51 protein-coding genes and 4 tRNA genes (1 of these 55 cut by a window edge) are annotated in these 57,671 nt (G+C 52.2%); 20 read left to right on the top strand and 35 right to left on the bottom strand.

What is annotated here, in order from left to right:
• The first annotated feature begins 310 nt into the window (after positions 1-310).
• The 5 genes from AC4IE8_RS13260 (at position 311) to AC4IE8_RS13240 (ending at position 9,018) form a co-directional block, all read left to right on the top strand.
• Positions 311-784: a hypothetical protein gene (locus AC4IE8_RS13260; RefSeq protein WP_068991461.1), complete on the top strand. Its 474-nt coding sequence runs from the start codon at positions 311-313 to the stop codon at positions 782-784.
• 500 nt (positions 785-1,284) lie between these two features.
• Complete coding sequence (locus AC4IE8_RS13255; RefSeq protein ID WP_490791212.1) at positions 1,285-3,624, top strand: response regulator; 2,340 nt, start codon at positions 1,285-1,287, stop codon at positions 3,622-3,624.
• Positions 3,625-3,784: 160 nt separating this feature from the next.
• Positions 3,785-4,546 carry a c-type cytochrome gene (locus AC4IE8_RS13250; protein ID WP_068991456.1) on the top strand — a complete coding sequence of 254 codons (762 nt, stop codon included), beginning with the start codon at positions 3,785-3,787 and terminating at the stop codon, positions 4,544-4,546.
• A 136-nt stretch (positions 4,547-4,682) separates the two neighbouring features.
• Positions 4,683-6,191: a SulP family inorganic anion transporter gene (locus AC4IE8_RS13245; protein WP_490791211.1), complete on the top strand. Its 1,509-nt coding sequence runs from the start codon at positions 4,683-4,685 to the stop codon at positions 6,189-6,191.
• A 559-nt stretch (positions 6,192-6,750) separates the two neighbouring features.
• On the top strand, positions 6,751-9,018 hold the full coding sequence (locus AC4IE8_RS13240) for a thrombospondin type 3 repeat-containing protein (RefSeq protein WP_490791210.1): 2,268 nt from the start codon (positions 6,751-6,753) through the stop codon (positions 9,016-9,018).
• A 529-nt stretch (positions 9,019-9,547) separates the two neighbouring features.
• Here AC4IE8_RS13240 and AC4IE8_RS13235 read toward each other — a convergent pair.
• The 21 genes from AC4IE8_RS13235 to AC4IE8_RS13135 all read right to left on the bottom strand — a co-directional run bounded on the left by AC4IE8_RS13235 (position 9,548) and on the right by AC4IE8_RS13135 (position 29,345).
• Positions 9,548-9,624: transfer RNA gene (locus AC4IE8_RS13235), tRNA-Met, on the bottom strand.
• A 224-nt stretch (positions 9,625-9,848) separates the two neighbouring features.
• Positions 9,849-11,297, bottom strand: coding sequence for an NADH-quinone oxidoreductase subunit NuoN (gene nuoN / locus AC4IE8_RS13230; RefSeq protein ID WP_068991443.1), 1,449 nt, complete (start codon positions 11,295-11,297; stop codon positions 9,849-9,851).
• A 30-nt stretch (positions 11,298-11,327) separates the two neighbouring features.
• A complete protein-coding gene (locus AC4IE8_RS13225; protein ID WP_068991439.1) occupies positions 11,328-12,842 on the bottom strand; it encodes an NADH-quinone oxidoreductase subunit M in 1,515 nt (504 codons plus the stop codon).
• Between the two features lie 12 nt (positions 12,843-12,854).
• Complete coding sequence (nuoL, locus tag AC4IE8_RS13220) at positions 12,855-14,843, bottom strand: NADH-quinone oxidoreductase subunit L (RefSeq protein ID WP_068991436.1); 1,989 nt, start codon at positions 14,841-14,843, stop codon at positions 12,855-12,857.
• 191 nt (positions 14,844-15,034) lie between these two features.
• On the bottom strand, positions 15,035-15,340 hold the full coding sequence (gene nuoK, locus AC4IE8_RS13215) for an NADH-quinone oxidoreductase subunit NuoK (RefSeq protein ID WP_068991433.1): 306 nt from the start codon (positions 15,338-15,340) through the stop codon (positions 15,035-15,037).
• Between the two features lie 4 nt (positions 15,341-15,344).
• On the bottom strand, positions 15,345-15,950 hold the full coding sequence (locus tag AC4IE8_RS13210) for an NADH-quinone oxidoreductase subunit J (protein WP_068991430.1): 606 nt from the start codon (positions 15,948-15,950) through the stop codon (positions 15,345-15,347).
• A gap of 36 nt (positions 15,951-15,986) precedes the next feature.
• Complete coding sequence (nuoI, locus tag AC4IE8_RS13205) at positions 15,987-16,475, bottom strand: NADH-quinone oxidoreductase subunit NuoI (RefSeq protein ID WP_068991428.1); 489 nt, start codon at positions 16,473-16,475, stop codon at positions 15,987-15,989.
• Between the two features lie 8 nt (positions 16,476-16,483).
• Entirely contained in the window at positions 16,484-17,539 is a 1,056-nt protein-coding gene (gene nuoH, locus AC4IE8_RS13200) for an NADH-quinone oxidoreductase subunit NuoH (protein WP_068991425.1), read from the bottom strand.
• A gap of 3 nt (positions 17,540-17,542) precedes the next feature.
• On the bottom strand, positions 17,543-19,900 hold the full coding sequence (nuoG, locus tag AC4IE8_RS13195) for an NADH-quinone oxidoreductase subunit NuoG (RefSeq protein ID WP_068991423.1): 2,358 nt from the start codon (positions 19,898-19,900) through the stop codon (positions 17,543-17,545).
• Between the two features lie 18 nt (positions 19,901-19,918).
• Positions 19,919-21,193 (bottom strand): NADH-quinone oxidoreductase subunit NuoF, encoded by a 1,275-nt coding sequence (gene nuoF / locus AC4IE8_RS13190; RefSeq protein ID WP_068991420.1) that lies wholly within the window; start codon positions 21,191-21,193, stop codon positions 19,919-19,921.
• A 5-nt stretch (positions 21,194-21,198) separates the two neighbouring features.
• A complete protein-coding gene (locus tag AC4IE8_RS13185) occupies positions 21,199-21,702 on the bottom strand; it encodes an NADH-quinone oxidoreductase subunit NuoE family protein (RefSeq protein WP_068991417.1) in 504 nt (167 codons plus the stop codon).
• A gap of 12 nt (positions 21,703-21,714) precedes the next feature.
• Positions 21,715-22,968 carry an NADH-quinone oxidoreductase subunit D gene (locus AC4IE8_RS13180; RefSeq protein ID WP_068991415.1) on the bottom strand — a complete coding sequence of 418 codons (1,254 nt, stop codon included), beginning with the start codon at positions 22,966-22,968 and terminating at the stop codon, positions 21,715-21,717.
• Positions 22,961-23,656, bottom strand: a complete 696-nt coding sequence (locus AC4IE8_RS13175; RefSeq protein ID WP_490791223.1) for an NADH-quinone oxidoreductase subunit C — start codon at positions 23,654-23,656, stop codon at positions 22,961-22,963. The genes AC4IE8_RS13180 and AC4IE8_RS13175 overlap by 8 nt, the downstream gene beginning before the upstream one ends.
• A gap of 39 nt (positions 23,657-23,695) precedes the next feature.
• Complete coding sequence (locus AC4IE8_RS13170; protein ID WP_068991407.1) at positions 23,696-24,172, bottom strand: NuoB/complex I 20 kDa subunit family protein; 477 nt, start codon at positions 24,170-24,172, stop codon at positions 23,696-23,698.
• A gap of 39 nt (positions 24,173-24,211) precedes the next feature.
• Complete coding sequence (locus tag AC4IE8_RS13165) at positions 24,212-24,568, bottom strand: NADH-quinone oxidoreductase subunit A (protein ID WP_068991403.1); 357 nt, start codon at positions 24,566-24,568, stop codon at positions 24,212-24,214.
• 201 nt (positions 24,569-24,769) lie between these two features.
• Positions 24,770-24,854 (bottom strand) — tRNA-Leu (locus AC4IE8_RS13160).
• A 20-nt stretch (positions 24,855-24,874) separates the two neighbouring features.
• Positions 24,875-25,387, bottom strand: coding sequence for a preprotein translocase subunit SecG (gene secG, locus AC4IE8_RS13155; protein ID WP_490791209.1), 513 nt, complete (start codon positions 25,385-25,387; stop codon positions 24,875-24,877).
• 62 nt (positions 25,388-25,449) lie between these two features.
• A complete protein-coding gene (gene tpiA, locus AC4IE8_RS13150; protein ID WP_490791208.1) occupies positions 25,450-26,202 on the bottom strand; it encodes a triose-phosphate isomerase in 753 nt (250 codons plus the stop codon).
• A 168-nt stretch (positions 26,203-26,370) separates the two neighbouring features.
• On the bottom strand, positions 26,371-27,714 hold the full coding sequence (glmM, locus tag AC4IE8_RS13145) for a phosphoglucosamine mutase (protein ID WP_068991393.1): 1,344 nt from the start codon (positions 27,712-27,714) through the stop codon (positions 26,371-26,373).
• Between the two features lie 25 nt (positions 27,715-27,739).
• Positions 27,740-28,525, bottom strand: a complete 786-nt coding sequence (folP, locus tag AC4IE8_RS13140) for a dihydropteroate synthase (protein WP_083226053.1) — start codon at positions 28,523-28,525, stop codon at positions 27,740-27,742.
• Positions 28,526-28,718: 193 nt separating this feature from the next.
• On the bottom strand, positions 28,719-29,345 hold the full coding sequence (locus AC4IE8_RS13135) for a helix-turn-helix domain-containing protein (protein ID WP_083226052.1): 627 nt from the start codon (positions 29,343-29,345) through the stop codon (positions 28,719-28,721).
• 832 nt (positions 29,346-30,177) lie between these two features.
• Between AC4IE8_RS13135 and AC4IE8_RS13130 the strand changes: the two genes are divergently transcribed.
• The 10 genes from AC4IE8_RS13130 to mazG all read left to right on the top strand — a co-directional run bounded on the left by AC4IE8_RS13130 (position 30,178) and on the right by mazG (position 36,823).
• Positions 30,178-30,254: transfer RNA gene (locus tag AC4IE8_RS13130), tRNA-Leu, on the top strand.
• A 76-nt stretch (positions 30,255-30,330) separates the two neighbouring features.
• Positions 30,331-30,507 carry an SEC-C metal-binding domain-containing protein gene (locus AC4IE8_RS13125; RefSeq protein WP_071891821.1) on the top strand — a complete coding sequence of 59 codons (177 nt, stop codon included), beginning with the start codon at positions 30,331-30,333 and terminating at the stop codon, positions 30,505-30,507.
• 178 nt (positions 30,508-30,685) lie between these two features.
• Positions 30,686-30,758, top strand: a tRNA-Lys gene (locus AC4IE8_RS13120).
• A gap of 323 nt (positions 30,759-31,081) precedes the next feature.
• Positions 31,082-32,224 (top strand): slipin family protein, encoded by a 1,143-nt coding sequence (locus tag AC4IE8_RS13115; RefSeq protein ID WP_490791207.1) that lies wholly within the window; start codon positions 31,082-31,084, stop codon positions 32,222-32,224.
• A gap of 140 nt (positions 32,225-32,364) precedes the next feature.
• The gene (locus AC4IE8_RS13110) at positions 32,365-33,312 is read left to right on the top strand and encodes a hypothetical protein (protein WP_490791206.1); all 948 of its coding nucleotides are present in this window, start codon (positions 32,365-32,367) and stop codon (positions 33,310-33,312) included.
• A 13-nt stretch (positions 33,313-33,325) separates the two neighbouring features.
• Positions 33,326-34,525 (top strand): RtcB family protein, encoded by a 1,200-nt coding sequence (locus AC4IE8_RS13105; RefSeq protein WP_068991382.1) that lies wholly within the window; start codon positions 33,326-33,328, stop codon positions 34,523-34,525.
• Positions 34,526-34,577: 52 nt separating this feature from the next.
• Positions 34,578-34,757 (top strand): hypothetical protein, encoded by a 180-nt coding sequence (locus AC4IE8_RS13100; protein WP_068991379.1) that lies wholly within the window; start codon positions 34,578-34,580, stop codon positions 34,755-34,757.
• Positions 34,758-34,996: 239 nt separating this feature from the next.
• Positions 34,997-35,200: a dodecin family protein gene (locus AC4IE8_RS13095; protein WP_068991376.1), complete on the top strand. Its 204-nt coding sequence runs from the start codon at positions 34,997-34,999 to the stop codon at positions 35,198-35,200.
• 72 nt (positions 35,201-35,272) lie between these two features.
• A complete protein-coding gene (gene lysM / locus AC4IE8_RS13090; protein ID WP_068991373.1) occupies positions 35,273-35,704 on the top strand; it encodes a peptidoglycan-binding protein LysM in 432 nt (143 codons plus the stop codon).
• Positions 35,705-36,025: 321 nt separating this feature from the next.
• Positions 36,026-36,823 carry a nucleoside triphosphate pyrophosphohydrolase gene (mazG, locus tag AC4IE8_RS13085; protein ID WP_490791205.1) on the top strand — a complete coding sequence of 266 codons (798 nt, stop codon included), beginning with the start codon at positions 36,026-36,028 and terminating at the stop codon, positions 36,821-36,823.
• Between the two features lie 122 nt (positions 36,824-36,945).
• On the opposite strand, the gene ftsH is transcribed toward mazG, so the two are convergent.
• Complete coding sequence (ftsH, locus tag AC4IE8_RS13080; protein WP_490791204.1) at positions 36,946-38,877, bottom strand: ATP-dependent zinc metalloprotease FtsH; 1,932 nt, start codon at positions 38,875-38,877, stop codon at positions 36,946-36,948.
• A 195-nt stretch (positions 38,878-39,072) separates the two neighbouring features.
• Positions 39,073-39,693 carry a 23S rRNA (uridine(2552)-2'-O)-methyltransferase RlmE gene (gene rlmE, locus AC4IE8_RS13075; protein WP_069006135.1) on the bottom strand — a complete coding sequence of 207 codons (621 nt, stop codon included), beginning with the start codon at positions 39,691-39,693 and terminating at the stop codon, positions 39,073-39,075.
• Between the two features lie 355 nt (positions 39,694-40,048).
• Here rlmE and yhbY point away from each other — a divergent pair, with 355 nt between their 5' ends.
• Positions 40,049-40,345, top strand: a complete 297-nt coding sequence (gene yhbY / locus AC4IE8_RS13070) for a ribosome assembly RNA-binding protein YhbY (RefSeq protein WP_069006324.1) — start codon at positions 40,049-40,051, stop codon at positions 40,343-40,345.
• 73 nt (positions 40,346-40,418) lie between these two features.
• Here the strand turns inward: yhbY and greA are convergent, their stop codons facing one another.
• From greA to trxC, 5 genes are all read right to left on the bottom strand, one after another.
• The gene (greA, locus tag AC4IE8_RS13065) at positions 40,419-40,895 is read right to left on the bottom strand and encodes a transcription elongation factor GreA (RefSeq protein WP_069006136.1); all 477 of its coding nucleotides are present in this window, start codon (positions 40,893-40,895) and stop codon (positions 40,419-40,421) included.
• A gap of 24 nt (positions 40,896-40,919) precedes the next feature.
• Entirely contained in the window at positions 40,920-44,132 is a 3,213-nt protein-coding gene (gene carB, locus AC4IE8_RS13060; RefSeq protein WP_490791203.1) for a carbamoyl-phosphate synthase large subunit, read from the bottom strand.
• Between the two features lie 45 nt (positions 44,133-44,177).
• Positions 44,178-44,483, bottom strand: coding sequence for a GxxExxY protein (locus tag AC4IE8_RS13055; RefSeq protein WP_490791222.1), 306 nt, complete (start codon positions 44,481-44,483; stop codon positions 44,178-44,180).
• A gap of 113 nt (positions 44,484-44,596) precedes the next feature.
• Positions 44,597-45,733 (bottom strand): glutamine-hydrolyzing carbamoyl-phosphate synthase small subunit, encoded by a 1,137-nt coding sequence (gene carA, locus AC4IE8_RS13050; RefSeq protein ID WP_490791202.1) that lies wholly within the window; start codon positions 45,731-45,733, stop codon positions 44,597-44,599.
• Between the two features lie 163 nt (positions 45,734-45,896).
• The gene (gene trxC, locus AC4IE8_RS13045) at positions 45,897-46,340 is read right to left on the bottom strand and encodes a thioredoxin TrxC (RefSeq protein ID WP_490791201.1); all 444 of its coding nucleotides are present in this window, start codon (positions 46,338-46,340) and stop codon (positions 45,897-45,899) included.
• A 216-nt stretch (positions 46,341-46,556) separates the two neighbouring features.
• Here trxC and trxA point away from each other — a divergent pair, with 216 nt between their 5' ends.
• Positions 46,557-47,420: a thioredoxin gene (gene trxA / locus AC4IE8_RS13040; RefSeq protein ID WP_490791200.1), complete on the top strand. Its 864-nt coding sequence runs from the start codon at positions 46,557-46,559 to the stop codon at positions 47,418-47,420.
• Between the two features lie 99 nt (positions 47,421-47,519).
• On the opposite strand, the gene AC4IE8_RS13035 is transcribed toward trxA, so the two are convergent.
• Positions 47,520-47,651 carry a hypothetical protein gene (locus tag AC4IE8_RS13035; protein WP_268803309.1) on the bottom strand — a complete coding sequence of 44 codons (132 nt, stop codon included), beginning with the start codon at positions 47,649-47,651 and terminating at the stop codon, positions 47,520-47,522.
• Positions 47,652-47,771: 120 nt separating this feature from the next.
• On the opposite strand from AC4IE8_RS13035, the gene AC4IE8_RS13030 reads away from it, so the two are divergent.
• Positions 47,772-49,634 carry a diguanylate cyclase gene (locus tag AC4IE8_RS13030; RefSeq protein ID WP_490791199.1) on the top strand — a complete coding sequence of 621 codons (1,863 nt, stop codon included), beginning with the start codon at positions 47,772-47,774 and terminating at the stop codon, positions 49,632-49,634.
• Between the two features lie 234 nt (positions 49,635-49,868).
• On the top strand, positions 49,869-50,402 hold the full coding sequence (locus AC4IE8_RS13025) for a DUF2058 domain-containing protein (protein WP_490791198.1): 534 nt from the start codon (positions 49,869-49,871) through the stop codon (positions 50,400-50,402).
• A gap of 213 nt (positions 50,403-50,615) precedes the next feature.
• Here AC4IE8_RS13025 and AC4IE8_RS13020 read toward each other — a convergent pair whose 3' ends face one another.
• The 6 genes from AC4IE8_RS13020 to AC4IE8_RS12995 all read right to left on the bottom strand — a co-directional run bounded on the left by AC4IE8_RS13020 (position 50,616) and on the right by AC4IE8_RS12995 (position 56,110).
• Entirely contained in the window at positions 50,616-50,915 is a 300-nt protein-coding gene (locus AC4IE8_RS13020) for a hypothetical protein (RefSeq protein ID WP_490791197.1), read from the bottom strand.
• Positions 50,916-51,394: 479 nt separating this feature from the next.
• Positions 51,395-52,732, bottom strand: coding sequence for a tRNA lysidine(34) synthetase TilS (gene tilS, locus AC4IE8_RS13015; RefSeq protein WP_490791196.1), 1,338 nt, complete (start codon positions 52,730-52,732; stop codon positions 51,395-51,397).
• A 16-nt stretch (positions 52,733-52,748) separates the two neighbouring features.
• The gene (gene accA, locus AC4IE8_RS13010) at positions 52,749-53,708 is read right to left on the bottom strand and encodes an acetyl-CoA carboxylase carboxyl transferase subunit alpha (RefSeq protein WP_068991333.1); all 960 of its coding nucleotides are present in this window, start codon (positions 53,706-53,708) and stop codon (positions 52,749-52,751) included.
• Positions 53,709-53,838: 130 nt separating this feature from the next.
• The gene (locus AC4IE8_RS13005) at positions 53,839-54,093 is read right to left on the bottom strand and encodes an FmdB family zinc ribbon protein (protein WP_068991330.1); all 255 of its coding nucleotides are present in this window, start codon (positions 54,091-54,093) and stop codon (positions 53,839-53,841) included.
• A 272-nt stretch (positions 54,094-54,365) separates the two neighbouring features.
• On the bottom strand, positions 54,366-54,584 hold the full coding sequence (locus AC4IE8_RS13000) for a YiiD C-terminal domain-containing protein (RefSeq protein WP_068991327.1): 219 nt from the start codon (positions 54,582-54,584) through the stop codon (positions 54,366-54,368).
• The gene (locus tag AC4IE8_RS12995) at positions 54,581-56,110 is read right to left on the bottom strand and encodes a malonate--CoA ligase (RefSeq protein ID WP_490791195.1); all 1,530 of its coding nucleotides are present in this window, start codon (positions 56,108-56,110) and stop codon (positions 54,581-54,583) included. Before AC4IE8_RS12995 ends, AC4IE8_RS13000 begins: the two co-directional genes overlap by 4 nt.
• A gap of 1,412 nt (positions 56,111-57,522) precedes the next feature.
• Between AC4IE8_RS12995 and AC4IE8_RS12990 the strand changes: the two genes are divergently transcribed.
• Positions 57,523-57,671, top strand: the 5' portion of a protein-coding gene (locus tag AC4IE8_RS12990; protein ID WP_068991320.1) for a DUF8082 domain-containing protein. It continues 463 nt past the right edge of the window; 149 of the gene's 612 nt are visible here — the first part of the coding sequence; the start codon lies at positions 57,523-57,525; its stop codon lies beyond the right edge, outside the window.

Genomic DNA, 57,671 nt, shown 5'->3' with positions numbered 1-57,671 from the left:
TGTCAGATCAAAATATCATAAAGCTACAACTCACCCAGTTTGTATCAGTATTTCCACTATCGTACATACGCATACAGAAGCCTACTGATGGATACCTTTAAAAATAATGATAAAACCAGGCCCGCAGCACTATCGTGAGTCTATACTGAACTGGAAACTATTCTGACGGATCATGAGTAGATATCTGGAAATTAATAAATTTTGTTAATTTTACAACCATTTAGGTTAACTGCATCGGTTTTCAGTGTATAAAGCCTATGTCGATTAATATTAGAGACCAACCATTCCATATCATTTGGAGGATACAGACATGGGAAGATACAAAACTATTATTTTATCAATTTGCTTTCTAGGTATCGGTGCCTGCAGTCAGTCTTCTGACGCTGACAAGAGCACAGCTTCCGCTCAGGGAGATTCTAATAAATCGGTTACGGAGAAGATCGTAGAAACAAGCAAGGATACTTGGGAAAAAACCAAGCAGATGAGTAAAGATGCGACAAATACGGTCGTCGACAGTAGTAAGAAAGTCTATGAAGATGCGAAACAGATGGGCAGTGATGCAGCAGACACAGTCAGCGACAAGTCGAAGGAGCTCTACGAAAACACCAAACAGACGGCTTCTGAGGTTGGTAGTACGGTCAAAAAAGAGACGAGTGAAATGATGTCAACTGCCAGCAAAGAGAGTGGTGAAGCTTATGATGCTGCAAAGAGCGAAACAGGTGAACTCTACGAAGCCGGTAAAGAAAAAGGGAGTGAAGTCATCGACTCCATGAACAAAGAGTAGCCTCGAATTGATTCGAGACACTATTGGATCACAGATCGTTTAACCTCTAACAATTCTCAATTGCCCTCTCCACCGGAGAGGGCGCTATTTTCTGGTTCTGAACAATTTCTTACCAGAGTCAGGCATCCAGCATCACATACAGAGCCGCTTCCTATCTGTTGATCACAAACAACATAGGCAATCAGCCCAAAAATCAGAGCAATTTCAGTCAAAATAAATAAGTATTTAACCAGATGCTAATTGCCTGAGAAGGTTTAATATCTTATCGAATTTCCCCTCAAAATGGTTATTTAGAGTTAGTCTAATTAAAGCAAACCCCAGGTATTAAGCCCCTCACAAATGATTCGCACATAAAAATCAAGTAACCATCTCATTTCTAAGCAATAACTTGATGCGACTACTGTTATTTATTAATTATATGGAGTATAAATAACCCACTTTTTTATGTAGATATCATTTGCTTCCAACAGAAGCGTGAGTAGCAGACTCGGGTATGGTTCATGGCGATGAGCGGAGAGAACGAAAACAATCAGCTATTGCACCTTTTAGCTGAAAATCTGCAGCAACTGAAATCAGCATGGCCAATTCTACCTTCAGGTATCTGGAATGCCTCTTCTGTGATGACCGCTCTGAGACATTTGAGTGAGCTCACGAGAAAAAGTCGGCAGGCAGGATTGATCAGTGTCACGGACATTGCCCAGTCGATAGACAATAACATCACCAATGTTTTCCAAAATGCCCAACAGCCTGATCCTGTAGATATTGACAGGCTCAATCACCTGCTCGAAGAGTTACAGCTGAAGATTCAGAGCATTCATAATCAAAGAGCGTCTGCCCCTTCTGAACGTCAGATTAACGACCTGATCTATCTACACAATTCAAAACCCAGTGACAACCAGATCATTGAGGCCATTCAAAATAATGGATGGCAGGTTCTGAGTATCGAGACCATTGAAGAACTGTTTGAAGCAAACAGTTTCGAAACGACCAAGGTTATCCTCATAGACACACAATACCTGCAGAGTGTTGATCAGGTTAATCAAGTACTCGACCAGTTGTCTGTACAGAAGAAAAACCGTCCAGAACTGATTTTTTTGACACCGGATTGTGATATCGAGATACGCCTCCAGGTACTGCGGACAGGCGTCACTCAGTGCTTTACCAAGCCTATAAACATCAATGACTTAATACTAAGCATCAGCAAAATCGTCTCACCTCAACATGTACCCAGCAAACGGGTTCTGGTGGTTGAGGATGACGAGTCACAAGCTAATTTTGCCACGGCTCTTCTTAAAAAAGGCGGGCTAAAAACCCTTTCGATCACCAATCCACTAAGTGTGCTCGAAGCTGTACAGCAGTTTCAACCCGACCTGATCCTGATGGATCTCTACATGCCTGGTGCAAATGGTATTGAGCTCACCCAGGTAATACGTGAAAAAGTTGAATTACTGCCTATACCGATCGTCTTTCTATCCGGTGAGGATGATATGGAGAAAAAGCTCCTAGCCCTCCACTCCGGCGCCGATGATTTCTTGACCAAACCTGTTAGACCACAGCATTTGTTAGCAACAGTGAAAACCCGGATCAGCAGAGCAGAGGTGGTTTTTACTGCAGGTGATAAAGGTTACATCGACCACACAACAGGTTTAGAGACCAGAAAGATATTATTGCGCAGTCTCGATTGTCGTATACAGCAGTATCCGACAAACAATACTGCTCAGGGTATGATTTCTATCACGTTTGCAGATCCAGACCAACATATTGATAGTGAAAATTACACCGCAGTCTTGCTTGAAACTGTAAAAGTCTTGAAAACTACACTCGATGCCAATGACAAAATTGCCCGCACATCGGTAACCAGCATAGGAGTGTTGATATTACGTGAAAGCGCAGCAGCGATCGAACAATTCAGTGCTACAATTTATGACCTTATCAAGGAAGTCCTGAAAAAATCATCAACAGAATCACAATCCGGTAACTTTGGCATCGGTTTGGCCTATGTAGACAATACTCAGGAAGATACCGATGCCTATCTGCTCCAGGCTGAAACTGCCTCGCTCAACGCGTTTCGCCAGCAAGCCAGTGGCTATCTTACTCATCAGGATCAAACTGAAGTTTTAGATACGGATGAAAAATCCCCGGATCAGTTCCAGCAGCAACAGTTCAGTAATGCTCTTGTAACCAATCTTATTGAGTTTAAGGAGCAGACCTTCAGTGCTACAAACCAGAGCGGTAATCAGATCATCGAGCTGAGCTCCAGACCAGCACCGGCAACTGATATTATTCTGATCTCTGACAGCATATTTCTAACTGCAGAGCACTATCAACTCAGTGATAAACTTGACCAGTATATCTGCCAATATGGATTGAACTTCTTGGGTAAAGCCGCATTGAGTGGATCAGCAAAGAAGATATTACTGCCAATCTCCGCTCATGCAATCCATAGTGATACATTTATCGACTTCATCAAATCAGAATTACGTCGACTTCAGTTGGTTGGTACCGGTCTGATCATGGAATTCAACCTACCGGCACTCGCAAAGGATCTAAAAAAGGCCCGTTATCTTCTCGGTGAACTGTCATCTTTAGGCATCGACACTCTGCTCGCCAATTTTGCCTGCAATGAAACTGCCTATAAGGTCCTTGCCTATCTGAATGCTGATGGTGTACGTCCCCATTTCACACTTCTGAAGGCTGAATTTGAAGAAATCAATGATATTGCAACTCAGATTCACTCACTAAATGCAAAAATCATCTTGCCGCGTGTTGATAAATTCGACCAAGTCAGTCTGTACTGGTCTGACGCTGCAGACTATGTTCAATCAAGTTATGACTTTTAGCACCCGGTAAAACTGACTTTACCACGGATTTCGCTGAATTCTGATTCAATGGAGATTGATTTTTCAGATGGTTGACTGGTTGATACGATTCCATTTCGATAATTACCCTCGATTATTGAAACACCCCAAAAACCATATATTCAGGATACCACTCCTCCTGTTGGTACTATGTTCAGCCAGCCCGGTTCAATCCGAGCAGCTTCCAATCGAGAGCCTGCTGCAGCGCAGTTATCTTGATGACTACTACAGCAATGTAGTGTATGGCTATCGAATCGTCACAGAAACTGAAAAATATGGCGCTCGTTATACTGGCAATAACCTGCGCTGTACAAATTGTCATCTGGACGCCGGCCGTAAGCAAAATGCCCTCCCGTTGAATGTTGCCGGAATGTATCCCAAGTGGCGAAGCAAGAACGGTCGACGCAATGGTATCGGCTTACGCATCCGTGAGTGTTTCGTCTACAGTCTGAATGGCATCATGCCCCCTGAAGACGCTCCTGAGGTGATGGCGGTAGCCGCCTATATCTCATATCTTTCACATGGAGAGATTATCGGTAAAGCCCCTGCCGGCCGAGGCGTCCCCACACTACCGGATACCGGTTATGATCCGAATCCGGCATCAGGCAAAGCAATCTATGACCAGATGTGCGCCGCCTGCCATGGTGCTGACGGCCAGGGGATACCAGGCATACCACCGCTTTGGGGTATGGATGCCTATAATGAGGGGGCCGGTATGGCGAGAGTGCATCGAGCAGCCGGGTTCATCTGGGCCAATATGCCTCTGGGGCAGGAACGTACGCTCAGCCATCAACAGGCCCTGGATGTAGCGGCATATATCAATATGCAGATTCGTCCTGGCGACCCCAGAGAATACAAACTCTTAAAACTGTTCGAGACAGTTTCTTGGTTTTTCGATCGATGAATATTTACCATGGAGGGTATAGACGTTTGAGGTTGGCCAGGAGGCTAAAAGTCATATTGCCATGGCATTAAACCTGCTAACGGATATAACACCATGGCGTCCCAGTCACTCTCCTGGCTTAAGTATCAGAAGTGAATTGTTTGCAGCCCTGATCGGCGCCATTCTGGTAATACCTCAAGGGATCACCTTTGCCTATCTCGCCGGACTTCCTCCTGAGTACGGTATATACACAGCAATTTTTGTAACACTCTTTGCGAGTCTCTTTGGTACCAGTTCCATGCTGGGTGGACCCAATACAGCCGTTGCGATTCTGATCGGTGTCGCGGTCGCTCCCTTTGCCGGACGGGGAAGCCCACTCTACATTGAGTATGTTTTACTACTCAGCTTCATGGTTGGCTTGATACAACTTACCATCTGGTTGTTGCGGGGTGGGCGGTTTTTCATGTATCTGAGTCCTGCAGCAATTACCGGCATCACTACCGGGGTGGGATTCATTCTAATACTATCATCACTTGATGGTATCTTTGGTCTGTCATCCTCGGATACCCATTTTTTCTACCATAAACTCTACTTTCTATTTGATGATGCAGAAAGTTTAATCAATCCTTTCAGCTTTACCATCGGTGCGACCACCGTAACTGCCGGTATGATAGCGCGCCACTATAAGACCCGGTATGTCATTCTAATCGCCATCACGGCCGGTTATCTCTGTGGCTTGGTGCTGATGGCATACTATTCCCAGGTGGAGATGGAACTTGAATTACTGGGACATTTGCCGATCAACCCATTACCTGTTTCACATCCCCCTATGGGGACAGACTACCTGATTACCGGTCTGGCCATGTTACCCGACGCATTGATCATCGCACTGATTGGTTTAGCTCAATCGATGGTAATCGTCAAACAACTGCGTAATGATACGGACCAACCAATACAACCGGATAAAGAGGTGTTTGCTCAAGGCATAGCGAATCTACTTGCCCCGTTTTTTTCAAGTTTTGCAGGATCCGGAAGTTTCAATCGTACCCAAGTCAATCAATCGCTGCATGCTGAGACACCTCTAACCGGCATAGTCTCAGCTGGCATCGTACTGGTTCTGATCTTGCTGCTTGGCCCTGTGCTGACCTACCTGCCAATGCCTGCCATATCCGGCACGTTGATGTTGGTAGGTATTGGTATGATCAAGACAGATGAGATCAAACGCTTGTTCAACTGGCGAGGAGAATTGGCTGTATTCGCAACAACGCTGTTCTGTATTCTTTTCCTTGGATTACAGACCGGATTGGTCGTCGCATTGGTGTTATCTGTTTTGCTGTTTGTGATCTCCGCCTCGAGCCTTGAACTTATAGCCGAACGGGAGAGTGTCTCGGTCAGAATTCGCGTAGAGGGCCACTTGTTCTATGCATCGATCGACCAACTCAGTCAGATACTCAAAGAGCACCGTCATGAGAGTGTCGTTCTAGACCTCAGTGTTGTCACTTACCTTGATCTGTCAGCTACAGAAGCAATCACCAAGGAACTGGCCAACCGGGATCAGGAGAGTACCTTCTTTGCAGTCAAACTGAGCTCGAAAAGATTGCAAAACCAGTTTGAAATCAAAATGGCTGGGCAGCCGGTTCAGTTCATCCAACATAATCAAGTCTAAAATCTTTTCGTACTACCGGCAAAAAATGAAGCAGAGGACTCTGATCATTTCAACTAGGGCCTGTTAACACTAATCCAATAGGCCCTATGCTATTTGCATATCCCGATAGTTAATCTTATTGCTCACACAACCCTGGAAAGGCATAAAGTGACCTACCCTTTTACATGTCTTCCGGGTTGTATTTGGCGCCACTGACTAATCAAGTGCGATGAAGAACAACTGAAGTAACACCATTGATTCCTATCTGGCCTATTGGATAACCTTTACCGATATCAGGTGATATTTTGTGCTTCACTCAATATCAAAGATCAAAGAACCTCAATCTGAATAATCAAATAAAATGGTGGATGTCCGGGTTAATTCGTATCCCAGGAGATTCTTTTATCAATCGAGTTATAGTCGATAACATCATTATAACTACGTAATTATTTAACTTCCGTTACCCGCCATCCTAATCTAAAGTATAAATTATGGTTTTGAAAACAACCGCATTGAGGGGGGTTATGGCTGTTTTGGATCCACCTTTGAGCTCTACTTTATAAATCCAACACATCATACAATGTCTAATATAAAACTACTCTACTTCCCAATACTTCTAATTATCTTTGCAATCCTGGCTGGGTGCAATCATTCCGATTCGGATGAAAGTGAACCCAGCACAACAATATCGGGCCAATTGATTACCAACGCTGATTCAGATGAATCTTCCACTATCTGTCCCAGTACGGCTGTTAAGATTTTGGTTTTGCAGGATGGTGATACGGTTTCGCAAGTCGAGATCGCACAGGGATGCGATTTTACCGTTGATATTCCAGCAGAGACACCAGTCTCTCTCAAATTTGTTGATGCTTCAGAAAGCGATGTTGGCGTAGTGATCTACGAGAATCCTCGTATTAGTCAGGGTGGAACTCTGGAGGAGTTCATCGATCGATTCCAACTTCCACTGGGTGCAAATGAAGATATCGGCAACGTCCTTCTGTTGCCTGACCAGGATATAGCGCTTCTGCAACGAAACCCGTTGCTCTATCAAGACCGGGATGGGGATGGTGTCGCAGATGGAATGGATGCAGATTTCAATCTATCTGTATTACTCTCCAACCAAGACATTGATAACGACAGCATCGATAATGAAAGCGATAACTGCCCCTATGAATCAAATCCAGACCAGGAAGATACAGATCAGGATGGCCTGGGTGACGCTTGTTCCATTCCGCTGGATATGCCGTTATATGGCCAATTGACTCTGAGCCTGGTCAAAAAACTGGCCACAGAGGAAGAAGTTCAGGCGATCATGGATGACCCTGCTCTTCTGGATTCAACGCTTTTGGAAGTATCTGAAGATGATCCCAATACGATTGTATTTGGCCCCATACCTCAAAAGGGCAATTGGATTGTGACACAGAACCAGAAGGTTATGATCGATCCTGACGGCTTCTTTACCTTAGATCCAGTAACAGACCCAGGCTCCGGCCTGGCGGTTGTCGTTAGAGAAGTAACAGATGAAAAGCCGTTATTTACCTTTCCACTGCACAAGTTGAGCACCGATGCCTCAAACCCGGCAGTAATCGACATCAAGGGTACTTTCCCGAGACCATGCGGTATGGATGGTGACGTTTGTCATAACCCAGCCATCGCTGAGAAAGGCGGTGCAGTACATCATATCAATCATGGGCATATCCATTTACCTCCGATACGGCCGTTCGAAGAACAAGGCGATGAGGGTGTCTCAGGAAATTGCAAGGAGGATTACAATACGTATCCCTGTTGCTTGGACTATGATGGCCCACTCGCCGGTCCTGACGCTGAACCACAAACCGATTCAGTGACCGAAGTCCAAGTCTACCTTGGCTCTACCTGCCATGAATCGGTACTGCACAACTGCTGTACTAATGAGCGGGGAGATTTCGCCTATCGAGCTGTCGAAATCTTACGCATATTCTCGGATAGTATCGATGAGTTGTATGAACCAATCGGATGTCATGACAATCATAAGAAAAGGAACTGTCAATGGATTGACTATGACACCGAACAACGAGGCCTTTATCTGTCTGAAACTGCACCAAGCATCATTCAACGTTCCGCACGATACCAAGAGAATACCCGTCCACAAACAGGTTCGTTATATGTTGAAAATATCGTTGTTGCCTGCGGGCAAGAGAAAACACTCTATATGTACAACAACACCTGCAGAAACGAATCGGTCATCCACTTTGAACGGAATATCGGCGGCTCAGCAAAACTCAATGGGGACGGCGTTGAGAATGAGCGGGAAATACCCGCAAACGAACGTGCCAACCCGTTGGTCGTAAAACACTACAAAGATGGCGTAGACAATTTTATCTTTCAACGATCAATAACCTACACAGCACCATCAGAAGCAGGCTCGGCCGATGCCATTTCAGTACAGGCTGGCGGTATTCATCGACGTGTCAATATTGAAGTAGTCTGTGAAGACACGGTAATAGAGGATCCCCCGCCGGAAGAGGAAGTTACAGAACCACCACCACCGACAACTAACCCTGAAATTGACGTAGTCGAACAGACTGCCTTCATATTTGATCACTACATCGGTGAGTCACCCTGTCCCCAGGAGATTGGTCAACTCAATATCGGCAACAGTGGCGATGGCACTTTGACCTGGAGGATTGAGCATACTATCCCATGGCTGGATGTAGCGCCTGCAAGCGGCATAGCTCCATCCACCGTATCACTTCGATTCAATTGTAATGTGAGTGGTCCTGGCAATCTCAGTGGAAGCTTTTCGATCGTCTCGGATAATGCAATAAACAGTCCGTTATCAATCCCCGTGGGCGGGACGGTTCACTGATGAAAAGCGTCTGATGAGCAAGAGGAGTGTTGTACTTTGCCATCTGCCTGGATAAAAAACAAACTGTTTCCCCTAATATCTTGTCAGCGACTGAAACATAAGATATTCAGGGGACCTGTGTGCCGGTTAATCAAGAAAACAAAGTGAATCACTTTTTTCCAATCATCATTTTCCAAAGGTGACTTTTCCCGTTTACCCACCCAAATGAAAAGGGGCGTTCCCCGATAATCTGACGATCGTGCGTCGCACTTTCAAACTAACGCTATCGCGAAATCGATCGGATCAATGCGTGTCAATTTCTGGCACCCAGGTGTTTCATAAAGAAGACCGGGTTCCACCACTTCAATGTCTCAGAAAAACTGTGTGATTGGCTTTCTCATATCACCAGAGCTGTTTGGCTCCACTGAATACTGGGAAAACCGGCACCTGGAAGAGCCGACGAAAAACAGCTGATGGGTGTGATTTCGACTGAAAAGAAAAAGGCCCGAAACACCACTATAGCTAGCGTATTTCAGGCCTTTTCAATTGTTGGTAGCGGGGGCTGGATTTGAACCAACGACCTTCGGGTTATGAGCCCGACGAGCTACCAGACTGCTCCACCCCGCATCAAGGTGGGGAATACTACCTGTGATGGACCTGGATGACAAGCCCTTTATAAAAAAATTTTAAAAGATTTGAAACATTAGATTAGACAGCCCGGAAAGGCAGAAATTTCAACGCTTTTTCAGACAGAAAAAACTGGAAAAAAAAGCCTAAACAGATCTACCCTTGAGGGATTTGCGAGGTGACCCAGGATGAATCACCTCGAATCAACTGGCCAGAAGCTGGGGTCAGCTGCCTATCGCTGCAGCACAGAGAGACAGCAGGCCTGCGGGGAAAAGTCCCAGCACCAGCATGGAGAGACCATTGATGGAGAGCATCACCTGAGTGTCCACCCCGATTGAGAGCGGTGTTTCATCCTCTGGCTGATCGAAATAGATCAGCTTGACCACACGGATGTAGTAGAAGGCGCCGATGATCGAGAAGGCCACACCGACCAGGGCCAGCCAGGTCAGGTCTACCGAAACAACCGCATCGAGAACGAACAGTTTGGCGAAAAAGCCCACGGTAGGGGGTACGCCGGCCATGGAGAACATCAGCAGCAGCATCATTCCGGCAAACCAGGGATTACGCTGATTCAGGCCCTTCATATCATCCAGATTCTCAGCCTCGAAGCCTTTGCGGCTGAGGGCAATGATGATACCGAAGGCACCGGCCGACATCAGTGCGTAGACCAGGGTGTAGAACATGGCTGCGGTATAGCCCTCTTTGGTCCCTGCAAGGATGCCCAGCATGATGAAACCCACGTGGGATATGGTTGAGTAGGCCAGCATACGTTTGATGTTGGTCTGCGCGATGGCAATCAGATTACCCACACCCATGGAGAGCACCGCCAGGATGATCAGCATCCCCTGCCAACCCTGCCAGCCACCATTCAGCTCAGCCAGGCCATCCACCAGTAAGCGCATGGCCAGAGCGAAGGCGGCGATTTTCGGGGCACTGGCAAGAAACGCGACCACTGCGGTCGGTGCACCGTGGTAGACATCGGGCACCCACATATGAAAAGGTACTGCACCCAGCTTGAAGGCCAAGCCGATTACCAGAAAGACGATACCGAAGATCATCACGATCTCGTTCATGTCCCCCTTGCTCACAACTTTTGCCAGCTCATCGAACTGCAGCGTGCCGGTGGTGCCGTAGATCATGGATATGCCGTAGAGCAGCATACCCGAGGCCAGTGCACCCAGCACAAAGTACTTCATGCCCGCCTCAGCACCCTCGGGAGAATCACGATTGAAGGCGACCAGGGCATACAGACAGAGAGCCAGCAGCTCCAAGCCAAGATAGATGGTGAGAAAACTGTTGGCGGAGATCATCACTGTCATACCCAGAACCGCAAACAGGCCGAGGGTGTAGAACTCTCCCTTGAACAGATCCCGTTGGATCAGATAGTCCTTGGCATAGAGAAAGGAGATAAACGTAACCAGCAGCACTCCAACCTTCAGCAGATCGCTCATGGGATCCCGGATGTAGCTGCCATCGAACAGAATCTGGGTCTCGGAACTGGCCACGGCCAGGGTGACCGCCACGGTGACCAGCAGACCCACCTGGGTGATGACATAGCTGGCGATGCGTTGCTCTTCACGGATGAAAAGATCAACCAACAGGACCAAACAGGCCAGGGTCAGCAAGGAAATTTCCGGTAAGACCGGGATCAGTTGTGTTGCATCGAATTGCATGATTTCGCTACCGAGTCAGGCTCCGTCAGGTTATAACTTGGACACAGCTATATGCTGCAGCAGGTTGTTGACAGAGGCGTCCATCACTTCAACCAGGGGTGCGGGCCACAAACCCAGCAACAATACCGCTGCTGCCAGGGTGCCCAGGACAATGAATTCACGTCGGTTCATATCCTCAAGCGAAGCCACACCATCGGAAGTGACATCACCGAAGACTACCCGCTTGACCATCCATAGGGTATAGGCGGCGCCGATAATCAAGGTGGTTGCCGCCAGGAATGCGTACCAGAAGTCGGCCTGGAAACTGGCCAGGATGACCATGAACTCACCGACAAAACCGGAGGTGCCGGGCAGCCCCGCATTGGCCATCGCAAAGAAGACCATGAAGGCGGCGAATACCGGCATGGTGTTCACCACCCCGCCGTAATCTTTGATCTCCCGACTGTGCAAACGATCGTAGAGCACACCGACGCAGAGGAACATGGCGGCAGAGATGAAGCCATGGGATACCATCTGAACCATGCCTCCCTCGATACCGAGTACTGCACCAGCACTGTTATCACTGTTCTGACTGATGATAAAGACGATAAAGAAGCCGAGGGTGACAAAACCCATATGGGCGATCGACGAGTAGGCGATGAGTTTTTTCATGTCCTGCTGGATCAGCGCCACAAAACCGATGTAGACCACAGCGATCAATGACATGCCAATGATCAGCCAATCCAGGGTATGGCTGGCGTCCGGCGTGATCGGCAGGCTGAAACGGAGAAAACCGTAGCCACCGATCTTCAGCATGATCGCCGCCAGGATCACCGACCCACCGGTGGGCGCTTCCACGTGTGCGTCAGGCAACCAGGTATGAACCGGCCACATCGGCACTTTCACCGCAAACGCGAGCAGGAAGGCGATGAAGATCAGGATCTGTTCGGTCAGCCCAAGCTTGAGGGTATGGAAACCGAGGATATCGAAGCTGCCGGACTGGAAATACATGTAGATCAGGGCGACCAGCATGAACACCGAACCGAAAAAGGTATAGAGGAAGAACTTGATGGTGGCGTAGACCCGGTTCGGTCCACCCCAGACCCCGATGATCAGGAACATGGGAATCAGCATCGCTTCCCAGAAGACATAGAACAGCATCGCGTCCAGCGCGGAGAAGACACCGACCATCACACCTTCCATGATCAGGAAGGCAGCCATGTATTGGGAGGGACGATACTGGATCACTTCCCAACCGGCGATCACAACCAGCGGGGTGATGAAGGTGGTGAGAATGATCAGCGGCATGGAGATGCCATCCACACCCATGTAGTACTCGATATCGAAACCGGGAACCCAGGGCACCCGCTCGACAAACTGCATATCTGCCGTGGCGCTGTCGAACGCGAACCAGAGAGGCAGGCTGACAATGAAGGTCAGAATGGCGATGGTCAGGGCGGTCCACTTGGTGGCGTTCGCTTCCCGGTCGCCACTGGCAAGCACCATGAAGCCACCCACGATGGGCAGCCAGACCGTAAGACTTAGGATGGGCCAATCGGCAATCATGCTCAACGTCCTTTAAAGATATACAAACCAGGTCAGCAACAGCAGCAGACCCAGAATCATGGCAATGGCGTAGTGATAGAGGTAACCGGTCTGGACGTGGCGTACGATCGAAGCCAGCCAACCCACGGTATGGGCAGAGCCATTCACCGCCAATCCGTCAATCAGGCCCCGGTCACCGACCAGCCAGAGGAACTTGCCAATACCCCGGCTGCCTGCGGCAAACACGGCTTGGTAGACCTCATCAAACCAATATTTCTTATCCAGCATCGTGTGTAGCGGCGCCAGGGTATTTTTAATCTTCTCCGCCAGGGCGGGATTCATCATATAGAGATAGAAAGCCAGAGCCAGTCCGGCCATCGCCAGATAGAAGGCGTAGCTTGCATAGGTATGCGCCAGCATGCCATTGCCACTGTGAACCATCGTCTGTACCGCCGCCAGCGTATCGTGCTCGGGCAGCACATAGAGTGCATCTTTGAACCAGTCGCCGAACAGCATCGCGTCAATGGTCAGGTAACCAAGGAACACCGAGGGGATGGCGAGCAGAATCAGCGGTATGGTCACCACCTTGGGTGATTCATGGAGATGCGCCTTGGCATGTTCGTCACGGGGGCCTTCACCGTGGAACACCAGGAAGAACATACGGAAGCTGTAGAGGGCGGTGACAAACACACCGGCCAGCACCAGCCAATAGGCATAGCCGGAACCGGCTATGGTTGAGTGATGCACGGCCTCGATAATCGCATCCTTGGAGAAGAAACCGGAGAAGCCGGGAAAACCGATCAGGGCCAGGGAACCGAGCAATGAGGTCCAGTAGGTGATCGGCATGTATTTGCGCACCCCACCCATGTTGCGGATATCCTGATCATGGTGCATGCCAATGATGACTGAACCGGCAGCAAGGAACAGCAGCGCCTTGAAGAAGGCGTGGGTCATCAGGTGGAAGATGCCGGCGGCATAGGCGGAGGCGCCCAAAGCCACCATCATGTAACCCAGCTGCGACAGGGTCGAGTAGGCCACCACCCGTTTGATATCGTTCTGCACAATACCGATCAGACCGGTGAAGAAGGCGGTGGTGGCGCCGATCACCAGGATGAAACTGAGGGCTGTCTCGGAGAGCTCATACAGCGGTGACATACGCGCCACCATAAAGATACCGGCGGTGACCATGGTGGCCGCATGGATCAGTGCTGAGATCGGGGTCGGGCCTTCCATGGAGTCGGGCAGCCAGACATGCAGCGGTACCTGAGCCGATTTACCCATCGCACCGATAAACAGCAGAATGCCGATCACGGTCATCAGTGACCAGCTGCTGTCACCCCAGATCTGGACCTGGGTATCGACCAGTCCCGGCGCCAACGCAAACACTTCGGCATAATCGAGACTGTTAGTGTACATGACAATCGCGGCAATGCCGAGAATGAAACCGAAATCACCCACCCGGTTGACCAGAAAGGCCTTCAGATTGGCGAAGATCGCCGTGGGTCTGACCGACCAGAAACCGATCAGCAGATAGGAGACCAGACCAACGGCCTCCCAGCCGAAAAACAGCTGCATGAAGTTGTTGGCCATAACCAACATCAACATGGAGAAGGTAAACAGAGAGATGTAGCTGAAGAAGCGCTGATAACTGTTTTTACCGGCCAGACTGGTCTTTGGCCAGTTGTGCTCATCATCCGCCATGTAGCCGATGGTGTAGATATGTACACAGAAAGAGACGAAGGTGACCACAGTGATCATCACCGCCGTCAGATGGTCGACCAGAAAGCCCACCTCCATGCTCAGTCCACCGCTCACCATCCAGGTGTAGACCGTACCGTTGAAAGTCTCCAGGCCATCGTACATAAAGCCTTTCAGTACATAGAGCGAGAGCAAGGCGGAGATGCCGACCCCGGTACTGGTGACCCAGTGCGACCCCTTGCGCCCCAACGTACTGCCAAAGAAACCGGCCAATATCGCGCCGACCAGAGGCGCCAATACGATTGTCAGATAGATATTTTCCATAAACCGTTTCTTCTTAAATTTGGTCCGTGAATGAACGCTGATGATCGCAAGTGTGTTTATGCGTAAGCGTTTTCATTTACCGACTTTCATTAACCTATGTTTCAATTCTGTATATCCAGTCCGTATAACTTCGCCAATAACCACAAACCATCTTTGCGTTCATCAGCATTCATTTGCGGACTTCTTATCAATCAACCCTTCAGGGCATCCATATCCTCGACGTTGATACTGCGTTTGCTGCGGAACAGCACCACCAGTATGGCCAAGCCGATCGCTGCTTCAGCGGCCGCCACCGTGAGGATGAAGAATACGAACACCTGCCCTGCCGTATCCTGGAGAAAATGGGAAAATGCGACAAAGTTGATATTCACCGCCAACAACATCAGCTCCACACACATCAACAGCACGATGACGTTTTTGCGGTTGATGAAGATCCCCGCCACACTGATAGCGAAGAGGATGGCGCCAAGGATCAGATAGTCTGAAAGTGCAATCATGTCGTTAGCCTTTTTCCGCGTCCATGGAGACCATTCGGATGCGATCGTCCCCCTTCTTAATCACAACCTGGGTAGACGGATCGATAAACTTGGTATCGGTGCGCCGCCGCATGGTCAATCCAATCGCTGCAATGATCGCCACCAGCAGGATCACCGCCGCTATCTCGAAGGGGTACATGTAGACGGTATAGAGTACGCTGCCCAGCTCTTCGGTATTGCTATAATCGGCGGCGTGTCTGGCCGGAGCGGCGTATTTTTCCAGGCCGAAGTTGCCTGGCCCGACGATCAGAATCAGTTCCGCGGCCATGGCTATCGCCATCACCACCCCGAGCGGCAGCATCTTGATGAATCCGGACCTCAGTACCGCAATATCGATATCCAACATCATCAGCACGAACAGGAACAGCACCATGACCGCACCCACGTAGACCAACACCAGCACGATGGCGAGAAACTCCGCTTCCGCCAATAACCAGATGCCGCTGCTGGCAAAGAAGGCGAGGATCAGAAACAGCGCCGAATGAACCGGGTTGCGTCGGGTCACCACCATCACTGCCGCCGCCAGAACGACAGCTGCCAGTACATAAAAAATCAGCTTTTCAAGTGTCATATACGGATTCCCGTTATCTCCAAGGTTGCCTGTGGGTCAGCGAACTTTCGCCTGGGCTTCGATATCCGCAGCCAGCTGCGCTTCACATTTATCACCCACTGCCAACAACTTCTCCTTGGTCATGATGTTCTCACCGCGATTCTCGAAGTGGTACTCATAGATTCGCGTCTCAACGATGGCATCCACCGGACAGGCCTCCTGGCAATAACCGCAATAGATGCACTTGAACAGATCGATATCGTAGCGGGTGGTCCGCCGGGAGCCATCCTCCCTGGGTTCCGCTTCGATGGTGATCGCCAGCGCCGGACAGGTCGCTTCGCAGAGCTTACAGGCGATACAGCGCTCCTCACCGTTGGGATAGCGGCGCAAGGCGTGCAATCCACGAAAGCGGGGGGAGACCGGCGCTTTCTCTTCTGGATACATGATGGTGAACTTCTTACGGAACAGGTAACGCCCTGTCACACTCAGTCCACGGAACAGCTCCAGCAGAAAAAGGCTCTTGAAATAGTTTTTAAACACGTTCATAGAAGACCTCAGTCGAACCACCAGGGTACTTGATAGACCACTGCCAGGCCGACCACTGCAATCCAGACAATGGTAATCGGAATGAACACCTTCCAACCGAGTCGCATGATCTGGTCATAGCGGTAGCGGGGAAAGGTGGCACGCAGCCAGAGAAAAAGAAACATGAAGAACCCGGTCTTGATCACCAACCAGAAGAATCCGGGCACCCAATCGAATAGAGGTCCAAGTACCGGCCACCCCTGAAACGGGGAGAGCCAGCCACCGAAAAACATCACCGCCGTCAGCGCGGAGATCAGAATCATGTTGGCGTATTCCGCCAGAAAGTAGACCGCAAAGGCCATACCGGAGTATTCCACATGGAAACCGGCGACGATCTCGGATTCACCTTCCGCCACGTCAAACGGGGCGCGGTTGGTCTCCGCCACACCGGAAATCACATACACGGCAAACAGCGGCAACAGTGGTAGCCAGAACCAGGAGAAGATCCCACCCTCCTGGGCGCGGATGATCTCACCCAGGTTGAGGCTGCCGGCAGCCACCAGAACCCCGACCAGGGCAAATCCCATGGCGATCTCGTAGGCCACGATCTGTGCCGCGGAACGCATGGTGCCGAGGAAAGCGTATTTTGAGTTCGACGCCCAACCACCAATGATCACCCCATAAACCCCGACCGAGGTCAGCGCCAGGATGTAAAGCAGACCCGCATTGATGTCTGCAAACACCAGTTTTTCATCGAAGGGGAAGACGGCCCAGGCAGCCAACGCCGGCGCCAGCGTGATGGCCGGCGCCATCAGAAACAGCAGTTTATTGGCATTCGCGGGAATGATGATCTCTTTGAACATCAACTTCAAGGCATCCGCAATGGGCTGCAGCCAACCCTTGGGCCCTACCCGGTTGGGACCGACGCGCACCTGCATGTAACCGATGATCTTGCGTTCCGCGTAGGTGTAGTAGGCCACCAGCAGCATCATCGGCAGGACAATCGCCACGATCTTGATCATGGTCCAGATCAGATATTGAAGTTCGTAGGGAAGCGCTTCCCAGAGACTGATAAGGAATTCCATCGGTTATGCCTTCTCCACGGTCACTTCACCAAATGGCTGACCCAGTGTCGATGTGCGCGCCAGGCCGGTGGATATCCAGACACACCCCTGAGGAATGCGCTCGTCCAGCTGCAGGGGCAGATCGATCTGATTGCCGTTCTGTTTTACCAATGCCGTATCGCTGCCATCGAGTCCCAGTCGGGCCGCCTCTTGCGGGTGCAGACGGATGGTATCCGAGCCCGCATCCTGGGTCTGCTGCAAGGCCGTGGCGCGACGCACCAGCGGATCGCAGGCATACAGCGGTGTATCCCCGCCTCTCAGGAGCACATCGGCGCTCAGCAGCGGCTCAAGATTTTGAGGTTCTGCCTGCTTGTTATCGAGTGTTGAGGATTCACACAGTTTGTGAAGCTCATCATGAATCTGTTGTGAATCGATGTAATCGAAACCTGGCTGATCCGTCAGGTTGCCGAGCACCCGCAGAATCTTCCAACCAGGACGACTCTCTCCCTGAGGCCTGACCACTCCGCGACTCTGCTGCCAGCGCCCCTCCGCGTTGACATAGGTTCCTGAGGTTTCGGTAAAGATCGCCATCGGCAGCATGATATCCGCACAGGCTTCCAGTTCAGGACTGCGGAAGGCACTGATCGCAACCACCATATCGGCGCTCTGCAGTGCACTCATCGACAGAGAACCATTCCAGAAGTCACGACCGGGCTCCACCCCCAGCAGCAGATAGCCTTTGCGGGGCATCTTCAGCATCCGCAGGGTATCCAGGCCAGCACGCTCAGCCGCTGTGCCTCCGGCTTGCAGGTGAGGCACCGCACCGGCAAGCTGGGCGCCAACCGAGTTGGCCGATGTCGGCAGTATAGAGAGCTGCGCGCCGGTCGCTTCAGCCAATGCAGCCGCGAGGGTATGCAGCAGTGCGTAGTCCGGGTGAGCCTGAGCCATCGCCCCAAGCATGACCAGTGCGCCATCGGCAGCCTTCAGGTTGGCGGCTGTCTGTTTCGCGGACTCATCCACTTTAGCGGCACCCAGCAGGGAGGCACCCCCGCCAGAGGCTTTGACACCGGCCGCTTTGGCAACCGCCGCCAGACGGCCAGCCATCTCGCCCGGCGTACAGACATCCTGGTCACCACGGTGATTCAGATCGATTTGGATGGGATTCAGGTAGTGAAGCTTGGCCCCATTCACGGCGGCCTTACGCAGGCGATGCGCCAGAATCGGCTGCTCTTTTCGAATGTTCCCGCCGACCACAAAAACGGTCTGCATCTGATCCATATCACTGAGGCTACTGCCCAGCCAGTGGACGCTGTTTTGGGTTGCATCCATTCGGAAGTCGCCTTGACGTAGACGGCTGTCGATATTGTTACAACCCAGTCCGCGCATCAGTTTCTGAGCGAGAAACAGCTCTTCAAGGGTTGAGGTTGGGGCTAACAGGGTTCCGATCTGATCACCATCGCCGATCTCTTTGAGACTGGCCGCTGCCATCTCCAGAGCCATCTCCCAGCTGACCTCTTTCCATTCGCCACCTTTTTTCACCATCGGTGAAGTGAGCCGGTCACTGCTGTAGAGCCCTTCGTAACTGAAACGGTCCCGATCGGAGATCCAGGTCTCGTTGATCGATTCATTGTCTTTGGGATGCACCCGCATCACTTTGTTATCACGCAGGTGCAGGTTCAGATTGGAACCCAGACTGTCGTGCGGTGCGATCGCTTCCACCTGAGTCAGCTCCCAGGCGCGAGCATTGAAACGGAAAGGTTTCGAGGTCAACGCACCTACCGGACAGAGGTCGATGATGTTGCCGGACAACTCGGAGTCCACGCTCTTTTCGATATAGGTGCCGATCACCATATGCTCACCACGACCGGTGGCGCCCATCTCGCGGATACCGGCGATCTCTTCGCCAAATCTTACACAACGAGTACAATGGATACAGCGGGTCATATCGGTGGCAATCAATGGCCCGATATTCTTGTCGGCAACGACCCGTTTACCCTCACTGTAGCGGGAGACATCCCGCCCGTAACCAATCGCCACATCCTGCAGCTCACACTCGCCACCCTGATCACAGATCGGACAGTCGAGCGGGTGATTGATCAGCAGGAACTCCATGGTGCCTTTCTGCGCCGCCAGCGCTTTTGGAGATCGGGTGTAGACTTTCATGCCGTCAGACACCGGCGTGGCGCAGGCCGGGAGAGGTTTCGGCACCTTCTCCACTTCAACCAGGCACATACGGCAGTTGGCTGAGACGGAAAGTTTCTTGTGATAACAGAAGCGCGGTATGTTGATACCGGCTGCATCCGTGGCTTCAATGAGCATGATGCCGGCTTCCGCCTGCAGTTCCTGCCCGTTTACTTCTATGGTGACTAACTTATCTGTCATCGTGGTTACTGTAAGACCTCAGCCAGCCCCGACCATACAACGCTGATGGTCGATGTGATATTGAAACTCATCCCGATAGTGGCGCAGCATGCCCTGTACCGGCAAAGCTGCAGCGTCTCCCAGGGCGCAGATGGTTTTGCCGCTGATTTTGTCTGCCACATCATCCAGCAGGTCCAGATCCTCCTGGCGTCCCTGTCCGGATTCGATGCGGTGCACGACCCGATAGAGCCAGCCGGTACCCTCACGGCAGGGAGTACACTGACCACAGGACTCTTCGTGGTAGAAATAGGACATACGCTCAAGGGTCTTGACCATACAGTTGGTGTCGTCCAGCACGATCACCGCACCTGAACCCAACATGGAGCCGGCGCCGGCGATGGAGTCGTAGTCCATATTCAGATCCATCATCTGTTCACCGGGAATCACCGGTGCCGATGAACCACCGGGAATCACCGCTTTGATCTTGCGACCGTCTTTCATTCCCCCGGCCATCTCAAGCAGCTCGGAAAACGGCGTTCCCATCGGAATTTCGAATACCCCCGGATTATTGATATTGCCGGAGATTGAAAACAGTTTTGAGCCACCGCTGTTCTTCACACCGATATCGGCAAACCACTCACCACCCTTCTCCAGGATCATGGGAATCGAGGCCAGACTCTCGGTGTTGTTGATGATGGTCGGCCGGCCATACAGGCCGAAGTGGGCCGGAAATGGAGGCTTGTAACGGGGCTGACCCTTCTTGCCTTCGATCGACTCCAGCAAGGCGGTCTCTTCACCGCAGATGTAGGCGCCACCACCCAGGTGGGTATGCAGATCAAAGTCGAATCCCGATCCCAGCAGGTTGTCGCCAAGAAAACCGGCTTCGCGGGCCTCCTGCAGCGCCTGTTCGAAGCGCTCGTAGGGTTCCCAGAACTCACCCCGGATATAGTTGTAACCGCGGGTTGCGCCGATCGCATAACCGGCCAGAATCATCCCCTCGATCAGTTGATGGGGGTTGTATCGCAGGATATCCCGATCTTTGAAAGTCCCCGGCTCGCCTTCGTCCGAGTTACACACCACATATTTCTGTCCTGGCGCATTGCGGGAGATAAAACTCCACTTCAGGCCGGTTGGGAAACCTGCCCCGCCACGTCCGCGCAGTCCGGACTTTTTCACCTCTTCAATGATAGCTTCAGGCGCCCGTTTCTCTGTGAGTACCTGCTTCAATACTTCATAGCCACCACGGCTCTGATATTGCTCCATCAACCAGGGGCGCTCAAGATCCAGGGTTCGCAGACAGACTTCATTGACCATGGCTGTTACTCCAGACCTTCCAGAATCGCATCGACGATTTCCGGTGTGAGATTTTCATAATACTGTTTGCCGATCTGCATCATGGGTGCGCCACCACAGGCCCCGAGACACTCCACCTCTTTCATGGAGAAGCGGCCATCCTCGGTAACTTCGCCAAAGCTGATACCGAGTTTTTTCTCAAGATGCTCGACAATCAGATCAGATTTATTGGTCATGCAGGAGACGTTGGTGCAAACACAGATCTTGTGTTTGCCTACCGGCTTCAGCTCATACATGGAGTAGAAGGTCGCCACTTCATAGACCGCAATCGGCGGCATATCCAGATAGTCGGCAACCCGGTCCATCAGTTCCGTGGTCAACCAGCCACCATTCTCATCCTGCACGATCATCAAGGCGCCCATCACGGCGGACTGTTTCCACTCAGCGGGATACTTGGCAATCCAGCGATCAATTTCCGCACAGATTTGCGGGGAGAAAAGTTCCGTTTTGTCTTTAACTGTTACTGTCATTTTTCAATTGCTCTAACGGTCGATCTCACCAAATACCACATCCATGGTGCCAATCACCGCCACAACGTCGGCAAGCATATGGCCGTTCACCATTTCGTCCATGGCAGCCAGGTGAGAGAAACCCGGCGCTCTGATTTTCAATCGGTAAGGCTTGTTGGCGCCATCGGAGACGATGTAACAGCCAAACTCCCCTTTCGGTGCCTCAACCGCTGCGTAGACCTCTCCCTCGGGTGGGCAATAACCTTCTGTGAAGAGCTTGAAGTGGTGAATCAACCCCTCCATATCGTCCTTCATCTCATCCCGGCTGGGTACGGCAATCTTATGATCGTCGACCATCACCGGACCCGGGTTGGCTCTCAGCCATTCAATACACTGCTTGATGATGCGGTTTGATTCCCGCAGCTCACCAATGCGCACCAGGTAGCGATCGTAACAGTCACCGTTCTGGCCCACCGGGATGTCGAAATCCACCTGGTCATAGGCCGCGTAGGACTGTTTCTTACGCAGATCCCAGGCAATGCCCGAGCCTCTCAGCATGGGGCCGGTAAAGCCGAGCTGCAGTGCCCTTTCCGGTGAAACCACACCGATTCCGACGGTACGCTGTTTCCAGATTCTGTTGTCGGTGAGCAAAGTCTCGTACTCGTCCACCAGTCCGGGAAATCTGTTCGCAAAATCCTCGATAAAATCGAGCAGAGATCCTTGGCGGGTTTCGTTGCGGGCGGCTACATCACGTCCGGTTACCCACTGGCTTGCCTGGTATTGAGGCATCTTTTCCGGTAGATCCCGGTAGACACCGCCAGGGCGGTAGTAGGCGGCGTGCATACGCGCACCGGAGACAGCCTCGTAGCAGTCCATCAGATCCTCCCGTTCCCGGAAGGCGTAGAGAAACACAGTCATCGCCCCCACATCCAGGGCGTGGGTGCCCAGCCACATCAGGTGGTTGAGAATGCGGGTGATCTCATCGAACATGGTGCGGATGTATTGAGCCCGAATCGGCGCCTCCACCCCAAGCAGCTTCTCGATCGCACGAACATAGCCATGCTCGTTACACATCATCGACACATAGTCGAGGCGATCCATGTAGGGAATGCTTTGGTTATAGGGTTTGCTCTCAGCCAGCTTCTCGGTGGCTCGATGCAGCAGTCCAATGTGTGGATCAGCACGCTCGATGACCTCACCGTCCATCTCCAGAACCAGTCGCAGTACACCATGGGCAGCCGGATGCTGGGGACCGAAATTGAGGGTGTAGTTACGAATTTCAGGCATCGGCGGCATCCTGCGTTGTGTCATCTTCATTCAGATAACGGTTGTCTTCACGGGTAACCCTGGGCACCAAGGTGCGCGGATCGATGCTCACCGGTTCGTAGATCACCCGCGCCTGCTGTTCGTCGTAGCGCATCTCCACCTGACCGATCAGCGGAAAGTCTTTTCTGAAGGGGTGGCCGATGAATCCGTAGTCGGTGAGGATTCGGCGCAGATCCGGGTGTCCGTCAAACAGGATGCCGTACAGATCGAAGGCCTCACGCTCGAACCAGTTGGCACTGGCCCAGACCGGAACCACTGAGGCGACAATCGGTTGATCGGTGTCGACAAATACCCGTAACCGAAGACGGGTGTTGTTGCTGATGGAGAGCAGATGGTAGACCGCGGCAAAGCGCCGGTTCTGTTCGGGCTCATCCCCCGCCTGCTCGGCCACACCCCGGCCGAAACCGGTATTTGGCGCACCGTCAGTCTGCCACTCGGAAATGCCATAATCCGAGTAGTCGACGCCGCAGACGTCGATCAACTCATTGAAACCAAACTCGTCATCGTCGTGCAAAGTGTTGGCGACTTCGATCAGCTTGTCGGTCGGCACCACCAGGGTGACCTCACCACAGCTTCTCTCCACCTGACAACTCAAATCGGAAAAGCGCTCTTCAAGTGTCGAGGCCAGCTGATCCAGTCGACCTTGCATACCGTTTTGGGAACCGCTACTCATGATCTATCTACCACCTTAACGCGCTATGGTACTGGTCCGGCGAATCTTGTCCTGCAACTGAAGCACACCGTACAGCAACGCCTCTGCTGTCGGAGGACAACCGGGGACATAGATATCCACCGGCACAACCCGATCACAACCTCTGACCACGGCGTATGAGTAGTGATAGTAGCCACCGCCATTGGCGCAGGAGCCCATGGAGATCACCCAGCGGGGTTCAGCCATCTGGTCATACACTTTACGCAGTGCCGGGGCCATCTTATTGACCAGGGTACCGGCTACGATCATCACATCCGATTGGCGTGGGCTGGGCCGGAAAACAATGCCGAAACGATCCATGTCATAGCGTGCTGCAGCTGCCTGCATCATCTCCACCGCACAACAGGCCAGACCAAAGGTCATCGGCCACATCGAGCCGGTGCGCGCCCAGTTGATCAACTTGTCTGCGGAGGTGGTGATTACACCTTTCTCAAGAATGCCCTCAATGCCCACTCTTAGCCTCCCGAAGGATTACAGCGCTTAAAATCTTGATTACTCCCACTCCAGAGCCCCTTTCTTCCATTCGTAAATAAAACCGATTACCAGAATACCCAGAAACACCATCATGGCGATAAAACCCACCATGCCGATCTGGTCGAGCACCACGGCCCAGGGGAAGAGAAAAGCGATCTCGAGATCGAAGATAATGAACAGGATGGCTACCAGATAGTAGCGAACGTCGAACTTCATGCGGGAGTCCTCGAAGGCCTCGAAACCGCATTCGTAAGGAGAGTTTTTTTCGTCGTCCGGCTTACTTGTACCAAGCAGAAAACCCAATCCGATGACAATGCCACCCAACACGAAAGCGACCGTTAGGAAAATCATGATGGGCAAATAATTTTCAAGCATCAGAAAGCTGACCCCCCAGTTAATTCAATCGTTATGTTCTTAGGTGAAACTTCAGGGAAGGCAGGCAGTCTATCCTCTGGCCCGCAACAATGTCAAGTGGGGCAAAAAGTAATAACTATATAAAATTCAATTAGTTATAATACTTCTAGAGGCATAAAAAAACGGTATCACACCAAAATGGTGTGTACCGTTCTTATTGGATGGTGCCGATGGCCGGATTTGAACCGGCACGGCTTACGCCACTACCCCCTCAAGATAGCGTGTCTACCAATTCCACCACATCGGCAAAAACTGTTTCCCTGCTGCTTACTCTTTTCCGCCCACTGCAGCCGGTTGCTGCTCTTCGCTCGCAGCCCCCTCGGACGATTCGGCCATTGCCTCTGAAGCCGGAGCATCCATTTCAGCCATGGATTCACTGGCCTGGACCGGCGGCATCTCTTCAGACTGAACTTGTGGCACGCTGTCAGCCGCAGGTACTGCTGGCAGATCGCTATTACCACCGGGTACCGCAGGAAGATCAGTTTCCGGCGCCGGCGCTTCGATCACAGGTGCTGTGCCCATATTTTCCATCAGCCCTTCCGGCTCGTTGGTCTGGGCAGCGAAATAGGCCATAACCATGCTGGTAACGAAAAACAGGGTTGCCAGAATCGCCGTAGCGCGGGTCAGAAAAGAGGCCGACCCCTTGGAGCCGAATACGGTGCCTGAAGCACCACTGCCAAAGGCAGCGCCCATATCCGCACCTTTACCGTGTTGAATCAGAATCAACCCAACCAACCCAACGGCCAGAAAGATGTGAAACACGGTCAATATCGTTTGCATGTCTGCGTTACCTAATAGAGGGTATCCAGTCAGTCAGCAGCTGACCCACAACCCTGAAAAAATTAATTTGCTGCTGTACAGATTCCCAGGAAATCTTCCGCAGCCAGGGATGCGCCACCAATCAGGCCGCCATCGATATCTGCTTTGTCAATCAACTCCTTGGCGTTTCCAGGCTTCATCGAGCCACCGTAGAGGATGCGTACACCCTCGGCCACCTCGGCACTCTTCTCCGCCACCAGGGAGCGAATGAAGGCGTGTACCTCCTGGGCCTGCTCAGGGGTCGCGGTTTTACCGGTACCGATCGCCCAGACCGGCTCATAGGCGATGACGCCCTCCGCCAGTGCCGCCACACCCTCGAGATCGATCACCGCATTCAGCTGACGCGCCACGACCTCGTTGGTGACACCGGACTCACGCTCTTCCAGGGTCTCACCGACACACAGGATCGGTGCCAGACCGGCGGCCCGCGCGGTGGCAAACTTTTTAGCAACCAGCTCATCACTTTCGTTGTGATAGGTGCGGCGCTCGGAGTGCCCTACGATGACATACTTACAGGCGAAGTCATTCAGCATCGAAGCGGCCACTTCACCGGTATAGGCACCGGATGTCTCTGTGGAGAGATCCTGACCACCCCAGGCAATATCGGTGCCACTCAGTCGCTGTTGAGCCTCAGGAATGAAAATGGCCGTGGGGCAGACCGCAACTTCAGCGTTGGTGACCGCGCCAGCACCCTCCTTGATACCATCCAATAAGCTACGAACACTCTCAAGCGAACCGTTCATTTTCCAATTTCCGGCAACTAGCGGTCTACGCATGCTTACACTCCTGCTATAAAAAGAAAGCGCGGTAGCTTAACGGCCAACGCCTCCGAAATCAATCTTCAGAAGGTCTTTCCTGGTCATTTTCTGCAGATTGGATCCAATTCCCCCCTGGAATGGCGAGAATCGGGGCTCACCGCCGGCCAAACCGCAGTAGCCTCCGCATCAGCCGGTTACCAATGCCTCGACGGTACTGGCGATCTGTGACGACAGCACTTCGACCTGCTCACCGTCACTACCCTCCACCATCACACGCATCAGCGGCTCGGTACCGGAAGGTCTGAGCAGTACCCGGCCTGAGCTGCCCATCTCCACTTCAGCTTCACGCACCGATCTTTTGACCGCATCCGACTCCATAATCTCCTGGGCGCTGGTTCCACCCAGGTGAATGTTGGTCAGCTTTTGCGGGTATTTGCTCATCCCGTCACTGAGCTCTCGTAGAGAGCGCCCTGTGGCATGAACTTCCGCCAGAACCTGTAGCGCGGAGACAATGCCATCTCCGGTGGTGGTGCGATCCAGGCAAATGATATGGCCAGACTGCTCACCGCCGAGCACCCAGCCCTTTTTGGAGAGGCGCTCCATGATGTAGCGATCACCCACGTTGGTCCGCTCAAACACCACGCCATGTTCACGTAGCGCATGCTCCAGCCCGAGGTTGCTCATCAGGGTACCGACAACTGCCCCCTTGAGTTCTCCGAGCCGCATCCGGGAACAGGCGATGATATAGAGAATCTCATCCCCATCCACCTCATTGCCCTGATCATCGATCATGATCAGACGATCGCCATCCCCGTCCAGGGCGATACCCAGATCGGCGCTATGCTCCAGGACCGCGGCTCTCAGATACTCGGGATGGGTGGAACCCACCCCGTCATTGATATTGAAACCATCCGGCTGATTACCAATTGCAATCACATCGGCACCCATTTCATCGAAGACGTAGGGTGCGATGTTGTAGGCGGCCCCATTCGAGCAATCCACGACGATTTTCATACCTTTGAAGCGAGTCTTGAGTGGGATGGTGCTTTTACAGAACTCGATATAGCGCCCTTCTGCATCCATTTTTTCCGCTCGCCCCAGATTGGCGGAATCCACGGTGGTGAGCGGCTTCTCCATCTCCGCCTCGATGGCACTCTCCACCCGGTCCGGCAGCTTGAGTCCATCGGCGGAAAAGAACTTGATGCCATTGTCGGTGTAGGGATTGTGGGAGGCGCTGATGACGATACCCGCCTGGGCATGAAGGGTTCGGGTCAGGTAGGCCACACTGGGGGTGGGCATGGGGCCGAGCAGGGTGATATTGACGCCTGCTGCTGTGAGTCCGGCCTCCAGGGCCGATTCGAGCAGATAGCCGGAGATACGGGTATCCTTGCCAATCAACACCCGGCTCTTTGATTCTGTACCCAGAATCCGTCCGACAGCCCAGCCCAGCTTCAACACAAACTCAGGTGTAATCGCCCCTTCACCAAAACGGCCACGCACACCATCGGTTCCAAAATACTTTCGACTCACAGATTATTCCTCAGTTATTTATCGCTTATGAACCCGGCGCCTGAACAGCCGACACTATCTTCAAGGCGTCAACTGTGGCTTGTACATCATGTACCCTTAAAATGGCACTCTTTTTCATGGCAGCCAGCACCGCAGCCGCCAGGCTGCCATACAGACGATCTTCAACAGGACGTTCTCCAAGCAGTGTCCCTATCATAGACTTTCTGGATATTCCCACCAACACCGGCACACCAAGCTGATCGAGATTTTGCAGATTGTCGAGTAGCGCAAGATTATGCGCCAGGGTTTTACCGAAGCCGAACCCGGGATCAACAATCAGCCGATCCTGGGGGATACCCGACGCCACACAAGCATCCAGTCGCTGCTTAAGAAAGGTTTTAACATCCTCAACCACATCATCATAGTGAGGATTGCACTGCATGGTACGGGGCTCACCCTGCATGTGCATCAGACAGACTGGCACGGCGGCTTCAGCGGCGGCCTCCAGGGCGCCGGAATCGCGCAATGCCATCACATCATTGATCATTCCCGCACCGGCGGAGACAGCCTCTCGCATCACCTCCGCCTTACTGGTGTCGACTGAAATGGGTAGTGGGATTTCACCGGCCAGCGCTTCGATCAGTGGAATCACCCGGTCCATCTCCTGTTGCGCGGTTACCGGTTGGGCGCCTGGTCGGGTTGACTCACCACCAATATCGATAATCGCCGCCCCTTCATCGACCATCTGCATGGCATGTTCGATGGCAGCATCCCGGGCGGTGAAGCGCCCCCCATCGGAGAATGAATCCGGGGTCAAATTGAGGATCCCCATCACCCGAGGCTGACTCAGGTCGAGCTTTTTACCAGCGCAGTCAAGAACCTTAGGCACAGATATGTGTTTCCTTATTCAGAGCAAAACCGAAAAGCAAAGCTGTAAACGATAGATTACCATCGTCAGGCTGACGGATTTCCTTTAATTGTCGTACCGCTCAGGGCCTCTCGTTTGGAATTGCCCATAACAGGCTTCAAACATGTTCAGACATGGTTCGCGCCATGGCAATCAGCATCTTCCTCGATTTGCTGTTCATCTCTGAATAGATTGTCATCAGCTCCCGCAGATCATCAGGAAATGATCCACATAAGCCATCCGACTCAATATGTTGCTCATCCAACCATTTAACTGGTCTGTCACTGGCCTTTTCGATGTTGCGCGCTAGACGCTCGCCAATATGTTTGAAGGGATTGTCGATATGGTCGGCCAGCTGAGCGGCCTTGAACCGGCTGGCCATGAGAAATTCAGCGATCGCCTTCGGTCCTTCCGTCTCTGTCTGGCGATAAAGGAAGACCAGGTTCTGATGCCTTACCGCTTGCAGATCCCGCTCGCCGGAACGGATCGGACCAAGTCCGAACATGATCCAGCAGGTCGATGTGCCTGTGGCCCTGGCAATGATCTCAACATGGCCGGGATGGGGCATGGAGTAACCGGCCTCATACCAGGAGAGCCTGTTTTCCGGCCACTTCGGTAACTTCTCCCTGAAGGTCTTGGCTGTCTTGAAGCCGGCCATCTTGCGGGCCTGAGCAATACGCTTACCAATCTTCACCGCGACCGGGTCTTTACTGCGCGACTGGCCGATTGAATTATTTTTTGTCATATGCAAAATTTTCTCTTGCAAAATAAAAGATCAGTATTATACTTGCGCACCAAGTTATGGGAAGCGTCAAATCGACTGTCGCTTCTCCCACATTTATTGAAACGGAAACTGACTATGTATCTATCGGACTTACGCAACATCCACACACCAGCATCCCTGGAAACCGGGTCTGCTTGCGTGGCTGCGTATCCAGCAAATATACAAACTGTCAGCTTCCTGCTTAACAGCAGGGACATAACAGGTATGACCTGACGCCTACACCCCAAAACATACGGGAAGGTGTCATGCACTACTGACACCTCCCGGAACAACCCCCGGTTGGTGAAAACCCCGGGGGTTTTTTATTGCCCGGGGAAAACCCGGGCTGAATCCCGGACGCTCTTTAACAATAAGGAAAACGATTAATCCCTGTCCTGTGTATGGACAGGGTTTGTGGCCGCTTGGGGCAAATACCAAGCAAGCCTCGTCCCCTCATGTCTCGGTTATGGGCCGGGAATGGTCACCTGTCCGACCAGGGACAAGAGGTAGTGCTGCTGTTCGAATCGAATCATGAAACGACAAGCGCAGCTGTGCAGTGCCAGGGGAGAAGTCTCGACGGATACCCGAAGCACCGGTCCGCTGACTCTGGGTAAGCGGACCAATTTAAGTGTGGTAATCAACCGAATGGTACTTACTTAAGCATTAAAACTCATTGCATCTAGTTGCATTAAAGGGTCTTGGTGGGGCATGGCCCCACCCTACACCATGAATTCAACAGTAGGGTGGGACCATGCCCCACCAAATAGTGCTTAAGTAAGTACCATACGGGGAATCACCCCTAAGATTTTTCCATGGGGATGTGGCGCAATTGGCAGACGCAGCTGGCTCAGAACCTGTTTGTTGTGAGTTCGAATCTCACCATCCCTACCAACCGAAAAAACACATTTTTGGAGGTGCGACATGAGACACAACCGATACGATAAAACAGACCACTCCTTTTGAGAGCATGAGTAAACGACGCAAAGGATTTCCCTCCGAGACACAGGTTAAGCGCGGTGTTCGACTCGTTCATGGTGACAAGGAGCTGATCGAAAAGCTCGGTCGAAACGATCCCTGCCCATGTGGATCCGGCCATAGATTTCAAAAACTGTTGTCTGCAAAGCAAGTGCTACGAAAGCACTAACAGAGACAACTATTTCAGATCATGAATAGATCTCTCATCCGCCGAGGTTCGACTCCTCGCGGTTGACACAAGTCCTCATAAAGACTCAAAGTGACAGCGGCCGGGTCTCGGCATGGCCCGCCGGCACAGCTTGCCGTGCAATCCTGTGTACCGCACACGAGTAGCTTGAAGACACCACGTGGATATAGCTCAGTGGTAGAGCAATCGACTTTTAATCGATTGAACGGAGGTTCGACTCCTCCTATCCGACTCTGGTAAGGGCCTTCACGCCCAGCGGTTCAACTCCGCTTAGTTTCCACAACCAAGCAACGCCCCAGCGGCGTTCATTGAGATGTTTTTTAATGGATCGCTGCAACACTTGCAGCGCCCGCGTTCGACATGGTGCATTGGGTCAGCTGGAACGCCATCAACAGACAACCCGGCAATGGAGTGTCGTTTTGTTTTGTCGACCGCATTCCCGCCCACCCTCTCGCCCCAACCGATCCCGCGCTGCAGGTGTGGGGCCAAGCTTTTCCGAAACACATCATCCGGTGTGTTTCGAAAAAGCAATCATTAATCAACAAGGAGAAAAACAATGTTTGCAACTAAGCGCATCGTTGTGGCCCAGCACGAGCGCGGTTTTCTGTTTCGTGACAGTCAGCTGATCGAGGTGCTGGAGCCTGGTGTCTATCGCCACTTCGACCCATTCAATCGTGTAAAGATCGAACTGCACGACCTGGGCCAGGCAGTATGCAGCAATAAAAATGCTGAGTTCCTGTTGCAGGACGCCAAGGATCTACTGGGCTCCTACCTGGAACTGGTGGACCTGACCGAGCATCAGATCGGTGTGGTCTATCGGGACAACAAGTTCATCGATCTGCTGGCGCCGGGTGAGCGCAGGATCTACTGGAAGCAGCCCTACAGCTTGCGTGTCGACCGAGTCGATCTGCACAACGATCTACCGGTCTCCAGGCATCTGGTGGAGACGGTCTTCCGTTCCCGGGGTGGCGTTGTGGCGCGAGAGCTGCAGCCCTATATCCATACCGCCGAAGTATCGGACCACTACCTCGGTCTGCTGCTGGTTGACGGTGAGTTACGCGAAACCCTGAAGCCTGGCTTTCACGCCTTTTGGGCGGTCAAGCGGCACGTTAAGGTAGAGCAGTTGGATACCCGTGTGCAGTCGATGGAGGTGCAGGGTCAGGAGATCCTCTCCCGCGACAAGGTTTCGCTGCGTCTGAACCTGGGTGCTCAGTTTCAGATTGTGGACCCGGTAATGGCTCGCTCAAAGCTGCAGCAGCCCCTTGACTGGATCTATCGGGAGTTGCAATTCGGCCTGCGACAGGCGGTGGGCTCCCATGACCTGGATAAGCTGCTGGAAGACAAGGAGCGTGTCGACCGGGAGGTGTTTGACAAGGTCGCGGTCAGAGCAGCGGAAAATGGTTTTGAGTTGTGCAGTGTCGGCCTGAAGGATGTCATTCTACCCGGTGAGATGAAGGAGATTCTCAACCAGGTGGTTCAGGCCGAGAAGGCGGCTCAGGCCAACGTGATCAAGCGGCGTGAGGAGACCGCAGCGGCCCGTTCGCTGCTGAACACCGCAAAGCTGATGGACGAGAACCCTACCCTGTTACGTTTGAAGGAGCTGGAGACTCTGGAAAAGGTAACCGACAAGGTGGATCGTCTCACCGTCTTCGGCGGTCTTGACAGTGTCCTCAAGGATACTGTGAAGATCAATGTCTAACCGTATTAACCCGGCCATTAGGCCGGGCACCTAGGGCCTGTTACCAGGCCCTAAGCAAACACATCGGGAGTCAACCATGTACAAAATCCAACCTCCAAACAGCCAAACTATCTGCGCCTTAACAACCAAGGAGATAGAACATGGAGCAGAACGACTTACAGGAGCTGTTGGCATGTCTGCCTAAAGAGAGAACCCTCTATCCCTATTGTCAGGATTACTACGCAGTGCAACTGCTGCAACTCGCAGCAGAGAAGCATCCGTCGATCCAGGCCTTGAAGGGGTCCAGGTTTGGCCGACTGCTCAACAAACCATCGATTACCACGCTACTCAGCAATTGCGGCAATGGCGACATCAGCAGCGAACTGCTGAACAGCTATTGGCAGGAACCCGGCACCACCTACCTGGTTACCGCCGGTACCTGGGGCAGCAAATCCGACCGAACTGCACAGACCTCCAGGCCCGGCATCAATCTGGTGTTGCGTCTGAACTTCAACCATCAACATGACCAGATGTTTCGTCAATCGATCCACCCGGTTGAGGATGGTGCGTTCAATAACTGGGGTCATCCGGTACTGCAGCGAGGTGATCGCCGCTACTACCGGGAGACTCTGGCCTGGTCACGGCTGGATATCGACCTTCAACTGGGTGAAGTGCTGATCGAAGAGATCCAGAGCGACTGGGTCAGAGATGTCAGCTGGTTGAACAAGTGGCATCAATGCTGCGCAACCGATGAGCATCCGATGCATTGCTACAGCTTCAAAACCACCGCCGCACTGGCAGGTCGCTATTTGAAATTCATCGAACCACTGCTCAAACAGTGGAGTCAGGCGATGCTTGCAGCAACCATCGACTTTATCCACCGTGAACTGGGCCTGAAACGGATCTGGTTCCACAACTGGGAAGTCGGTAACTATCTGAAGCGTATCAAGGACAGCTATGCGCCACCGAGATCACTCTACACCAGCCTGCCAAAGCAGTTCTGTTTCGAACTGACAGATCAACTGCCTGGTCTGCTGAGTGACAGACGTACGATCAAACGATTACGCCGGGGAAAAATTTCGCCTCGTTTTTATAAACTGGAACTATGAGGAGGGTAAAACCATGCCTATTCTGCAAACACTCAACAAAGGAAAGGTGCCGGTCCATATCTGGACCGGCGATACGGAATCCACCGCACTGAACCAGCTGGAGAATGTATCCCGTATGCCTTTCATCCATCACCATGTGGCGGCCATGCCCGATGTTCATGCGGGTATCGGTGCAACGGTCGGCTCAGTAATTCCCACCAAGGGAGCGATTGTGCCGGCAGCGGTAGGTGTAGACATCGGTTGTGGTATGAATGCCATCCGGCTCTCCCTGAAAGCAGACGAACTGCCAGATAGCCTGCGTATGCTGCGTAACCGTATCGAGCAGGCGATTCCGGTCGGATTCGAAATGCACGATCGGGATCCGGTCAAACGCTCAACCATTGTGCCTTTGGCAAAACGGCTGGATCAGATTCTCAATCGGCATCCGGCGATCGCCAGGATGCAGCGCAAGCGACCCTACGACATCTGGGTTCGGCAACTGGCGACTCTGGGAGGCGGCAATCATTTCATCGAGCTCTGCCTGGATGAAAATGACGCAGTCTGGGTCATGCTGCACTCCGGTTCCCGGGGTATCGGCAATGTGATTGGTCGCTATTTCATCGAGCTGGCACGCAAGGATATGGGGGATCAGCTGGGAAGACTACCGGACCGGGACCTGGCCTACTTCAGTGAGGGCGCTCAGCATTTCGATGATTACTTCGAGGCGGTCGATTGGGCCCAGGACTATGCCATGATCAATCGCCGGGAGATGATGCAGCAGTTGTTGGATCTGTTGGGGAGGCATCTGCCTCACTTCACCATCACCAAAGAGGCAATCAACTGTCACCACAATTATGTGGTGCGGGAACACCACTACGGCGCCGAAGTCTATGTCACCCGTAAAGGCGCCATACGTGCAGGTGAAGGGGAGCTGGGAATCATCCCCGGTTCGATGGGCGCCAAATCCTATATCGTCCGAGGCAAAGGTAGTGAGGCCTCGTTCTGCTCCTGCTCCCATGGTGCGGGACGCCGTATGTCCCGTTCCAAGGCCAAACGACAATTCAACCGGGCCGATCTGGAATCCCAGACCCAGGGGGTGGAGTGTCGCAAGGACAAAGGGGTGATCGATGAGATTCCCGGTGCCTATAAGGACATCGACCAGGTGATGACCAACCAGAACGACCTGGTTGAAGTGGTACACACCCTGAAGCAGGTGATGTGTGTAAAAGGTTAAGTGGGCCGGGGCAAGGCCCATTTATTATAGGGTTAATAATGAGGAGTTTCTGATGAAGAAAAAAGCTCACAGGTCACGCAATCTGTTGCACAATCACCCGATGCTGCGCAAAGGTGGTGTGCATGATAAATCCACCAAGGCCAAACGTAGGAAGGAGAAACAAAACCTGCGCAAGGCGTGGTTTTCTCTGAGCACAGATTGTGTGTTGAGAGAAGACCACGCCGCTGTGTAACCATTTGACTTACATGGACTCTGAACAATCCAACAGGCACAACATTGACTTACTGCTGAAGCAAATTTAAAACTTTTGTGTCTTTCCCGCCCACCATCTGGCGTAATTTTCCCGGTCACCTATGCTACAGACTGTGTCTGAGGTTGCTGAAAAACACCATCCGACATTGCCAAGAAAAAAATTTCGACTTTGTGATTGATGTTGAATCACGGATCACCCACCCCATGAGGAGAGACCATATGTCAGTTGCAAAAGTTACTGAAATCATCACTTCATCCAGTAAGAGTTTTGATGACGCTGTCACCAAAGGAATTAAACGGGCCAACAAGACACTGAAAAACATCAAAGGGGCCTGGGTTAAGGACCAACAACTGTCGGTAAGCAATGGCAAGATCACCGAGTACCGGGTAACCCTGAAAGTCACCTTTGTATTGAAGGACTGAATGACCCATCGAGCGGGGTATTCAGCAGCTGAGACCACACAACAACATAAATTACGATAGGAGCATACAGCAATGGGACTGTTCGATTTCGCAACCGATTTAGGCAAAAAACTGTTTGGTAAGGATGACGATCCGGCAGAGAAGATAAAACAGCAGATTGAATCGGACAATCCGGGGATTCAGGATCTGGATGTCAGCTATGATAACGGCAAGGTGATCCTGTCAGGCAATGCGGAAACTGCTGACGCTTTGGAAAAGGGCGTATTGATCGCCGGGAATGTTGTCGGTGTCAGCGAAGTGAGTGCCGATGGTGTGACAGCACCGGAGCAACAGGCGAAGGTGGAATACTATACGATCGTCAGTGGTGATACGCTATCAGCAATCGCCAAACGTTTCCTCGGCAATGCGTCGGCTTACCCGAAGATTTTTGAAGCAAACCGGGAAGTGATCAAGGATCCCAATCTGATCTATCCTGGACAAAAGATCCGCATACCCATGGATTAACCGATTAAGCTGATAATAAGGCATGGTTGGCTCATTGAATCCCCGTAACAACGGGGATTTTTTTTACCTGCCGTTTAAGATAGAGGGATCTCTTTTGACCGTGAATGGACACTAAACTATCCTGCGGGCAGAGCATGTTGTGTATGATGCCTCCGGCTCTTCCACCCAAAGGTAATCTCTTAATTGACCCATTCCATCCAAATGATCTCTCAGATACAGATCAACGGACTGTATCGGTATAAAAATGATAGCTATCCGTAGTAATTCTTGCATTAATAGAGGTTAGTCAGAACCAGCAACGTTAAGCCGGAAACAATCCCTATGGAAGCTATGCAACGATTACTCGAAATCATGGGCCAGTTACGGGATCCAGATAGAGGTTGCCCCTGGGATCTGCGCCAGACCTACAGCACCATCGTGCCCTATACCCTCGAAGAGGCCTATGAAGTCGCCGATACAATTCAGCGGGGTGAAATGGATGAGCTGCGGGATGAGCTGGGTGACCTGCTGTTCCAAATCGCCTTTTACAGCCAGATCGCCCGGGAAGAGGGTCATTTCGATTTCAATGATGTCGCAAGCGGGATTTGTGAAAAGATGATCCGCCGCCACCCCCACGTGTTCGCCGATGCGGAGTATCAGAGTGACGAACAGTTGCGCCAGGCCTGGGAACAGCAGAAGGCGGAAGAGCGTGCTGGACAGAAACAATCATCACCAGCGAGTCATATGGATGGCGTGGCCCACGCCCTGCCGGCGCTGATCCGAGCGGAAAAACTGCAGAAGAGGGCTGCGCGGGTGGGATTCGACTGGCCCGATCCACAAGGAGCATTCGATAAAGTCAGCGAAGAGTTCGATGAAGTTCGTCATGAGCTGGAAAACTTCAATCGGCAACAGCTGCAGGATGAACTGGGGGACCTGATATTTGCCATGGTCAACGTGGTACGCCTGTTGGGTATGGATGCGGAACAGACTTTGACACAAGCCAATATGAAGTTTGAGAGACGTTTTCGCGCCTTGGAACAGACGCTGCTGCAACAGGGGATTACTGACTTACAGACTCAAAGCCTGGAGCAACTTGATGCAGTTTGGGAGCAAGTCAAAAAAGCAGAGCAGCAGAATTGATCAAGGGCGATGAATTTCCGGATTAGGATCGGTAACGGGAAAACGAAAGCAGGCTGTGATGATAGAGAGGTTTTTTTGGAGAGGATCAGCGGCCAGCATCAAAGCTGGCCGCTGGTGAGGTTTTAATGTTGGCCTGCAGGACCACCAATGGGGCCCGGCACATCATCGGACGATGGGGACTCACCGGAAGGTCTTGCTCCATCATCTGAATCCATATCGTTATCCACCCAATCCTTCGGCGGCCGAGGGGGCTTGCCTTCCATGATGTCGTTGATCTGTTGCGTATCGATGGTCTCGTACTTCATCAGCGCGTCGGCCATCACATGCAACTTCTCCAGGTTCTCATTGAGAATACTCTCGGCCCGGTCATAGTTGCGGTCGATGAAATTTCTGATCTCTTCATCAATGGTATGGGCGGTGTCGTCAGAGACGTTCTTGTGCTGGGTCACCGAGCGTCCCAGGAATACCTCTTCCTCTTCCTCGCTGTACATCAACGGTCCAAGGCGTTCCGACAACCCCCATTTGGTCACCATGTTGCGCGCCAATTCAGTGGCCCGCTTGATGTCGTTGGAGGCGCCGGTGGTCACTTTATCGATACCAAAGATCAGCTCTTCAGCAATACGGCCACCGAAGAGGCTGGAGATCTGACTCTCAAGATGCTCTTTGCTGTAGCTGTAGCGATCCGCTTCCGGCAGAAACATGGTCACACCCAGCGCCCGTCCCCGGGGAATGATGCTCACCTTGTAGACCGGATCGTGGGAAGGCACCAGTCGACCGACAATGGCATGCCCCGACTCATGGTAAGCGGTGAGTTTCTTCTCATCCTCACTCATTACCATGGTACGGCGCTCAGTACCCATCATGATCTTGTCTTTGGCCTTTTCCAGCTCTTCCATGCCTACCAGGGTTTTATTGGCGCGGGCAGCAAACAGTGCGGCTTCATTCACCAGGTTGGCCAGATCGGCTCCGGAGAATCCCGGTGTACCCCGGGCGATGATCGCCGGTTTCACATCTTCACCGGCAGCCACCTTGCGCAGGTGTACCTTGAGAATCTGCTCACGACCGCGCACATCAGGCAGTGGGACCACCACCTGACGGTCGAAACGTCCTGGACGCAGCAGTGCTGGATCGAGTACATCAGGCCGGTTGGTGGCCGCGATCACGATCACACCTTCATTGCCTTCGAAACCATCCATCTCCACCAACAGCTGGTTGAGGGTCTGTTCACGCTCATCGTGTCCACCGCCAAGACCGGCGCCGCGATGACGACCTACCGCATCGATCTCATCGATGAAGATGATGCAAGGGGCATGTTTCTTGGCCTGTTCGAACATGTCACGTACCCGCGAGGCACCCACACCGACGAACATCTCCACAAAGTCAGAACCTGAGATGGTGAAGAAAGGTACCTTGGCTTCACCCGCAATGGCCTTCGCCAGCAGGGTCTTACCGGTACCCGGTGAACCGACCATCAGCACACCCTTGGGAATCTTGCCGCCAAGCTTCTGGAATTTGGAAGGATCGCGCAGAAAGTCCACCATCTCGGTGACCTCCTCCTTGGCCTCTTCCACACCGGCCACATCGTTGAAGGTGACCTTCACCTGATCTTCACTCAACATGCGTGCTTTGCTCTTGCCGAATGACATGGCACCTCTTCCGGCACCACCACCCTGCATCTGCCGCATGAAAAAGATCCACAGGCCGATCAGTACAAACAGAGGAAACCAGTTGATGAGGATATTCATCAACAGGGAGGGTTTCTCAGGTCGCTTGGCCACGATCTCCACATTACTGTTCAGCAGATCGCTGACCAGCATGTTGTCGCCCGTGCTGTAGGTAGAGAATCTCTGACCTGAAGTCAGGGCACCGCTGATTTCATGGCCATTATTCCCGACCTCGACTAATTCCACCTCCTTCACCTGTCCGGTCTTGACGTTGGAGATGAATTCCGAATAGCTCATCGGCTGAGCCTTGGGCTGGGTAGTTGAAAAATTGTTGAACACCGTCATCAATACGATGGCGATCACTACCCAGAGAATTAAATTTTTTGCCATGTCATTCAAAACGTAAGAACCTCTTGATCTCACTCCGGCGGCTGCCGGTATATCTGTCCACACTGGCATCCGTGTGGTGGTTATTCTGTGACATCTCTACTCGCTGGCTGTTAGGGATAGCCGATTTGGCGGCTAAAAACCTGAATAAAAATGTGCAAACATCTGATTTTTTTGGGCTTACTGGTTGGTACGGTACTACATCTTAAAGTTCCCTGCTACTAAATAGATCTCCCTGCTCTTGGCCCTCGATGAATCCGGCTTACGGCTGGCTACTCGGGTAAATGAGCTGCGTACCTCTCGCAAATAGTCATCAAAGCCCTCGCCCTGGAACACTTTAACGACAAATCCGCCACCTGGCTTTAGGGTTTCACGGGCAAAATCCAGTGCCAGTTCGCAAAGATAGATCGATCTTGGCTGATCCACACTGGCCATACCAGTAACATTGGGCGCCATGTCAGAAATTACAAGGTCTATTGCGGCACCATCCAGTAGATTTCGCAATGAATCGAGGGGCTCTGTCTCACGAAAGTCACCCTGTATGAACTCAACCCCGGCAATCGGGTCCATCGGCAGAATGTCGAGGGCGAACACCTGACCTTTGTCGCCAACCAGATCCCGCGCAATCTGACTCCAGCCTCCAGGCGACGCACCCAGGTCCACCACTTTCATTCCAGGTTTGATCAACCTGTCTTTTTCCTGGATTTCCAGGAGTTTGAATGCTGCTCTGGAACGATACCCTGCCTTCTGTGCCTGCTTCACATAGGTATCGTTAAAATGTCTGTCCAGCCACTTGCGACTGCTTTTGCTGCGCTTCATGAAATCTGCTTACCCGCTCTGTAATCGCAAATACAATCTTAACCCAAGACCGGAAAAACTTTTCTGGGATTGGGGCTTAACCCTGTCTGACAATAAACCATATACAACCTATGGTTATTTTTTAGTCTGTAAATGAATGCGAATATTCTCAAATTATGGCTGGTGTAGTAAGAGATTGAGTGCCTTCTCCACACCTCACGAACCGACCTAAAAACCACAGAGCAAGGATTCAATCTGTCTACTTCAGTAATATTTTCGTTTATTCCGTTCATTTGCAGATTTAAATTCTCAACCCCTTCCTCATCACAGGTAATCAGGATAGAATCCGCCTCCCCTAATCGACATGGCCAATACAATGCCCCTGACCTCCGAGCAGACCAGATCACTGAAAAAACTCGCCCACCATCTGAAACCGGTGGTGATGATCGGCCAGCACGGTTTGAGTGAAGGCGTTATCGGCGAAATCGACACCAGTCTCGATGTGCATGAGCTGATCAAAGTCAAACTGGCAGGCGCGGATAAAAGCGACCGGGAGGCACTGAGTGCCGCCATTGTCGAGCGTCTCTCAGCAGACCTGGTGCAAATTATCGGACGGGTAGCGATATTCTACCGGGCGAACCCCAAGAAGAAGAAAAACAGAATCGTCATTTGATGATAGAGGCCGGGGAACGCCTGCATAGCTGACCAGAGACTGGCCATGCTGGCCGAAACAGCCTCAGGCGAGCCTATTCGTAACGCACTTCCAGAATCTCAAACTCCCGGTCACCGCCAGGTGTGTTGAGGAACACATCATCCCCTTCCTGTTTACCGATCAATGCTCTGGCAATCGGTGAACTGACTGAAATCAGGCCATGCTTGATATCGGCCTCGTCATCACCCACGATCTGGTAGGTGAACTCTTCATCGTTATCCAGTTCCAGCACCACCACGGTGGCGCCAAAGACCACTTTGCCACCGGCATCCAGTTTGGTGACATCGATGATCTGGGCATGGGAGAGCTTACCCTCGATATCTTTGATACGCCCCTCAATGAAGCTCTGCTGCTCACGGGCCGCGTGATATTCCGCATTCTCTTTCAGATCACCATGCTCACGGGCTTCAGCGATCGCTTTGATCACTTTGGGTCGCTCGACAGTTTTCAATTGCTTCAGCTCATCTTGCAGATTAGCAGCTCCACGAGCAGTCAACGGTACCTTGTTCATTGCACTCTTCCTCTGTTAAGCCGGTTACTGCTGATGCAGGTCTTGCAGTCGGTTGACGTTGAGTTCATCCAACTGTTTGAGGGCCAGACTGGTCGCCTCGGCACCTGAAATGGTGGTGGTGTAGCTGACCTTGTGCTGCAGAGCGGTACGTCTGATCTCCGCTGAATCGGCAATCGCCTGGACACCTTCAGTGGTATTGATGATGAAACTGACTTCCTGATTCTTGATCGAGTCGACGATGTGGGGGCGCCCCTCCATCACCTTATTCACCCGGGTACATTCAAGCCCCGCATCGAGCAGTGCCTGACAGGTACCACCTGTGGCGCTCAGGGTAAAGCCGAGCTCAACCAGATCCTGTGCCACCTGTACGGCACGCACCTTGTCCGCATTGCGCACGCTGAGCAGGGCCTTGCCACCCTGGGGCAACTGATAGCCCGCACCCATGATCGACTTGTTGTAGGCTTCACCAAATGTGACGCCGACACCCATCACTTCACCGGTTGATTTCATCTCCGGCCCCAGTACGGTATCCACACCGGGAAATTTAACGAACGGGAATACCGCCTCTTTCACGAAATAGTTCTCAGGCACCACCTCTTTGACGATGCCCTGCTCTTTCAGACTGGTACCCGCCATACAGCGGGCAGCAATTTTTGCCAGCTGCATACCGGTCGCCTTGGAGACAAATGGCACAGTCCGGGAAGCCCGTGGGTTCACTTCCAGCAGATAGATCTGATCATCCTTGATGGCAAACTGAGCGTTCATCAGACCCACCACTTTCAACTCCAGCGCCAGCTTGCGCATCTGCTCACGCATCCGGTCCTGAATGGCGGCAGACAGGGTATAGGGAGGCAGTGAGCAGGCGGAATCACCGGAGTGAACACCCGCCTGTTCGATATGCTCCATGATACCGCCGATGAGCACCTCCTCACCGTCGCAGATCGCGTCGATATCCACCTCGATGGCGTCATCCAGAAAGCGATCGAGCAACACCGGAGAGTCGTTGGAGACACTCACCGCTTCCCGCATATAGCGGCGCAATTCGTTCTCGCGATAGACAATCTCCATCGCCCGGCCACCCAGTACGTATGAGGGGCGCACCACCAGGGGATAGCCGATCTCTTCGGCCAGTTTGACCGCACTCTCCGAATCACGGGCGGTACGGTTTGGCGGCTGTTTGAGATTGAGTTTCTCGACCAATTGCTGGAAACGCTCCCGATCTTCCGCCAGATCGATGGAATCGGGACTGGTGCCGATGATCGGCGCACCGGCCGCCTCCAGGTCGTTGGCCAGTTTCAGTGGGGTTTGACCACCGTACTGGACGATCACGCCGGCAGGCTGCTCTTTATGAATGACCTCGAGCACATCCTCCAGTGTCAGCGGCTCAAAGTAGAGTCTGTCTGAGGTATCGTAGTCGGTGGAGACGGTTTCCGGATTACAGTTGACCATGATGGTCTCATAACCATCTTCACGCATCGCGAATGCAGCGTGGACACAACAGTAATCGAACTCGATTCCCTGGCCGATACGGTTCGGGCCACCACCCAGCACCATGATCTTTTTACGCTCACTGGGTAGCGCCTCACACTCCTCCTCATAGGTGGAGTACATATAAGCGGTGCTGGTGGCAAACTCTGCTGCACAGGTATCGACCCGTTTGAATACCGGGCGGATTCCAGCCTGGTGGCGACGCTGACGGATCTCGGTTTCACTGGCATCCACCAGTTCCGCGATACGCCGGTCGGCAAAGCCTTTACGTTTCAGAAAACGCAGCCGCTGCTCATCCAGACCTTCAAGACCCTGTCCGGAAATCTCTCGCTCGATGTTGATCAGCTCTTCAATCTGGATCAGGAACCAGGGATCAATGGCACAGATATCGAAGATCTCTTCCAGGCTCATGCCATAGCGGAAACACTCGGCCACATACCAGAGCCTGGCCGGTCCGGGCAGCCGGATCTCTCGCACCAGAGTATCTTTAACATGCTCTTCGTTGAGATCGAGGATCTCGTTGAGGCCATACTTACCGATCTCAAGCCCGCGCAGCGCCTTCTGCATCGACTCCTGGAAGGTACGGCCAATCGCCATCACCTCACCCACGGATTTCATCTGGGTGGTCAGGCGGTCATCGGCCTGAGGGAATTTTTCAAACGCAAACCGGGGCACCTTGGTGACCACATAGTCGATGCTCGGTTCGAAGGAGGCCGGTGTGGCGCCACCGGTGATCTCGTTCTGCAACTCATCCAGGGTATACCCAACCGCCAGCTTGGCCGCCACTTTGGCGATTGGGAAGCCGGTGGCCTTGGAGGCCAGCGCCGAGGAGCGGGAGACCCGGGGATTCATCTCGATGATGATCATCCGCCCGTTTTCCGGATTGATGGCGAACTGCACGTTCGAACCACCCGTCTCTACACCGATCTCACGCAATACCGCCAGGGAGGCGTCACGCATGATCTGGTACTCCTTGTCGGTCAGCGTCTGGGCCGGCGCCACGGTGATCGAGTCACCGGTATGCACCCCCATGGGATCGAGGTTTTCGATCGAACAGATGATGATGCAGTTGTCATTTCTGTCCCGTACCACCTCCATCTCATACTCTTTCCAACCGAGGATCGACTCCTCGATGAGCAGTTCACTGGTGGGAGAGAGATCGAGTCCGCGGGTACAGATCTCAACAAACTCTTCCGGGTTGTAGGCGATACCACCACCGCTGCCACCCATGGTGAAGGAGGGGCGGATGATCGCCGGATAACCGATTTGAACCTGTACCTGCTGTGCCTCTTCCAGACTGTGGGCAATCACCGAGCGGGGCATGTCCAGACCGATCTTACGCATCGCCTGACGGAACAGATCCCGGTCCTCCGCTTTGTCGATCGCCTCTCTGGAGGCGCCGACCATCTCCACGCCATATTTTTCCAGCACCCCTTCGCGCACCAGATCCAGCGCCGAGTTGAGTGCGGTCTGTCCACCCATGGTGGGCAACAGGGCATCCGGTCGCTCTTTCTCGATGATCCGCTCAAGGGTACGCCAGGTGATCGGCTCGATGTAGATGGCATCGGCCATATCGGGATCAGTCATGATCGTGGCTGGATTGGAGTTCACCAGGATGACCCGGTACCCCTCCTCTTTCAGAGCCTTACAGGCCTGAGCGCCGGAGTAATCGAATTCACAGGCCTGGCCGATGACAATCGGGCCGGCGCCAATGATCATGATGCTTTGTATATCTGTACGTTTTGGCATTAACTCTTGAGTCCGCAAAAAAACGCGAATGAACGCAAATATAAACTAAATAATCGATCTATCGTCATGTTGCCAAAAGACTCTTCGTACGCCTAGACGAGGTGTACCAAAATCCAGCAACAATCCAACACTTAACCCAGTCGCTCGAAGGTAGTTCATCACCTGGGCATGATGCTCCCTAGTCAGTTGCGACAAAGCCTTGAGTTCCACCAGCAGTTTGTTCTCAGCAACAATATCTGCCACGTAGCGCCCAACAGCCTGTCCTTTGTATCTGACATGTAAATTCTTCTGCCTCTCAAAAGCCAACCCAACACGTTTGAGTTCCTGACAGAGTGCATTCTCGTAAACCAGCTTAAAAAACCCGCCTCCAGTACATTGCTGCCCTCAAAACCACATCCAATGACGCGTTTGGATATGGCCTCTCCTTGCCGATCACCTACAAATCCATTTGCGTTCATTCGCGTTTATTTGCGGACTTCTATCAACTCGATAAAGTGATCGAAGACTGGGGCCACATCATGTGGACCGGGGCTGGCTTCCGGGTGTCCCTGGAAACTGAATGCCGGTTTGTCGGTGCGGTGGATACCTTGCAACGTACCGTCAAACAGTGAGCGATGTATGGGGGTCAGGCAGTCAGGCAGTGAGGCCTCGTCCACGGCAAAGCCATGGTTCTGGCTACTGATCATCACGTTGCCTTTTTCCAGATCCTGCACCGGATGGTTGGCGCCGTGATGGCCGAATTTCATCTTCACTGTCTTGGCGCCCGATGCCAGGGCCAGCAGTTGATGCCCGAGACAGATGCCGAATACCGGCAGATCGCTGTCGATAATCTTTCCGATGGCTTCAATGGCATAGTCACAGGGTTCCGGATCACCCGGGCCATTGGAGAGAAACACCCCGTCAGGCTGCATCGCCAGAACCTCTTCGGCGGGTGTCTGGGCAGGCACCACGGTGAGGCGACAACCCCGGTCCGACAACATCCGCAGAATGTTGCGTTTGACGCCAAAATCGTAGGTGACCACATGGTATGGCAGCGACTCGGAGGCTGCGCCATCCGGCAGCCCCTCTTCCAGTGACCAGGTGCCCTGAGACCACTGATAGCTGGCTGAGGTGGTGACCTCTTTGGCGAGATCCATACCTTTAAGACCGGGGAACCCCTGAGCCAACTTGCCGGCCGCTGAGAGATCCGGGGCATCACCGGCGATGATACAGCCGCTCTGAGCACCCTTTTCACGCAGAATCCTGGTCAGTCGCCTGGTATCGATACCGGCGATGGCAACCACACCATTACGCTCCAGATAGTGATCCAGCGACTCTTCCGAGCGCCAGTTACTGGTTATCAGAGGCAGATCCCGTATCACCAGGCCTGCGGCATGAATCTGGCCGGACTCCTCATCCTCCTGATTGATACCGGTATTACCGATATGGGGATAGGTCAACGTGACAATCTGCTGACGATAGGACGGATCAGTCAATATTTCCTGATAGCCGGTCATGGCGGTGTTGAAAACCACCTCACCGACGGTTTGTCCCTCGGCACCGATGGACTCACCCTGGAATTGGCTGCCATCTTCCAGGACCAGAACTGCTGGTTTTCTCAAGGATCTCTCCGTTACAGGCGTGCAAAAAGGGGCAGACCGCTAAGTGCCTGCCCCCTAAAAAATTCAAATGCTGCTCCGGGAATGAAAAGTGTTAAGAATCACCCCGGATCTGATGGCCGTATATTGTACTTTATGTCGGGTAAATCTGTCTATCCACTTGATCCTAGATTCCTATCAATTGGTTTCTGGTCCAGCTGACGATACCGGCCTGATCCATGGCGCCAGCCTGGCGGGCCAGCTCCTTACCCCGGTGGATCAGCATCAAAGTGGGAATACTGCGGATACCATACTGCATACCAAGCTGTTGAGCCTCTTCAGTATTCACCTTGATCAGCCGGATTTGCGGCTCTAACTGTTTCGCCGCCGCTTCGAAAGCCGCTGCCATCATTCTGCATGGCCCGCACCAGGGCGCCCAGAAATCGACCAGCAGAGGCAGCTCACTCTTTTGCAGATGACGTTTAAAACGCCCCTCATCGAGCGCCAGAGGCTGGCCAGTAAACAGCGGCTGGTGGCACTTGCCGCAATTAGCCTGTTCCGCTGAACGACCAGCCGGAAGACGATTGATGCCATCACAATGGGGGCATACCAGATGCACAAAATCACTCATGAACACTTACCTATCAGCCACACCTGGGCTATCGGCTGAAAATCACAATCCCACCACCCAGGCAGAGCCAATCCCGGCCTGGGCAACAATCTTTCATAACCTCTTGCAGGTTGGTTAATCAGTTGGGGCGTGAGGGAGTGATTTCAAGACTCTGTAGATTGCGATTTTTCAGTATAATGTCGCTCCGTTTGCAAAAAACCGACAGAGGAACTGAACATGACGGACTCACCATACATCTTCGATGCAACCGCTGAGAATTTTCAGCAAATGGTCCTGGCTGCATCCATGGAGAGACCCGTAGTGGTGGACTTCTGGGCGGAATGGTGCAATCCGTGCAAAGCCCTGATGCCGATCCTCGCCAAACTGGCCGATGAGTACCAGGGCAAATTCCTCCTGGCAAAGGTCAATACCGAAGAGCAGCAACCGTTGGCCGGACATTTTCAGATCCGCAGTATCCCCACGGTAAAGCTCTTTTTTCAGGGCCAGGAGGTCGATGAGTTCATGGGTGCCCTGCCGGAAGCGGAGATTCGCAAGCTCCTCGACAAAGTCATCCCCAGGGAGTCGGACGGACTCGTGGAACAGGCGGAAGCACATCTGCTGCAGGGGAATGCGCAAGAGGCCGGCGTTCTGCTCAAACAGGCCAGTGACCTGGATCCGGAGAACCCAAGAATCCGGCTGGCCTATGCCCGCTATCTGGCAACACTCGGAAAACTCGAGGAAGCTGAGAACATACTCAATGCTTTACCGGATGAAGAGAAACAGAATCCGGACGTGGCAGCCATGCTGACCCGCATCCAGTTTGACCGCGCCACGGCGGACAGCCCACCGGTTGAAGAGCTGGAAAAACGACTTCAGGAAAACCCGGCCGATAGCGAAGCCCTACATCTGCTGGCCTCTCACAAAATCATGGCAAACGACCATGAGGCCGCACTGGAACTGTTGATGAAGCTGCTGCAGCAGGATCGTTCTTACGGGGACAACCTGGCACAGAAAGAGATGCTGAAGGTATTCGAAATGCTTGGCGGCCAGGGTGAACTGGTGAAGCGTTATCGCAACAGGATGTTTAACTTCCTGCATTGAATCCATACATCAGGAGCTGATTGAAGTTGCTGAATCCCGGCCTGCGCCGGGATGACCATGACCGGTGCCGCAAGCGTTAAAAAATTATTGCCTAATCGCTCATAACTCACCCGACATCCCCTGAGCTTCAGGCAAATCGGATGTCAGCTTAACCCGCTCAAGCACCACCCCGCTGATTTCAGTCGCCGCCAGACTCTCAGCAGATCCAGCCAGTTCTGAGATATGTGCCAAAGCGGTCACGTAACCTGACTGATTAGGATTTAAAGAAGTGGAAATGCCCGCCGCTATTCCTTTCTAGGTTAATGAATAACCTGAGAATTCCGTCCTAGCATGACCAGGAGGGGTTCCTATATGGGCCTCAAACGAAAGACAACCACATTTTTTTTCATCCTCACTGTGATCATGGTGGCTGCCCTGGTGGGGGCCAGCCTTTTCTCTTTCAGGTATTTTGCTCTCAGCACCGCCGAAGATCAGGCCCGAACAGCCGCAGAAATCGTCCGGGTGCATCTTACCGAGTCGATGGTCAATGGGACGATCGATAAGCGCAAGACTTTTCTCGATCGGTTGGCTGCGGTCAAGGGACTGTTCAATGTCAGAGTGGTGCGGGGACCCGGGGTGGTAAAACAATTCGGAGCCGGCCTGAAATCTGAACAGCAACTCGATTCCATCGACAAACAGGTAATTCAAACGGCAAAACCCTTCTTCGGCCTGGTCGATTCCAGTGGTAACCAACTGTTTCGCGCCACCATTCCATACGTGGCACAGAGTGAAAATGAGCCACACTGCCTGCAGTGCCATCAGGTGGCAAAAGGCGATGTGCTGGGCGCTGTATCACTCTACCTCTCAATCGAGGAACAACGTGACCAGGCATTTCTGATCGTCCTGTTCATGGCTTTAGTGATTGGATTGTTTGCCGTTGTCTCCATGGGATTCTCGAGACGCTTGATCAAACCGCTGATCGATACAGCTGAAGCGGTACAGCATGCGGTTCACGGGGCACGCAAAGGGGATTTTTCTGCCAGAATCCAGCATCAAAGCGACGATGAGGTGGGACAGATTGCAAAAGACCTCAATGTCCTGCTGGTTCTGTTGAGCAAGGGCCTTGAAGGAATCGCCCACAAAGTGGCTGGATTGATACGCTATAACCAACCGATTGGTGAGAATCAGCTGGCGACAACCATCGAAATGGTGGAGAGTCTTGAGGACGTCTCCCGTTTCAAACAGGCGATCGAAGAAGATGAAACCAAGGAGGAGGTCTACTGGCGCCTTTCAAAAGTCATCAACGACGATTTCATGATCGATCACTTCTCAATCTATGAAGTGGCCTCTAGTAAAAACAAACTCACGCCGATGGTGGTTGATGGGATTCCGGGACAGGACTGCTGCTGGTGTGACCCACAGATCCTGGTCCGTGCCGATGCCTGCCGCGCCAAACGTACCGGACATGTGGTGGATGGGATGAGCACGACCGGCATCTGCACAGCCTTCTCCCCCAGGGATGATCAGGCGGATGCTTATCACGTCTGCATACCGATGATACAGTCGGGCTCCGTAGGCGGTGTTGTACAGGTAGTGACCGACCGGGACCGTAAGGCACTGGCCTGCAACATGATGCCCTTTATCGAAGTCTACTTGCGAGAGGCCGCACCGGTACTGGAAGCGAAAAGACTGATGAGTACCCTGAGGGAATCAGCGTTACGTGACCCGATGACCGGCCTTCACAACAGACGATTTCTGCAAGAGTACGTGGACATTCTTGTCTCCTACACCGATCGTAACAAAACCAGCTTTTCCGTGCTGATGGCGGATCTGGACTATTTCAAACAGATCAACGACACCTACGGACATGAAGCTGGGGATGCCACACTGAAGGCACTGGCCAAGACACTGACCAGCTGCGTAAGAGCCTCAGATCTTGTGATCCGTTACGGTGGTGAGGAGTTTCTGATTGTTTTACGTGATACTGATCCGGAAAAGGGTCTGCAGGTTGCCGAGAAAATACGTGAAGCCATCGAAAACATGAAAGTCGAGCTGACAGGCACGGTCGTCCAGAGAACCATTTCTGTGGGTGTCTCCGGTTACCCCGATGACAGCAGTAGCTTCTGGCAAGTGGTCAAGTATGCGGACGTTGCCCTCTACCAGGCAAAAGATACCGGGCGCAATAAGGTTCTCCGTTTTATCCCGGAGATGTGGAAAGAGGATGATGTGTATTGAGATGATAGATCGTCTACCCGATATATCGGATCAGATCTCACCATCTCTTACCCTTCACATCACTATCCGCAAGCTGTTGGCAATTCTTACCAAAGCAGTATAATTCTCAATCTGACAGAGACGGTCTGTGTTAGGTGCGACATGCCCACTCATAACCTGACCAGATGCAAGTTTCTCTATTAGCCGACCTCCTCATCCATCTATATAGACTGACTCTATACGAGGCGTACTACCGTGGGAAATACACTTCAAGATCAACTCCTGAAAGCTGGATTGATAGATAAAAACAAGGCCAACAAAGCCGACAAAGAGCTTCGCAAGCAGTCACGCCAGCAGCGAAACAAAAAACAGACTGCCCAACCTACCGCACAACAACTGAGACAGCAGGAGAAAGCGGCCAAAGACCGGGAACTCAACCTGCGCCGTGAAGAGGCTCGAAAACAGCGGGAAATTGCCGGACAGATCAAACAGCTGGTCGATGCCCATCGCCACCCACGCAGCAATCACGAAGATGACAAACCCTTCTATTTCGATAATAAAGGCAAAGTCAAACAGATGTATGTATCAGCGGAGACCCATAAACTGATCATCTCTAAAAAACTCATCATTGTGAATTGCAACGGAGTATTCGAGTTGGTTCCGAATGATATCGCCGAAAAAATCCGTCAACGTAATCCCAGTCTGGTCATCGACCTGACTGAGGAAAAGCCAACCTCAGAGGATGATCCCTATTCTGATTATCAGGTACCTGACGATTTAATCTGGTAAAACTCTCCTAGGGTTTGAATGGTATAAGCCATGGCAGTGACTCACAATCAAAGATTGATAGTCTGCACAGGATAATACTAAACAGACCTGAATGGCGCTTACTCAAACCCTATTTGGTGGGGCATGGCCCCACCCTACAGCAGATGATTCATCTCTAATGAACCCTCATCCATCAGAAGTCCAGACTAATTAGAGCGGGATGTCTTGTTGATTTCAGGGTTCAGGAGATTTACCAGGCGTTCCGAACGAAGTACGAATACCCATTTTCTGCAACCGGTGGCTTTCTCCTGTTCTTAAGAATAATTTTAATTCGTTCCTGGCTTCCTCACTTGCGATACCCATCTCAACCAATTGCGCTAATAGCTCGTCAAACAAATGCCGTCTTCGCAAGCCAATCTCTGAAGTATCCCGGCGATCTGAAAAAAAATCCATCAATGTAGAACCACAACTACAGTTCCGATAGAGTTCAACGATCGGATCATCCCCTTCCTCGGGGCAACCGATATTCTCCATGAGTCCGCTCCGTCCCTCCAACTGCTGAGTTTCAGAGATGAAGGTTTTTAAATCGGGGTACTCCTTACCACAGTTAGTACAAACCCTGGGGAATGCGGTATTCGACAACTCCCGAAGTCCTTCTAGTAGCGTATCGTAATTCATTATTGGTCGTTGGTGTTGGTTCTCAAAGCAATTATAGTTTGATAACCGCTGATTCTAAAATACGCCGGTGATTGGTCTAACTTTCCCAATGGACGACAATTTTATTCATTTTCAATTTTGCTTGTCGGTAGCCAGGAAACATGAGTCCGTTAATCCATGAAATCTCGGGTTCTTCAGTCTGCTTAGTATTTAAACAAGAATTAAGCCGGACACGCCATCTGCGCAAAGCTGGACAGAACAGAAGATCCGCTGATTCATGCACTGGCTCAATGAAGCGATTGCACGTCAGGCCAAATTGCAGGATGGTTGAAGCAGAGCCAGCGTCTATGCCAGGATCACAATTCGGTGGTGCTTAGGGACATTTGAAGCAGAACCCCCTGTTCGTTGTCAGCCACCGAAAATCCTTCACAGATCATTATTCCGGGAACAGCAGCCAGCTCTCCATCGATATAGATTAAGGGTGTTTGATCCCTTTCCCAAGGGGGCACACCACTCTCCTGGAAAAGCTTTTTCAAGGACTTGTGATGACTACGACCGGCTGGAATACAGCGCTCTCCTCCCTGGCGGAATCTGACTTCAACCTTTCCTTGCTGCCAACGCTGTCTATCCAGGCCTGTTGAACCGTTTGTCGCAACCAGGGTTCCCAGTCCACCCGGCAGTACCAGCTTCTCTTTATCCTGCCAGACGATGGACTCCGGCAGGGATTCCGCAGGTCTGCTCTGTCTGAGGATCAGATCATCCCGATAGCGGCGAATCTCCCAGCCGCTCCAGGCAACCAACGGCTTTGCATCCTCGCGCCCGTGAATCGACTCTTTTTCAATCCGCATCAGCTTTTTTGAGTTGGGCATTGGCGCCCTGTTGAGATCGATCCAATAGCGCAACAGGTGCCTGATCCGCACGGAAGACATCTCCCTCAACAGCGCCACCGAGAGGCTGCCAGACGGGGAGTTTTCTACCCGCTCCAGCTCCACGGCCATCTCTTCCTTAGCCAGGCTCAGCATCTCACCGCTGAAGCGAGCAGACCGGGCGAGGGTCATTGGAGCCGACGGCCAACGGGACTGCAGCAAAGGCATCACACTGTGGCGGATAAAGTTGCGATCAAACCGCTGATCCTGATTGGATGGATCCTCCTGCCAATGCAGCCCCTTCTCTTCTGCATAGGCCTCGATCGACTGCCTGGATTCATGCAACAGGGGTCTTGCCAACCAGCCCGTAGAGAATTCGCTGAGCAGAGGCATTGCCGCCAGACCGGCAGGACCACCACCTCTCAGCAGCTGCAGCAACAGGGTTTCCGCCTGGTCATCCTGGTGTTGAGCTGTAAGTAACAGGTCGCCGGGTGCGAGCTGTCGGGCCAAAGCCTGATAACGGGCTTCGCGGGCCACAGCCTCCAGACTGTCACCCTTCTTCGGTACCAGATCCAGCTCCAGGGAGATCAGGGGAATGCGATAGTCGGCACACACCGCTTCGCAGTGCTGCTGCCAGGCATCCGCTCCGGTCTGCAAACCGTGGTGGACATGTATCGCCTGCAGGGGATAAGGGAGCTGTGGGCCAAGCTCATGCAGTAGATGGAGCAGCACGCACGAGTCCAGACCGCCACTGAATGCCAGATAACAACAGCCTGCCTGTGGCAGGCTGTCGAGAGTCTGTTTCAATTGGTCAGGTGAGAGGGACACGGCAGATCCCTGGGGATTAGTCCCCGGAGAACTGGCCGTACTGCATCAATCGCTGATAGCGGGTATCGAGCAGCTTGTCGATGGCCATACTGGTGATGTTGTCGATGCCTTCGAGCAGCGCATGCTTGAGGTTTTTCGCCATGGTTTCGATATCCCGATGGGCTCCACCAAGGGGCTCGGCAACGATTTCATCAATCAATCCGAGCTCTTTCAGCCGATCGGAGGTAATCCCCATGGCTTCCGCTGCCAGGGGCGCCTTTTCTGCGCTCTTCCACAGGATCGAGGCACACCCCTCCGGCGAAATCACCGAATAGGTGCTGTACTCCAGCATCAAAATCCGGTCACCGACCCCAATCGCCAGGGCGCCACCGGAACCGCCTTCGCCAATCACCGTGCAGATAATCGGCGTTCTCAGACCGGACATCACCTTGAGATTACGTGCAATCGCCTCACTCTGCCCCCGCTCCTCAGCACCGACACCAGGATAGGCTCCCGGTGTATCGATGAAGGTCATGATCGGCAGCTTGAAACGCTCGGCCAGCTCCATCAGTCGCAACGCCTTGCGGTAGCCCTCAGGGCGGGGCATGCCAAAATTCCGATGCAGCTTGTCCTTGGTGTCACGCCCTTTCTGATGGCCGATCACCATCACCGGACGCCCCTCCAGACGGGCCATTCCACCGACTATGGCATGATCGTCCGCGAAAGCGCGGTCACCATGCAGCTCATGGAATTCATCAAAGATCCGATCGATATAATCGAGCACATAGGGCCGTTGTGGATGACGTGAAAGCTGGGAGATATCCCACGGCTTGAGGTTGGAAAAGATCGACTCTGTCAGCGACTGGCATTTGGTTTCCAGTCGGGTGATCTCGTCCTGGATATTGATTTCATTATCGCTGCCCACCAGGCGAAGCTCTTCAATCTTCGCCTCGAGTTCTGCGATCGGTTGTTCGAATTCTAGAAAGTTCAGGTCCATAACGGGAAATATACCGGAAAACAGCCGATTGGGACAGCCCAGCCTGAATGCTGATACAGGCCGGAGCGGGTGAAAAAAAAGCCTAAGAAGTTATTGACTTAGACCAATTACCTCTGGCTCTTAGCTGAGATCAACCAATCCCACAGCTACCGCCGGGACATCCACCGCCGGTTGCACAGGGGGGAACGGGATCACTGCCAACTCCGCCGGTTATCACATTACCTCCGGTGGCGAGACGTTTCACCGGGCTTTCAGCCGGAGTATCCCCTGCTTCAATACCCGCTTTGCCGCAGAGTTCTCCCCAATTATGAATCTCTTCACTCATTCGATGGCTGACCTCAACCACCCGGCCATTGGCCTCACATCTGTAATCATATGTCGGCATTTTATGCTCCTGAAAACTTCACATCGGACCTACACGACAGCGGTTACTGAAGGGCCGGCGAATTCAATCGGCCGCACCTGCAGCCTGTCTCACGCGAGCATGGAGTAATCCACTGAATTCAGCAGCCACTCCTGTATCGCTCTCTATTGTGGACGCCGCCTTGAGGCGCGCCCTGCCCTTCAGTTGCAGATGATGGAGAAAGCTGTCGAAGGTCTCTCTCTATGTTGCAGTGGGCAACGATATCACCGATTACCGGCTTGCGGTAATCTATCTCACCTCTTGCCATTACCAGTTCTGCCCCTCAGGCAGGCGGAGAGAGTGGCGATCGCATAGAGAGAACCGGCAAATGCGGTGCCATGACCGTTATGGTTCTCATCGCTTTCACCAGCAACCGTAATCCCAACATCCGTGAGGGATTGCACACGAAACACCATCTGTGCTGCGATCGGAATACCTTCGCGGATGCGCTGTTCCAATGGGCTACCATTCATTTTGAACTGAAACTCTCTTTGTAGGTGTCGCGCAACTGTGCCTTCTGCACCTTGCCCATGGTATTACGCGGTAACTCATCGACAAAAAAGACCAGCTTGGGTTGCTTGAAGCGTGCCAGCCTCCCCTGCAGAGGTTCAATGATCTCCTGTTCATCAAGCTGACGACTGCCATCCTTGACCACGATGGCTGCCACAGCTTCACCGAAATCCTGATGGGGCACACCGACTACGGCAGACTCCGCCACCCCTGGGATGGTATCGATTTCCGCTTCAATCTCCTTCGGGTAGATATTGTAACCTCCGGAGATGATCAGATCCTTGGCACGACCGACGATGGAAATACGGCCAGTCTGGTCCATGATTGCATTGTCTCCGGATATGAACCACCCGCCCTGACGGAACTCTGCAGCGGTCTTTTCCGGCTTCTGCCAATAGCCCTTGAAAACGTTTGGACCTTTCAACTCCAACACACCGGTTTCACCCCGAGGCATTTCATCTCCATTGTTGTCGACAATGCGCACAGAAACACCGGGCAGCGCAAAGCCGACTGTGCCGGCCAGACGATCGCCATGATAGGGATTTGAGGTAATCATTCCCGCTTCTGTCATGCCGTATCGTTCCAATATCTGAAATCCGGTACGTTGTTCGAACTCACGATGGGTCTCCGCCAACAAAGGAGCGGAACCGGATATGAACAGTCGCATCTTACTGCATAACTGATCAGTCAACCTCGAATCACTCAGGAGTCTTGTATAGAACGTCGGCACACCCATCATGACCGTACAGTCAGGCAGAGAATCTATAATCTGATCCGGATTGAACTGGGCAAGAAAGTGTACCGAGGATTGACCCAACAGCGCACAATGCAACGCTACGAACAGGCCATGCACATGAAACACCGGCAGTGCATGCAGCAACACATCATATCGGTCCTGCCAATGCCAATAACCGTGAAGCACCTCTGCATTCGAGGCCAGATTATGATGCGACAACATGGCGCCTTTGGAACGACCGGTTGTGCCCGAAGTATAGAGGATTGCCGCCAGATCGTCGGCTTCTCGTTCTACCACAGACACTTCAGGCGCCAAACTTTCTATGCCAACCAATAGATCCCCATCGCCTTCACTACCCAGGGTTCTGGTATGAGGCACATCGCACGCCTGGGGCAGCGTGAACAAGCTCTCCCGCTCTCTCGGCTGATAGATAAACAGTTGTGGTTTTGCATCCGCGATAAAATAGCTGACCTCGGCCGGAGTATAGGCTGTATTGAGCGGGACATAGATGGCGCCGACACGCAGACAGGCCAGATAGACAAGCACTGATTCAGGCGATTTCGCCACCTGCACCATCACCCGATCGCCAGGATCGACATCGAGCGACTGCAGTCTTGCCGCGATAAGGCCGGTCATTCTGTCCAACTCTGAAAACAGAAGCGGTCGGCGCCCTGGCGTAATCAGAAAGGGTTGGTCTGACGCTTTTTCAAAGCGATCACCAACAAGTCGAAGATAGAGATTATGATTAGTCATGGAGTTCTGATAAATAAAAAACCAGTAGCATGGCCGGTCCCATATCGGGTATTGGATAATGTTCCATTACTCAAGTTGGTTGAACTATGACTCCGGCAATCGAAGAGTCGATGTAGAGCCGACGCGGCGTAAGAGATCGACACAAAACTGCAGAACAGAGAAGATCTTATAGATCGACTGAACATTTCGAAAGCTATATTTGAATTTGTCTATTGTCAGATACCTTCAACAGCATGGAGTATACCCCATGTGTCAATCAGCTGATTTGTATTACCGCTCTGAAAGCAGAGCTGACCACAACCCGCAACAGCTCAAGCGCCATCGAGATCAAAGCCTCTCACCAATGACGGACGACAAAGGTGATAGTTACAAAGAGATGGAGCGATGATTATATGAGATAGGAATGAGATTGAGGCATGGCGTTAATCGGTCATATGAACCAGTGAGAGCCAATAGCTCCCGATCTGAAGTCTATCCCAGGCAGACCGAGGCGATGACTGAAAACTCGGATATTCCAGTCTTTCAAAAGCAGCGGCAGTTTCACGATCCGTTGCCTAATCCACTGCTGGATACCTAAGCCGATACCAGACTACGGAATTTATGGCGTTTAGAATCGCATACACTGTCACTGGCTTGTTGGGTATTGGAGGCAGGATGATTACACCTTCAACTGTGACCGCCAAGTACCACAAGAACTCTTCTCTCGGGTGAAGATTGGTAAGCGGTAGTGATTGTGGATTAAGTTTCGCTTAAGAAGCGATACAACTGGCGAATTCTTATCATCCAAGCCAATTGAGATTACAACTGTTTTTCATATTTTCAATATCGATTCGAAGGCCTATTAATATAACAGCGTTATTTTTTAGTCACTCTAAATCCTTAAAAATAATTGACAATTGGGCTAATTGAATAGTGAAATGACATACAATTGATGTTGTAATTACGCGTTCCGGTGACTTTTTATACTTTTACTCGTCACCGAACCAATGCATGACACACAAGGATCAATTGATAGTCTAACTATTCTGAAGTATTGCGTGTATGGAAACCGCAGACATTTAACGGAGAATTAGAAGGATCTTCTATCGGATCAAGTAAGCATGCCGGATTCCATCAGTTACTCACCAACCACGCTGATACAGAGTGCCTGTAGAAGACAAACTGGAAATCATTGTTACTTTGGAAAAACTCAATCGTTTGCAAACGCTCAACACAACCTCGTCTTATCTCCTCAACCACAACCGGCCAAGCGGCATCGCTGTATCATGCATACAGGCCTGCAAAGTGGTGTGTACTCTCTCAGCACCGGGAAAACATCGGTCATAACATCCATGCTTTCCGTATTACAATCGCGTTTTAACTGAAAACGAGTCGCTTGATATGGATTTCATGTACACATAAGGGAAAACAACATGGTTGACGGCGGTATTCTTGATCATCGACAATTCATCAAGGCACTGGTCACCCTATGCAGAGAAAGATCCAGCGGGACGGTGTTCTACAACCTCAGCAGCGGCTTATCTGCGCGTATTGTCATGAATCGCGGCGAAATCAGCTGGCT

The organism is Candidatus Thiodiazotropha sp. AKAK2 (assembly GCF_058244685.1).
Note: the sequence above shows the minus strand (reverse complement) of the source record. Positions and strands in the feature narration are given on the sequence as shown.

Excerpts from the sequence above, each read along its gene's own strand:
- AC4IE8_RS13260 (WP_068991461.1), top strand. The coding sequence starts at position 311 with ATGGGAAGATACAAAACTATTATTTTATCAATTTGCTTTCTAGGTATC.
- AC4IE8_RS13255 (WP_490791212.1), top strand. The coding sequence starts at position 1,285 with ATGGCGATGAGCGGAGAGAACGAAAACAATCAGCTATTGCACCTTTTA.
- AC4IE8_RS13240 (WP_490791210.1), top strand. The coding sequence starts at position 6,751 with ATGTCTAATATAAAACTACTCTACTTCCCAATACTTCTAATTATCTTT.
- nuoN (WP_068991443.1), bottom strand. The coding sequence starts at position 11,297 with ATGCAATTCGATGCAACACAACTGATCCCGGTCTTACCGGAAATTTCC.
- AC4IE8_RS13225 (WP_068991439.1), bottom strand. The coding sequence starts at position 12,842 with ATGATTGCCGATTGGCCCATCCTAAGTCTTACGGTCTGGCTGCCCATC.
- nuoL (WP_068991436.1), bottom strand. The coding sequence starts at position 14,843 with ATGGAAAATATCTATCTGACAATCGTATTGGCGCCTCTGGTCGGCGCG.
- nuoK (WP_068991433.1), bottom strand. The coding sequence starts at position 15,340 with ATGATTGCACTTTCAGACTATCTGATCCTTGGCGCCATCCTCTTCGCT.
- AC4IE8_RS13210 (WP_068991430.1), bottom strand. The coding sequence starts at position 15,950 with ATGACACTTGAAAAGCTGATTTTTTATGTACTGGCAGCTGTCGTTCTG.
- nuoI (WP_068991428.1), bottom strand. The coding sequence starts at position 16,475 with ATGAACGTGTTTAAAAACTATTTCAAGAGCCTTTTTCTGCTGGAGCTG.
- nuoH (WP_068991425.1), bottom strand. The coding sequence starts at position 17,539 with ATGGAATTCCTTATCAGTCTCTGGGAAGCGCTTCCCTACGAACTTCAA.
- nuoG (WP_068991423.1), bottom strand. The coding sequence starts at position 19,900 with ATGACAGATAAGTTAGTCACCATAGAAGTAAACGGGCAGGAACTGCAG.
- nuoF (WP_068991420.1), bottom strand. The coding sequence starts at position 21,193 with ATGGTCAATGAAGTCTGTCTGCGAACCCTGGATCTTGAGCGCCCCTGG.
- AC4IE8_RS13185 (WP_068991417.1), bottom strand. The coding sequence starts at position 21,702 with ATGACAGTAACAGTTAAAGACAAAACGGAACTTTTCTCCCCGCAAATC.
- AC4IE8_RS13180 (WP_068991415.1), bottom strand. The coding sequence starts at position 22,968 with ATGCCTGAAATTCGTAACTACACCCTCAATTTCGGTCCCCAGCATCCG.
- AC4IE8_RS13175 (WP_490791223.1), bottom strand. The coding sequence starts at position 23,656 with ATGCAAGGTCGACTGGATCAGCTGGCCTCGACACTTGAAGAGCGCTTT.
- AC4IE8_RS13165 (WP_068991403.1), bottom strand. The coding sequence starts at position 24,568 with ATGCTTGAAAATTATTTGCCCATCATGATTTTCCTAACGGTCGCTTTC.
- secG (WP_490791209.1), bottom strand. The coding sequence starts at position 25,387 with ATGCAAACGATATTGACCGTGTTTCACATCTTTCTGGCCGTTGGGTTG.
- tpiA (WP_490791208.1), bottom strand. The coding sequence starts at position 26,202 with ATGCGTAGACCGCTAGTTGCCGGAAATTGGAAAATGAACGGTTCGCTT.
- folP (WP_083226053.1), bottom strand. The coding sequence starts at position 28,525 with ATGGGGATCCTCAATTTGACCCCGGATTCATTCTCCGATGGGGGGCGC.
- AC4IE8_RS13135 (WP_083226052.1), bottom strand. The coding sequence starts at position 29,345 with ATGACAAAAAATAATTCAATCGGCCAGTCGCGCAGTAAAGACCCGGTC.
- AC4IE8_RS13125 (WP_071891821.1), top strand. The coding sequence starts at position 30,331 with ATGAGTAAACGACGCAAAGGATTTCCCTCCGAGACACAGGTTAAGCGC.
- AC4IE8_RS13115 (WP_490791207.1), top strand. The coding sequence starts at position 31,082 with ATGTTTGCAACTAAGCGCATCGTTGTGGCCCAGCACGAGCGCGGTTTT.
- AC4IE8_RS13110 (WP_490791206.1), top strand. The coding sequence starts at position 32,365 with ATGGAGCAGAACGACTTACAGGAGCTGTTGGCATGTCTGCCTAAAGAG.
- AC4IE8_RS13105 (WP_068991382.1), top strand. The coding sequence starts at position 33,326 with ATGCCTATTCTGCAAACACTCAACAAAGGAAAGGTGCCGGTCCATATC.
- AC4IE8_RS13100 (WP_068991379.1), top strand. The coding sequence starts at position 34,578 with ATGAAGAAAAAAGCTCACAGGTCACGCAATCTGTTGCACAATCACCCG.
- AC4IE8_RS13095 (WP_068991376.1), top strand. The coding sequence starts at position 34,997 with ATGTCAGTTGCAAAAGTTACTGAAATCATCACTTCATCCAGTAAGAGT.
- lysM (WP_068991373.1), top strand. The coding sequence starts at position 35,273 with ATGGGACTGTTCGATTTCGCAACCGATTTAGGCAAAAAACTGTTTGGT.
- mazG (WP_490791205.1), top strand. The coding sequence starts at position 36,026 with ATGGAAGCTATGCAACGATTACTCGAAATCATGGGCCAGTTACGGGAT.
- ftsH (WP_490791204.1), bottom strand. The coding sequence starts at position 38,877 with ATGGCAAAAAATTTAATTCTCTGGGTAGTGATCGCCATCGTATTGATG.
- rlmE (WP_069006135.1), bottom strand. The coding sequence starts at position 39,693 with ATGAAGCGCAGCAAAAGCAGTCGCAAGTGGCTGGACAGACATTTTAAC.
- yhbY (WP_069006324.1), top strand. The coding sequence starts at position 40,049 with ATGCCCCTGACCTCCGAGCAGACCAGATCACTGAAAAAACTCGCCCAC.
- greA (WP_069006136.1), bottom strand. The coding sequence starts at position 40,895 with ATGAACAAGGTACCGTTGACTGCTCGTGGAGCTGCTAATCTGCAAGAT.
- carB (WP_490791203.1), bottom strand. The coding sequence starts at position 44,132 with ATGCCAAAACGTACAGATATACAAAGCATCATGATCATTGGCGCCGGC.
- trxC (WP_490791201.1), bottom strand. The coding sequence starts at position 46,340 with ATGAGTGATTTTGTGCATCTGGTATGCCCCCATTGTGATGGCATCAAT.
- trxA (WP_490791200.1), top strand. The coding sequence starts at position 46,557 with ATGACGGACTCACCATACATCTTCGATGCAACCGCTGAGAATTTTCAG.
- AC4IE8_RS13030 (WP_490791199.1), top strand. The coding sequence starts at position 47,772 with ATGGGCCTCAAACGAAAGACAACCACATTTTTTTTCATCCTCACTGTG.
- AC4IE8_RS13020 (WP_490791197.1), bottom strand. The coding sequence starts at position 50,915 with ATGGAGAATATCGGTTGCCCCGAGGAAGGGGATGATCCGATCGTTGAA.
- accA (WP_068991333.1), bottom strand. The coding sequence starts at position 53,708 with ATGGACCTGAACTTTCTAGAATTCGAACAACCGATCGCAGAACTCGAG.
- AC4IE8_RS13005 (WP_068991330.1), bottom strand. The coding sequence starts at position 54,093 with ATGCCGACATATGATTACAGATGTGAGGCCAATGGCCGGGTGGTTGAG.
- AC4IE8_RS13000 (WP_068991327.1), bottom strand. The coding sequence starts at position 54,584 with ATGAATGGTAGCCCATTGGAACAGCGCATCCGCGAAGGTATTCCGATC.
- AC4IE8_RS12995 (WP_490791195.1), bottom strand. The coding sequence starts at position 56,110 with ATGACTAATCATAATCTCTATCTTCGACTTGTTGGTGATCGCTTTGAA.